The sequence below is a fragment of the Intrasporangium zincisolvens genome (genome assembly GCF_034724055.1).
Classification (GTDB): Bacteria; Actinomycetota; Actinomycetes; order Actinomycetales; family Dermatophilaceae; genus Monashia; species Monashia zincisolvens.
In genome coordinates this window covers 168,918-226,356 of the sequence record NZ_JAWIIL010000002.1, presented here as the reverse complement: position 1 = coordinate 226,356, position 57,439 = coordinate 168,918, and the positions used below count along the sequence as shown (strand labels likewise).

The following is a 57,439-nucleotide window of genomic DNA, read 5'->3' as shown; positions in this document are numbered from 1 at the left end:
AGGCCGAGGTGCCACGACGCGTACTCCTCCCAGGAGTGCCGCTCGAGATAGGCGTTCTGCGCCTCGGCGTCGGGCTGCACCTGGCCCCAGTCGCTGTCGAGCACGTACTGCCGCCGGTCGATGCGCTCGCGCACCGCCGCCACCGCCGCGTCGTTGACCGTGTACGTCGCCATGCCCCCACCCTGCCCCATCCCGGGCTGCACCGAACGAGTCGTTCGGTGCCGAGCTCCGCGCCAAGGCACGAGCACCCCGGTGCACGGACGCCTCCGGCACCGAACGAGTCGTTCGGTGCCGGAGGCGTCTGGTGCTGGTGCTGCGCTGTGCCTGTCGGTCAGCGCTGCGGGTAGTCGCGCTCGGGCGAGCCGGTGTAGATCTGGCGCGGGCGGCCGATCTTGGTCTCCGGGTCGTTCATCATCTCGCGCCACTGGGCGATCCAGCCCGGCAGGCGGCCGATGGCGAACAGGACGGTGAACATCTTCGTCGGGAAGCCCATCGCCTTGTAGATGAGGCCCGTGTAGAAGTCGACGTTCGGGTACAGCTTGCGCTCGACGAAGTAGTCGTCGGCCAGGGCGATCTCCTCGAGGCCCTTGGCGAGGTCGAGCAGCGGGTCGTCGTGGCCGAGCTTGGCCAGGATCTCGTCGGCCGACTTCTTGATGATGGCCGCGCGCGGGTCATAGTTCTTGTAGACCCGGTGGCCGAAGCCCATGAGCCGGACGCCGCCCTCCTTGTTCTTGACCTTCTCCATGAACTTCTTCGGGTCGTCGCCCGAGGCGTGGAGGTCGTCGAGCATGTCGAGCACCGCCGAGTTGGCGCCGCCGTGGAGCGGGCCGCTCAGGGCGTGGATGCCCGCGGAGACGGAGTTGAAGAGGTTGGCGTGCGCCGAGCCGACGAGGCGGACCGTCGAGGTGGAGCAGTTCTGCTCGTGGTCGGCGTGCAGGATGAAGAGCAGGTCGAGGGCCTTGGCGATCGTCGGGTCGACGTCGTAGGGCTCGACCGGGTAGCCGAAGGTCATCCGGAGGAAGTTCTCGACGAGCGAGAGCGAGTTGTCCGGGTACATGTACGGCTGGCCGACGCTCTTCTTGTGGGCCATCGCCGCGATGGTCGGCAGCTTGGCGAGCAGGCGGACCGTCGAGATCTCGACCTGCTCCTGGTCGAACGGGTCGAGGCTGTCCTGGTAGAAGGTGCCGAGCGCCGAGACGGCCGAGGAGAGCACCGGCATCGGGTGCGCGTCCCGCGGGAACCCGTTGAAGAAGGCGCGGAGGTCCTCGTGCAGCATCGTGTGCCGGCGGATGGAGTCCTCGAAGCGGGTCAGCTCCTCGGGGGTCGGCAGCTCGCCGTAGATGAGCAGGTAGGACACCTCGGTGAACGTCGAGTGCGCGGCGAGCTGCTCGATCGGGTAGCCGCGGTAGCGCAGGATGCCGGCGTCGCCGTCGATGTAGGTGATGTCGCTCTTGCACGACGCGGTGTTGACGAAGCCGACGTCGTAGGTGACCACGCCGGTCTCCTTGAGCAGCGAGCTCACGGCGAGCCCGTCATTGCCCTCGACGGCCTCGACTCCGGGGAAGGTGAGCTCCTTGTCGGCGACCTTGAGCGTCGCGTCCACTGCCTTCGTCACTTCGTTCCTCCTGGTTGCCCCGGGCACGAGGCGCTGAGTCTTCGTATTCCGCAGCGACGTTACCCCAGCGTCACCTGACGAGAGAAAACCGGTCCGGCCGAGGGCCGCGCCTCAGAGCCGCTCGCACGCGGCGGCGATGCGCTCGTCGCTCGCGGTCAGCGCGATGCGCACGTGGCGAGCACCGGCGCTGCCGTAGAAGGCCCCCGGCGCCACGAGGACGCCCCGCTCGGCGAGGTCGGCCACCGTCGACCAGCAGTCCTCGTCGCGGGTGGCCCACAGGTAGAGGCCGGCCTCGGAGTGGTCGACCCGCAGCCCGGCCCGCGTGACGGCCTCGAGCAGCAGGGCCCGACGCCGCGCGTAGACGGCCCGCTGGGCCTCGACGTGGGCGTCGTCGCGCAGGGCCGCAGCCATCGCGGCCTGGACCGGCGCGGGCATGATCATGCCGGCGTGCTTGCGGACCTCGAGGATGCGCCCGACGAGCGCCGGGTCGCCGGCGACGAGCGCCGCGCGGTACCCCGCGAGGTTGGACTGCTTGGACAGCGAGTACACCGCGAGCAGGCCCGTGTGGTCGCCGTCGCAGACGTCGGGGTGCAGGATGCTCGGCGTCGCCGTGCCGTACTGGCCCTCGCGCCAGTCGAGCTCGGCGTAGCACTCGTCGCTCGCGACGACGACGCCGTGGCGGCGCGCCCAGTCGACGACCTTGCGCAGGTGGCCGACGCCGAGGACCTGGCCGTGCGGGTTGCCGGGGCTGTTGAGCCACAGCAGCTTCGGCGTCGTGGACGGCGTCAGGGGGCCGAGCCCGGTGAGCGAGCCGACGACGCGCGGGGTGGCCCCGGCGAGGCGGGCGCCGATGTCGTAGGTCGGGTAGGCCACTTCCGGGATGCCGACGACGTCGCCGTGGCGGACCCCGAGCAGGAGGGGCAGCCAGGCGACCAGCTCTTTGCTGCCGATGGTGGGCAGCACCGCGTCGGTGCCGAGCCCGGGCACGCCGCGACGGCGCGCGAACCACTCGACGATCGCCGCCCGGAGGTCGGTGGTGCCGACGGTCAGCGGGTAGCCCGGCGCGTCGGCGGCGTCGGCCAGCGCGCGTCGGACGACGTCGGGCGTCGGGTCGACGGGCGTGCCGACCGAGAGGTCGACGAGGCCCCCCGGATGCGCGCTCGCCCGCGCCTTGTGGGGCGCGAGCGAGTCCCAGGGAAAGGCCGGCAGGTCGAGCGGCGCCGGTCCGAAGGTCTGGGTGGGGGCCACCGTGTCGTCAGCCGAGTGCGTCACTCGTCGTGCGACTGGGGCGGCAGGGCCTCGACGAGCGGGTGGTCCTTGTCGATGATGCCGAGCTTGGCGGCACCGCCCGGGCTGCCGAGGTCGTTGAAGAACTCGACGTTGGCGTTGTAGTAGTCGGCCCACTGCTCGGGGACGTCGTCCTCGTAGTAGATGGCCTCGACCGGGCACACCGGCTCGCAGGCGCCGCAGTCGACGCACTCGTCGGGGTGGATGTACAGCGAACGCTTGCCCTCGTAGATGCAGTCGACCGGACACTCCTCGATGCACGCGCGGTCCTTGAGGTCGACGCACGGCTGGGCGATGACGTAGGTCATGGGGAGGGGACCTCCTGGGAGCGTTCGGGGTGGGCTGCTGCACCGCCTAGTATGCCGGACATGACTGGCGAGCCCATGCACGACCCCGCTGCTGAGACAGGTCCCGAGGAGAGCCCCCTGGGCCACCACGAGAGCGCCTCCGCGGCAGGCTCCTCGGCCTCCACCGACACCACCGGGCACCGGGTCACGGCCGGCCTGACGGTCGGCGGCCGCGTCGTCGTGCGCTACCGCCTCCAGGAGGGCAGCGACGCCGGTGCCACCGACTTCGTCGGCGAGCTCGTGGCCCGCAACGACGACTTCCTCGTCGTCGACGCCCGGGTCGGCGGGGCCGCGCAGGGCGCGCAGGGCGGGCAGGCGACCGAGCGGGTCAAGCTGATCCGGGCCGACGTCATCGCCGCCAAGGACGTCCCGCCTCCGGCGAGCCAGCCGGGCCGGGCCCACCAGCGCGTGTCGGCCGACGAGCTCGAGAAGCTCATGGCGCGGGGCTGGCAGCCCACCGAGCGCAAGGGCCTCGGCGACTGGGTGCTCCGCTCCGCGTCGGGCTTCACCGGCCGCGCGAACTCCGTTCTCGTCGTAGGCGATCCGAGCCTCCCCATCGACAAGGCGATCGACTACGCCGAGGCCTGGTACGCCGAGCACGACGCACCGGCCCTGTTCCAGGTGCACGGTCCTAGCGGCTTCGACGTCGCCGACGAGCCCCTCGGCCAGGCGCTCCTCGAGCGCGGCTACGAGGCCGGCGCCGGCCGCCCCGACTGGTCGCGGGTCCTCGTGCTCACCGCCCTGTCCGCGCAGGTGCCGCCGCTCACCACCGAGTCGGTGCCGGTCAACGCCGACGCCGAGCTGTCGCCCGAGTGGCTCATGGCCTACGCCGAGCAGCGCCGCGTCGTACCGGGCACCACCGAGGCCGTCCTCACCGGCAGTGAGGGGCAGCTGTTCCTGTCGGTCCGCGACGAGGCGAGCACGCGCATCGTCGGCATCGCCCGGATGGCCATCCAGCCCGGCTGGGCCGGCATCTTCGGCCTCTGGGTGCACCCCGAGCACCGCCGTCGCGGCATCGCCTCGACCATCGTGTCGGCGATCGCCATGGTGGCGCGCGAGAACAACATGCCGGCGATCTACCTGCAGGTGTCCGGCGACAACGCCGACGGTGTCGCGTTCTGGAACGGGCTCGGCTTCGAGACCCACCACGAGTACACCTACCTCGCCAAGCCCGAGGCCTGACGGGGTCGGCCAGACCCCGGGGTCAGCTCGTCGCCGCGGTCAGGGCGGCGTGACGAAGGGGTTCGTGCACACGACGTGGTCCTGCGCCGCATAGCGGGTCGTGACCGGCTCGCTGCGGACGAGCTCCGGTGAGCCCGGGCGGTACCACTGCCGCGTCACCGTCACCACGAACCCCTGGACGGGCTGCTGCGGGATGCACGAGAGGTCGCCCCGGCTCACCGTCCGGGGCTCGACGACGTCCGTGCGCACACCCGGCACGGAGTGCACCTCCCACACCTTCGTGCTCCAGAGGCGGCCGTGGACGACGCCGTCGGTCACCCAGGCCTGCAGGAGCATCCCGTACGGCGAGTCGTTCTTCCACGCGGTGTCGACCGACGGCCAGTAGACGGCCGCGTCACGGCCCACGGGGTAGCGCGACTGGAAGGACGCGTGCGCCCTCGCCTCCGTGATCGGCACGCCGGCGAAGTAGGCGAGGTTGTAGACCAGCGTCGGGATCGGGGAGATGCCGCCACCGGTCCCCTGGAGGACGTGGCCGTCGACGACGACCGCGCTCTCCGGGTCCCACGTCTCACCCGATGTCATGGCCCACTCGCCGAGGGCGGAGCGGAGGCTGAAGCTGCCCCCGGGCGGGACGTACGTGCCATTGAGGCGCTGCGTGGCGGCGACCAGGCGGCGAGTGAGGGCCGCGTCGCCCTTGGGGAAGGCGGCGTCGAACCGGGACACCGCCGTCGTGACACCGGCCTCCTGGGCGTCCGCCGTCGTGAAGGCGGGCGCGGCGGCCACCGCACCGACGTCGACGACGCGGTTCGAACCGCTGATCGCCGTGGCGAAGCGCTTGGCGACGGCGTCCTCGTCGACGGCCGCACCGTCGACCGAGGGCACGAGCGTCGGTGGCGTCTCGGCGGTGCCAAGGGTCCATCGCGCGTTCGTGGCGACCTTCGTCGGCACCTTGACCCGCGAGGCGACGAGGCGGGCCAGTCCCGGCTGGTCGAAGACGAGCTCCAGCGCGCCGTTGCCGTCCGGCTTGGCCGAGACGAACGGGGCGAAGGCCGACGGGCCGACGACGGCCCGGTTCGCCCCCGCGACGAGCGTCACGGGTGCGGAGACGACGGCCGCGCCGACGGTGTCGGCGAACCGCTGGATGTCCGTGGCGGCGACGTCGGGCCGCACGACGTGGACCGCCGCGGTGGCCACGGCCGTGTCGGGGAAGGCGAGGCGCAGGGCGAGCTTGGTGGCCGGGACGTCGAGGGTGGCACCGGGCCGGGAGGGGTCGACGGACACGCGGCCCCCGCCGAACGCGACACCGCCCTGGTGCGGCTGCTGCTCCACGGTGGGCGCCAGCGTCGTGACGTAGGCCTGCAGGAGGTCATCGTCCGCGCTCGTGAGCAGGGGCCGCTGCACCGTGCCGGTGAGCCGGTCCCAGATGCGGGTGGGGTTCAGGGTGAAGCCGGTGAGGCCCTCGAGCGAGCGGTCGACGTCGACGTGCAGTCCGGCCTTCGAGGGCACGACCTGCAGCGGGTCCTCACGCCCCGGCACGCTGAGCGCGATGGGACGTGCGAGGACCTCGGCCGCCCCGCGCTGCACCCGGGCCACCGCGTGCTCCGGCGTCATGCCGCCGACCTGCATGCCGCCGACGGTGACGCTCGAGGGCAGGTGCTCGGAGGACCAGTAGCCGAGGCCGACGTAGGCGCCCCCGAGGACGACTGCGGCGACGACGAGGCGCAGGGCGGTGCCGCGGCTCTCGCGGCGGGGCTGGGGCTGCCAGGTCTCCATGGTTCTCCGTGCGCGGCGCCGCGCGGTGGCACGGCTTCGGGTGCAGTTCAGTGCGGGTCGGTGCGGGTCGGTGCGGGTCAGGTGGCAGGAACGGTAACCCGGCGGGAGGCGCGGGAGCGCGAGGTGGCGCGGCGTGCCACGGACGTGACCGACTCGTTGCCGCCCCGTGACGCGTGCGGTGTGACGGGTGGGACGAGCTGCTCACTCGATGCAGGAAGGACGCGGCCGCCTCCCATTCGGACACGGCCGCCCCCCTCACCTGTCGGGTGAGCACGCAGTCCCAGGCGTCACAGCCGTGGCCCGCGCTCAGGCGAGCAGGCCCGCCTCGCCGGCCGGCACGGCCGCGCCGACGGTCTCCCATGTCAGGGTGTCGACGCGTCGGAACCCCTCACGGACCGACGTGCGGGCCGCGATGAGGTTGGACAGTGCGTGCACGTCCTCGCTCGCGACGATGACCTGGGTCGCGTGCGCCCGCAGCGCGTCGTTCTTGACGCGTCGGGCGCCGGCGTCCTCGACGACGTGCGTGACGCGGTCGTCGGGCACGACCGACGGCGGGAAGGGGTCGGCGTCGTCGGGAAGGACGAGCGGCGGCAGGCCGGCGGGGCGGGCCAGCGTCGCCGGGTCGGCCTCGCGCAGCCAGGTGCGGTCGGCGCGGGCCCACGACTGCGGGGTCAGGATCTCGAAGGTGCGGCCCGGCAGCTCCTCGGACTCGAGGAGCTGCAGCGCGCGCCGGACGGCGTCGTGGGTGCGCACGTGGTCGGGGTGGCCGTAGCCCCCGTGCTCGTCGTAGGTGACGACGACATCTGGACGCACGGAGCGCAGCACGTCGGCCACGAGCCCGGCCACCGCGTCGAGGTCGGCGCCGGCGAACGCGCCCGGCCGCGCCGCGGCTGGCGAACCGGCCATGCCGGAGTCGCGGTAGCGCGACAGGCGCCCGGACCCCGGGTCGGCACCGAGCACGTGCATCGTGGCGCCGATGCGGCGCAGCGCCTCGGTGAGCTCGGCGTACCGGTGCGGGCCGAGGGCGTCGTCGGGGTGCCCCTCGAGGTGGGTGAGGTCGGCGGGGATGACCTCGCCCTCCTCCCCCAGCGTGCACGTCAGCACGTGCACCTCGTCGCCGCGCGCCACGTGGTGGGCCATCGCGACGCCGCACGTCAGCGTCTCGTCGTCGGGGTGGGCGTGGACGAACAGGAGCCGGGCCACGAGGCCTCCTCGCTTGCGGGAAGGGGTCGGACGCGCGTCAGCGGACGGCGACGGTGGCGAGGTCGACGATGCCGCCGACCGCGTGGTCCTCGTAGTGCACGACGCCCGCGCCGTGCAGGTAGAGCGCCTTGGTCGCCGAGAGCGCGACGTAGCCACCGGCGCCCCGCAGCGCGGAGTCGGCCTGCATCCAGACCTTCTCGCGTTGCGCCGGGTCGGCGGTGGTCTCGGCCTTGTCGATGAGCCCGTTGACGGTCTTGTCGTCGAAGTAGCCGACGTCCTGGCCCGGGCCGCTGGAGTCGATGTTGATGCGCGAGTCGAACAGGGCCGGCAGGACCCCGGACGCCGACGGCCAGTCGGGCGTCCAGACGCCGCGGAACACGTCGAAGGACGAGCCGGAGGTCTTGCGCTCGATCGTCTCGTAGTACTCCTCCGGCGGGACCCCGGTCAGCTGCACGTCGAAGCCGGCGCGCTCCCAGCCGGCGGCGAGAGCGGCGTAGGCCTTGTCGCCGAGGACCGAGCGTGCGTAGACGACGCGCACCCGCACCGGCGTCTTGACGCCGGCCTGCTGGAGCACGCGGCGGGCCTGCTCGGGGTCGCCGTCGACCTTGGCGCCGCTCGGCACCTCGACCGTGGAGGGGTCGACCGCGGGCGACAGGATCGACCACGTCGGCGTGCCGGCGCCGTCGCCACCGTTGGCGGTGACGTACGTGGCGCGGTTGGTCGCGAGCGAGAACGCCTTGCGCACAGCGGGATTCGACATCACCGTGCTGCGCATGTTGAGCGCCAGGTAGTCGACGCTGCCCGTGTACGGGAACGTGAGGCGGGCCTGGAGGTCGGTGCCGGCCTGGTTGCGCAGGGTCGGGCTCGCCTGGACCCACGACACCGCGTTCGAGTCGTCGTCGCTCTGGTTGAGCAGGCGCTGGATGACGGTGGACTCACCGAGGCCGGCGGTGACCTCGATGCGATCGGGATAGGCCTGGCGCACGGGGTCGGTGCGTGGGTCCCACTTCGTGTTGCGCACGAACGTACCGCCCTCGCCGGGCTTCCACGGCTGCTCCAGCTTGTACGGGCCGCTCGACATGACGTCGTAGGAGGTCTTGTCGTCCTTGCGGTCGCTGGAGGCCTTGCGCGGGGCGAACTCCGGCAGGGCCACGACCTGCGGGAAGTCGGGCTCGGCGTCGCGCAGGTGGAAGGTGATGGCGCGCCCGTTGCAGCCGACGGCCTGGTCGAAGTCCTTCTGGTGGCTCTTGTCGCCCGGCCCCTCGTAGACGGGCTTCTCCAGGCCCTCGAGCGTGACCTTGGTCGGTATGGCGAGCAGGAAGCTGGCGTAGTTCGTGCCGCCGACGTGCGTGCGCCGGTCGAAGGTGCGGGCGATGCCGTGCCTGACGTCCTCGCACGTGATCGGCGAGCCGTCCTGCCACGTGAGTCCCTCGCGCAGCGTGAACGTCCAGGTCTTCGCGCCGTCCTTGGGCGTGCCGGTGTCGGTGGCGAGGTCGGGCACGACGTCGCGCTGGTGCTCGCCGGTGCCGTAGGCGGTCAGGCCCCGGGCGAAGACGCGCTGGGCGAAGAACGCCTCGGGACCGACGTACATCAGCTGCGGGTCCCACGTCGCGACGTCGCCGGCGACGAGCACCTTGAGGGTGCCGCCCGGCGCCGGGGCCGCATCGCTGCTGGCGCCCGCCGAGGGCGACGAGCGGGCGACGTCGGTGGCCGAACCGGCCTCACCCGAGCCGGAGCAGCCGGCCGCCGCCGTCGACAGGACGACGGCGGCGAGGCCGGCCACCGCGGCCCGCCGGGACACGAAGGACTGCCGAAGCGCTCTCACCACGCCCGCCACGCCGGATCAACCCTCGGCGCGTGCCGCCGACCGGGCCCGGGCAGCGGTGCGCGCTCGCTCGTTCGCGTCGAGGACGACCTTGCGGATGCGCACGGCGTCGGGCGTGACCTCGACGCACTCGTCCTCGCGGCAGAACTCGAGGCTCTGCTCGAGGCTGAGCTTGCGCGGCGGCACGATCTTCTCGAAGTTGTCCGAGGACGAGGCGCGCACGTTGGTGAGCTTCTTCTCCTTGGTGATGTTGACGTCCATGTCGTCCGCGCGGGAGTTCTCGCCCACGATCATGCCCTCGTAGACCTCGGTCGTCGGGTCGGTGAAGAGGACGCCGCGCTCCTGGAGGTTGACCATCGCGTAGGAGGTGACGACGCCGGTGCGGTCGGAGACGAGCGAGCCGCTCGTGCGCGTCGTGATGGTGCCGAACCACGGCTCGTAGTCCTCGAAGACGTGGTGCGCGATGCCGGTGCCGCGCGTCTCCGTCAGGAACTCGGTGCGGAAGCCGATGAGGCCACGGCTCGGCACGAGGAACTCCATGCGGATCCAGCCGGTGCCGTGGTTGGTCATCTGCTCCATGCGGCCCTTGCGGGCGGCCATGATCTGCGTGATCGGGCCGAGGAACTCCTCGGGGGTGTCGATCGTGAGGCGCTCGACCGGCTCGTGCACCTTGCCGTCGACCTCGCGGGTGACGACCTGCGGCTTGCCGACGGTCAGCTCGTAGCCCTCGCGACGCATCTGCTCGACGAGGATGGCGAGCGCGAGCTCACCACGGCCCTGGACCTCCCACGCGTCGGGACGCTCGGTCGGGAGGATGCGCAGCGACACGTTGCCGATGAGCTCCTTGTCGAGGCGGTCCTTGACCATGCGGGCGGTCACCTTGGAGCCGCGCACCTTGCCGACCATCGGGCTGGTGTTCGTGCCGATCGTCATCGAGATGGCCGGCTCGTCGACCGTGATGAGGGGCAGCGGGATGGGGTTCTCGGGGTCGGCGAGGGTCTCGCCGATGGTGATCTCGGGGATGCCGGCGACGGCGATGATGTCGCCCGGCCCGGCCTCCTCGGCGGGCTTGCGCTCGAGGGCCTCGGTCATGAGCAGCTCGGTGATCTTGACGCGCTGCTGCGAGCCGTCGTGGCGGCACCAGGTGACCTGCTGACCCTTCTTGATCGTGCCGTTGTGCACGCGGAGCAGGGCGAGGCGGCCGAGGAAGTTGGACGCGTCGAGGTTGGTGACGTGCGCCTGCAGCGGGGCCTCGTCGTCGTAGGTCGGCGCCGGGATCGTCTCGAGGATCGTCGCGAAGAGCGACTCGAGGTCCTCGTCCTCCGGCAGGCCGCCGTCGGCGGGACGCTCGAGGGAGGCGCGGCCGGCCTTGGCCGACGCGTAGACGATCGGGAAGTCGATCTGCTCCTCGGTGGCATCGAGGTCGAGGAAGAGCTCGTAGGCCTCGTCGACGACCTCGGCGATGCGCGAGTCGGGCCGGTCGACCTTGTTGATGCAGAGGATGACCGGCATCTTCGCGGCGAGCGCCTTGCGCAGCACGAAGCGGGTCTGGGGCAGCGGGCCCTCGGACGCGTCGACGAGCAGCACGACGCCGTCGACCATCGACAGGCCGCGCTCGACCTCGCCACCGAAGTCGGCGTGGCCGGGGGTGTCGATGATGTTGATGGTGACGCCGTCGGCCAGACCCCGGTCGGTCGCCGCCTTGCCCGTGTAGTGGATCGCGGTGTTCTTCGCGAGGATCGTGATGCCCTTCTCGCGCTCGAGGTCACCGGAGTCCATCGCGCGCTCGTCGACGTGCTGGTGCTCGCCGAACGCGCCGGCCTGCCAGAGCATCTTGTCGACGAGGGTGGTCTTGCCGTGGTCGACGTGGGCGACGATGGCGACGTTACGGATGTCCGCACGGGTCTTCTGGGGCATGAGGGACAGTCTCTCAGGGTTTGGGCGGTGCTTCCGACCACCGGACGTGCCGGGGCGATGCAGGACAAAAGGGGATGGAACGGGACGGTCAGGGGGCCCGGCCCGCACGGACCATGCTCTCGATCTGCTCGACGATGGGCAGGTCGGCCGGCAGCCAGGCGACGTCACGCAGGTCGTCGACGCCGAGCCACCTCAGCTCGTCGTGGTCCTCCAGCGGCGACGGATCGCCCTCGAGCACCTCGGCCAGCCACACCAGCATCTCGTACCTGTCGCCGAGCGGCCAGGTGGCCTCGCGGAGCGGACCGGGAACCTGCTCCCCGACGCGGACCGTGACGCCGAGCTCCTCACGCACCTCGCGGTGCAGCGCGGCGAGCGGCTCCTCCCCCGCCTCGACCTTGCCGCCGGGCAGCTCCCAGCCCCCGGCGAGCGCCGAGGGCTCGGTGCGACGGGCCGCCAGCAGACGCGTCGGGCGGGCGAGGTCGTCGACGAGCGCCGCGCCGACGACGAGGCGCGCGGGGACGGGTGCAGTCGTGCTCATGGCGTCGTAGATCGTGCCACACCGATGCGGGCGCAACCGCCCGAGCGACCTTCGGGACGATCCGGCGGGCGCGCTGGTCCCGTGAATCGACCGCCAGACGCCCGTGACGACGGGCCGCCGCCGCACCTGCTCGACCGGTGGGCGATCCGCCCGGACGGACCGACCACCCCGGGCTGGATGGGACGCGTGTGGCCGGTGCTGGGCCCGGACGTCGAGCGCTGGGTGGTCAAGGTCACCGACGCGCAGCACCCGCCGACGCGCGAGGCCGACGCCGTGCTGGCGTCGTGCCTGGCCGACCTCGGCCACGTGCCCGCACCGGAGGGCCTGCCGCGCGTCGCCGACGACCTGCGCCGCCTCGCCGCGTCGATCCGCGACCACCGTGGCGACGCGCCCGACGAGGTGCCCGGCGCCGCGATCGAGCGCGCGCTCGACACCCTCGATGCCTTCGGCGTCGACGAGTCGCGGGGTCCCGACGGGTCCCTCCCCCTCGTGCACTACGACCTGCACTACGAGAACGTCCTCGCCGCCCCACCCGGCGACCCCCGCGGCTGGGTGGTCATCGACCCGCTCCCGCACGCGGGAGCCCGTGAGGTCGAGGTGGTGGCCGCGCTGCGCAACCGCTTAACCGACGCGGCGGCCACCGGTGACCCCGACGCGCACCTGCGGCGCCGGCTCGACCGCCTGGCCGAGGCCGCCGGGCTCGACCGGGATCTCGCCCGGGCGCTGACCCAGGCCGTGGCCGTTGACAACGTGCTGTGGCTCGCGCGCCGCGACCCGGACCATCTGCACCTTGCCGCCTACCGCGTCCTCATCCGCTGGTAGCCCCGCCGCTCGGACGGGCCCGGCCGCGCCGAGAGGGGTTTACTGGGGCGATGGCACGACGACTCGACGACGAGGAGATCACGCGGCAGCTCGGCGACCTGCCCGACTGGACGCGTGACGGTGACACGATCCGGGCCGGCTTCACTGCGCCCGACTTCCCGACCGGCATCCGCCTCGTCGACGAGGTCGCGGCCGACGCGGAGTCGATGGACCACCACCCCGACATCGACATCCGGTGGACGACGCTCGTCTTCGCCCTCTCGACGCACTCCGAGGGCGGCCTGACCCAGCTCGACGTCGAGCTGGCCCACCAGATCTCGCGGGCCGCCGCCCGCCTCGGGGTGGGCGCCGGGTCGCCGTCACCGTCCTGAGCCGCGCCGTAACTTAGGATCACCTCATGCGATCACACACCAGGCACGAGTCGCGCGGGTCCCGCGACGGCTCCCAGGAGGGCCATAGTCCCTCGCCGGACGCCGTCCGGCCGCCCCAGTCCCACCACCCGCTCACCGGGGTGGTGATCGCATGAGCACCCTTCTCGGCATCGCCCTCGGCATCCTGCTGATCCTCGCCCTGACCGCGGCCACCGGCTACTTCGTGGCCCAGGAGTTCGCCTACGTCGCCGTCGACCGCAACGCCCTCAGGCAGCTCGCCGACGACGGTGACGCCGCCGCCGAGCGCGCGCTGCGCGTCACCTCCCAGCTGTCGTTCACGCTGTCGGCCGCCCAGTTCGGCATCACCGTCACGGCGCTGCTCGTCGGCTACGTCTCCGAACCCCTGGTCGGAGCCGGCCTGGCCGAGCTGCTCGACCCGTCGATGTCCTACGCGGCGCGCCTGAGCCTGTCGGTCACCGCGGTGCTCGTCTTCTCGACCGTCGTGCAGATGGTCTTCGGCGAGCTCGCCCCGAAGAACCTCGCCATCGCCCGGACCGTGCCGCTGGCCCGGGCCCTGAGCCGCTCGACGCTCGTCTACCTGACGCTCGCAGGCCCGCTCGTGCGCCTCTTCGACCGCGCCTCGACGACGCTGCTGCGCAAGGTCGGCATCGAGCCCGTCGAGGAGCTCGAGCACGGCGCCACCGCCGAGGACCTCACCCGCATCATCGACGAGTCGCACGCCGGCGGGCTGCTCGACGACGACCTGTCCGAGGTGCTCGAGGGCGGGCTGCGCTTCCGCGAGCTCGACGCCGGTGACGTCATGACGCCGCGCGTGCGGGTCACGACGGTCCACGCCGTCGAGCCGGTCTCGCGCCTCGTCGAGCTGCTCGACACCGGCTGGTCCCGCTTCCCGGTCACCGGCCGCGACGGCGACGACATCGTCGGTGTCGCCGGGATCGCCGAGGTGCTCGCCGTCGAGCCGTCGCTGCGCGCCACGACAAGCATCGGGTCGGTCGTCCCCGAGCCGACGGTCGTGCCGACGAGCGCCCCGCTGCCCCGCGTCCTCGAGCAGATCCGCGCCGACCACCGGCAGCTGGCCGTCGTCGTCGACGAGCACGGCGGCTTCGCCGGCATCGTCACGTTCGAGGACATCGCCGAGGAGGTCGTCGGCGAGATCCTCGACGAGGACGACGCCGTCCCCGCCGGCGTCGCCGACACCGGTGACGACGCCTGGCTCGCGCCGGGCCACGTGCGTCTCGACGAGCTCGACACCGCCACCGGTCTGCGCCTCGAGAGCGGCGACGAGTACTCCACGCTGAGCGGGCTCGTCCTCGAGCACCTCGGCCGCACCGCGGTCGCGGGCGACGTCGTCGTCGTCGAGGCCAGGCGCGAGGTCGCCGACCGTCGCCACGACGCCGGCAGCGACGACGAGGGCGCCTCTGCTGCAGCCGATCCCGTGTCGAGCGGTGAGCGCGACGTGCGCGAGCACCGCGAGCACCGCGAGGACCACCAGGAGCACGAGCCGCGTCGCCTGCCCGTCTCGGTCCGCGTCACGGTCGAGGGGGTCGAGCGACACGTGCCCTCCTCGGTCCGGGTCGAGGTGCTCGACCTCATGTCCGACCTGCAGGAGCTGGGCGGCGACGACGCCGACCACGGCCCGGCCGTCGAGCGGACGGAGGCCGACCGGTGACCACCGCCCTGCTCGTCTCGCTGCTCCTGCTCGTCCTCAACGCCTTCTTCGTCGCCGCAGAGTTCGCGCTCGTCGCGAGCAAGCGGCACCGCCTCGAGGACCTCGCCGAGAAGGGCAGCGTCGCCGCCCGCTCGGCGGTCAAGGGCTCCCGCGAGCTCTCCCTCATGCTCGCCGGCGCCCAGCTCGGCATCACCCTGTGCACCCTCGGCCTCGGCTCGCTCGCCAAGCCGGCCGTCGCCGAGCTGCTGACCCCGGTGTTCACCTTCCTGCGCCTGCCGGAGGCGGCCGCCTACCCGATCGCCGTGGTGCTCGCCGTCGGCATCGTCGTGTTCCTGCACATGGTCGTCGGCGAGATGGCCCCGAAGTCGTGGGCCATCGCCCACCCCGAGCGCTCGGCGGTGCTCCTCGCGCTGCCGTTCCGGGGCTTCGCGTGGGTGGTCCGACCGGCGCTCAGCCTGCTCAACGCCATGGCGAACGCCTGCCTGCGGCTGGTCCGGGTCCAGCCGGTCGACGAGCTGGCCCAGGTGCACGGCCCCAAGGAGCTGCAGCTGCTCCTCGCCAGCGCCCACGAGCACGGCCAGCTGGCCGAGCCGGAGCACCGCGTCCTCGCCGGCGCCATCGCCCTCGACACGACGCCGCTGGCCGAGGCCGTCGTGCCGATCGAGCGGGTCGTCGGCGTGCCGACGACGGCCTCGTGCGCCGACGCCGAGGCGGTCTCGCGCGAGTCCGGGCGCTCACGGCTCGTCGTCACCGAGGACGGCCGTCCGGTCGGTCTCGCGCACGTGCGCGACGTCGTCAGGGCCGTGCCGGACGCGCCGGTCACGACGGTGACGGCTCCGGTCGTGCGCGTCGCGTCGGGGCTCTCGCTGCTCGACGCGCTCTCGGTGCTGCGGGGCGAACGCGCCCAGCTCGCCCTCGTCGACGGCCCGTCCGGGCCGGTCGGGATCGTCACGATGGAGGATCTCCTCGAGCGCGTCCTCGGACGCTTCGACGACGAGACCGACGCCTGAGAGCCACCTGCCAGTCCACGGGGAACCGGCTGGGGCCGGGCCCGCCCTGCGGGTGCGGACGGCTGCGGGTCGGCGCCCGGAAACGGGCGCCGACCTGCGGAATCCTTCGCCCGTGCGGGGCAGATCGCCGGAAGATCTCCGCCCTGTCACGATTCGGCCAACTCGGTTGCCGCCGGTGTTTCGTCGCTGAAAGATGTTGCCCGCGGTCACGGGGGGCCTAGTGTGGCGGTCGCTTCGCACGTCCGGAAGGCACCTCGCCCTCCGCGCAAGTCACGACCCGGAGGTACAAGCTCGTGAGCACACCCCTTGAGGTGGAACCCGGCGCAACGTCGGCGCAGCCGGAGGCGGTGGCGCAGGGCGAGCGCAAGATCGAGGGCCGCTCGCTCGGCCAGATCGCGTGGGCGCGGCTCAAGCGGGACAAGGTCGCCCTCGGCGGCGGCATCTTCGTGCTGCTCCTCATCCTCGGCGCCATCTGCGCGCCGCTGATCGTCGGCCTGCTCGGCCACCCGCCGAACGAGTTCCACCAGGAGCTCATCGACCCCAACCTGCAGATCCCGATCGCCCCGTACGGCGGCATGTCGTGGGACTTCCTCTTCGGCATCGAGCCGGTCAACGGCCGCGACATCTTCAGCCGCGTCGTCTACGGCGCGCAGATCTCGCTGCTCATCGCCTTCCTCGCGACGCTGCTGTCCGTCGTCATCGGCACCATCCTCGGCGTCGTGTCCGGCTACTTCGGTGGGGTCATCGACACCTTCATCAGCCGCACGATGGACGTCTTCCTGGCCTTCCCGCTCCTCGTCTTCGCCATCGCCCTCGCAGGCGTCGTGCCCGACCAGGCCTTCGGGCTGCAGGGCGACTCCCTGCGCATCGTCGTCATCATCTTCATCATCGGCTTCTTCAACTGGCCCTACATCGGCCGCATCGTGCGCGGGCAGGCCCTGTCGCTGCGCGAGCGGGAGTTCGTCGACGCCGCCCGCAGCCTCGGCGCCCGCACCCCGCACATCCTCGCCAAGGAGGTCCTGCCGAACCTCGTCGCGCCGATCCTCGTGTACTCGACGCTGCTCATCCCGAGCAACATCCTCTTCGAGGCGGGTCTGTCGTTCCTCGGCGTCGGCGTCCAGGCCCCCCGGGCCACGTGGGGCGGCATGCTCTCCGACGCCGCGCAGTGGTACCAGATCGACCCCTGGTTCATGCTCTGGCCCGGTCTCGCGATCTTCGTGACGGTCCTGGCCTTCAACCTCTTCGGGGACGGCCTCCGGGACGCCCTCGACCCGCGGTCGCGGTAACCACCGCACCCGCATCCCGTAACAGAAGGAGCGCATCCACTCATGAAGAACACTCGCGTGATGGTGGTCGCGACCGCGGCCGCCCTCGCCCTGGGACTGTCTGCCTGCGCCGGCAGCCAGACCCCGGGCACCTCCCCCAGCGGGGGTAGCGGTGGCGCCGGAGCGGCCCCGGCCGCCGACGCGGCCCTGAACGCGGTCGTCCGACCGACCGACAAGAAGGGTGGCACCCTCCGGTTCGGCATCTCGAGCGACTGGGACTCGGTCGACACGGGTGACACCTACTACGGCCTCTCGTGGGACTTCCTGCGCAACTACGCGCGCACCCTCGTGTCCTTCAAGGCGGCGCCGGGCGACCAGGGCAACCAGCTCGTCGGCGACCTCGCCACGGGTCTCGGCAAGCCGAGCGCCGACAACAAGACGTGGACGTACACCCTGCGCGACGGGATCAAGTTCGAGGACGGCACGCCGATCACGAGCAAGGACATCAAGTACGGCGTCGCGCGCCAGCTCGACAAGAACACCTTCCCGAACGGCCCGACGTACTTCAACGACTTCCTCGCGGACATCCCGGCGAACTACTCGGTCTACAAGGACAAGAACCTCGACGACCTCAAGTCGATCGAGACGCCGGACGACAAGACGATCGTCTTCCACCTCAACAAGCCGTTCGCCGCCTTCGACTACTTCGCCCAGCTGCCCGCCACGGCCCCCGTGCCGCAGGCCAAGGACACGGGCACGAAGTACAAGGAGCACGTCATCGCGTCCGGCCCGTACAAGTTCTCGACGTACGAGACCGGCAAGCGCATCGAGCTCGTCCGCAACGACGCGTACGACCCGAAGAGCGACCCGGACACCGGCCGCAAGGCGCTGCCGGACAAGATCACCGTGGAGATCGGCGTCAACGCCGCCGACCTCGACAACCGCCTCATGGCCGGTGACCTCGACATCGACCTCGCCGGCACGGGTGTGCAGGCGGCCGCCCAGGGCAAGATCCTGGCCGACCCGTCGCTCAAGGCCAAGACCGACAACGTCGTGAGCGCGCGCACCAGCTACACGCAGATCAACAGCGACGTCGCGCCGTTCAACAACGCCGACTGCCGCAAGGCCGTCATCTTCGCCTACGACAAGACGGGCTACCAGCGCGCGTACGGCGGCAACGTCGGCGCCGACATCGCCACCGGCCTGCTGCCCCCGGTCGTCCCGGGCTACCAGGCGATGGACATGTACAACGCGAAGTCGAAGCCGCAGGGCGACGTCGACTCCGCGAAGGCGGCCCTGGCCAAGTGCGGCCAGCCGAACGGCTTCTCGACGAACATCTCCTACCGTCCCGAGCGGCCGAAGGAGAAGGCCACGGCCGAGTCGCTCCAGCAGGCCCTCGCCAAGGTCGGCATCAAGCTGACGCTCAAGGCCTACCCGGCTGGTGACTACTTCAAGCTGTACGCCGGCAAGCCCGACTTCGCCAAGGCGAACAACCTCGGTCTCATGGTCATGAGCTGGGGTGCTGACTGGCCGGACGGCTTCGGCTTCCTCCAGCAGATCGTCGACAGCCGCGTCATCCGTCCGGCGGGCAACACCAACCTCGGCATCAAGCTGCCCGAGGTCGACAAGCTCATGGACCAGGCGCTGTCGGAGAACGACAAGACCAAGCGTGAGGCCATCTGGGGCCAGATCGACAAGGTCGTCATGGAGAACGCCCAGGTCATCCCGGGCATCTGGAACAAGGCGCTGCTGTTCCGGCCGGACACCGTGTCGAACATCTTCGTCAACAACGGCTACTCGTACTACGACTATGCCGCTGCCGGTGTCACCAACCCGTGACCCGCTGCGTCCGGCGTCGGGCCCTCGGGCCTGACGCCGGACCCGCCGGGCCGACCTCCTTCCACCGAAAGTAGGTGAAGGCGTAGGTGCGGTGGCGGACGGTCACTACCGTCCGCCACCGCACCCGGCCGCCCCACAGTGCTGACGTACCTCATCCGCCGGCTCCTCGGAGCCATCCTGCTGCTCGCCATCGTGAGCGCGGTCGTCTTCGCCATCTTCTTCCTCGTGCCCCGCATCGGCGGGGCCACTGCCGACGACCTCGCCTCGCGCTACGTCGGCAAGAGTGCCGGCCAGGCGCAGATCCACGAGACCGCGGTCCGGCTCGGCTTCACCGACCCGATCTACGTCCAGTACGGCCGCTTCGTCAAGGGCATCGTCGCCGGCGCCGACTACAACACCGGCGCGGGCACCGACCACTGCCCCGCTCCGTGCCTCGGCTACTCCTTCATCACCCAGAACCCCGTCCTGCCCGACATCCTCGACCGGTTGCCCGTCACCGCGATCCTCGCGGCCGGAGCCGCGGTCCTCTGGCTCATCGGCGGCGTCGGCACCGGCGTCATCTCCGCGCTCAAACGCGGCTCGGTGCTCGATCGCGCCTTCATGGGCATCGCCCTCGCCGGCGTCTCGCTGCCGATCTTCTTCACCGGCCTGCTGTCGCTGACGATCTTCAGCTACGGCCTCAAGTGGACCTACGCCGGCGGCGCGAGCCCCATGGACGCGACGAGTCCCCTCGACCTCGTCCACCGGATGCTCCTGCCGTGGATCACGCTGGCCTTCCTCTACGCCGCGAGCTACGCCCGACTCACCCGCGCCGGCATGCTCGAGACGATGAACGAGGACTACATCCGCACGGCGCGGGCCAAGGGCCTCAAGGAGCGCGACGTCGTCACCAAGCACGGCCTGCGTTCGGCCCTGACCCCGATCCTCACGATCTTCGGTCTCGACCTCGGCCTGCTGCTCGGCGGCGCCGTCCTCACCGAGACGACGTTCTCGCTGCAGGGCATCGGCTACTACGCCGTCCAGGCCATCACGAACAACGACCTTCCCAAGGTCCTCGGTGTGACGCTGTTCGGCGCGGTGTTCGTCATCCTCGCCAACCTCATCGTCGACCTCCTCTACGCCGCCGTCGACCCCAGGGTGCGCACCTCATGAGCCAGACCACCGACAACAGCACCGACAACAGCACCGGCCGGACGGCCGACCGGAAGACCGACGGGTCCACCGAGGCGACCAAGGGCCGCGGTCGGAAGGCCTCGGTCAATACGCTCGACGGCATCGGTGGCCTCGGCGCCCCCGCACCCGACGCGTTCCTGTCGGTCCGCGACCTGCGCGTGCACTTCCCCACCGACGACGGCATCGTCAAGTCGGTCGACGGCCTGTCCTTCGACCTCGCCCGCGGCAAGACCCTCGGCATCGTCGGCGAGTCCGGCTCGGGCAAGAGCGTCACGAGCATGTCGATCATGGGGCTGCACAAGCCCGGCACGGTCCGGATGACCGGCTCCATCCGGCTCGACGGCACCGAGCTGGTCGGCGCCAAGCCCGACACGGTCCGTTCGCTGCGCGGCAAGAAGATGGCGATGATCTTCCAGGACCCGCTGTCGGCGATGCACCCGTTCTACACGGTGGGCCACCAGATCATCGAGGCCTACAAGATCCACAACAAGGTCAGCTCGGCGGTGGCCAAGAAGCACGCCATCGACATGCTCGGCCGCGTCGGCATCCCCCAGCCGGCGAGCCGTGTCGACGACTACCCGCACCAGTTCTCGGGCGGCATGCGCCAGCGCGCCATGATCGCCATGGCACTGTCGTGCGACCCCGACCTGCTCATCGCCGACGAACCGACGACCGCCCTCGACGTCACCGTCCAGGCGCAGATCCTCGACCTCATCCGCGACCTGCAGGCCGAGTTCAACTCGGCGGTCGTCATCATCACCCACGACCTCGGCGTCGTCGCCGAGCTGTCGGACGACATCATGGTCATGTACGCCGGCCGCTCGGTCGAGTACGCCGCCGCGACCGAGGTGTTCGAGCAGCCGCAGCACCCGTACACGTGGGGCCTGCTCGGCTCGATGCCGCGACTGGACCGCGCACGCACCGACCGGCTCCGGCCGATCAAGGGCTCGCCGCCCAGCCTCATCAACGTGCCCTCGGGCTGCCCGTTCCACCCGCGCTGCGCCTACCGCGACCGCACCGAGGGCCGCAGCGAGACCGTCCGCCCGCCGTTCGAGGAGTCCCTGCCGCGCCACTGGGCCGCCTGCCACCTCTCGGTGGACCAGCGGAGGTCCATCTGGCTGGACGAGGTCAGGCCGACCCTGTGAGCATCCGACCGAGCGCACCGACGGGCGCCCGTGCCGACGCCGGCGTGACCGTCCCGACCCGCGCGTCCAGCGCGCCGACCCGAGGAGCCGCAGCGTGACCGCCTCCCCCGCCACCGCACCGACTCCCGCCGCGCAGAAGTCCGAGCCGCTGCTCAAGGTCACCGGCCTCACCAAGCACTTCCCGATCCGACGCGGCCTGCTCCAGCGGGTCGTGGGCGCCGTCCAGGCCGTCGACGGCCTGGACTTCGAGGTCGCCAAGGGCGAGACGCTCTCGCTCGTCGGGGAGTCCGGCTGCGGCAAGACGACGACCGGCCGGATGCTGACGCGTCTGCTCGAGCCCACCAAGGGCGAGATCCTCTTCGAGGGCCGCGACATCACGCACGCGTCCGTCGGCGAGATGCGTCCGCTGCGGCGCGACGTGCAGATGATCTTCCAGGACCCGTACGGCAGCCTGAACCCGAGGCACACGGTCGGCACGATCGTCGGCAAGCCGTTCCGCCTGCAGAACGTCAAGACCGAGCACGGCGTCAAGCGCGAGGTCCAGGGCCTGCTCGAGCTGGTCGGCCTGAGCCCGGAGCACTACAACCGCTACCCGCACGAGTTCTCCGGCGGCCAGCGCCAGCGCATCGGCATCGCCCGCTCGCTCGCCCTCAAGCCGAAGCTCATCGTCGCGGACGAGCCGGTGTCGGCGCTCGACGTGTCGATCCAGGCGCAGGTCATCAACCTGCTCGAGGACCTCCAGGACGAGCTCGGCCTGACCTACGTCGTCATCGCCCACGACCTCTCGGTGGTGCGGCACATGAGCGACCGCGTCGCGGTCATGTACCTCGGCAACCTCGTCGAGATCGCCGACCGCGACGAGCTCTACGCCCGTCCGATGCACCCGTACACGACGGCGCTCATGTCGGCGGTGCCCATCCCCGACCCCAGCCGCCGGGGCCGCAGCGAGCGGATCCGCCTCGAGGGCGACGTGCCCAGCCCGATCGCCCCGCCGCCGGCCTGCCGCTTCCACACCCGCTGCTGGAAGGCTCAGGAGGTCTGCAAGACCGAGACGCCGCCGCTCGTCGAGCTGCGGCCGGGCCACGCGGTCGCCTGCCACTTCCCGGAGAACATCGACCTCCCCGACCCCGCTCTGCGTCCCGGTGCGTCGACGCCGCTGCAGGCCGCGGCGGCCGAGCTGTCCCCCGATGGCGAGGTGCCACACGACGACGCGTCCCGCGCCGCTCCCCGGGTCATCTCGCGCGACACGTCCGCCGACGCGTCCGAGGAGACGTCCGCCGACGCGTCCGAGGAGACGCCCCACGACGCGTCCGAGGAGACGCCCCGCGACGGGGCGAAGCCCGACGGGGCGAAGCCCGACGGGGCGAAGCCCGACGAGGCCTGACCTCCCGGCCCGATCCGATCGACGGCGCGGCTCGTCCCCACGGTGGGACGAGCCGCGCTGTCGTTCCGGGGGCGTCGGCCGTGACGGTGTGCGACCGCACGCGGGAAGCAAACCGGGCGCGTCGTGGTTGGGCACGTCATGAAGGTCGAGATCTGGTCGGACATCGCGTGCCCGTGGTGCTACATCGGCAAGCGCCGGTTCGAGAAGGCGCTCGCGGCGTTCCCGCACCGCGACGACGTCGAGGTGACGTGGCGCAGCTACCAGCTCGACCCGTCGCTGCCGGACCACCACGACGGCACCGAGCTCGACTACCTCGTCTCGCGCAAGGGGATGTCGCGCGAGCAGGTGCGGTCCATGTTCGACCAGGTCACGCAGATCGCGGCCGAGGAGGGGCTGTCCTACGACTTCGACCGCGTCGTCGTCGCGAACAGCCTGCCCGGTCACGAGCTGCTCCACCTCGCCAGGGCCCACGGCGTCGGTGACGCCGTCAAGGAGGCGCTCCTGTCGGCGCACTTCGAGCACGGCGAGGACATCGGCGACCGCGCCGTCCTCGTGCGGGTCGGCACCGACGCGGGCCTGGCCGCCGACGACGTCGAGCGCGCCCTCGAGGCGCACACCCACCTCGACGCCGTGCGCGCCGACGTCGCCGACGCGCAGCGCCTCGGGATCCGGGGCGTGCCGTTCTTCGTCCTCGACGGGAGGTACGGCGTCTCCGGCGCCCAGCCGACCGAGCTGTTCACGCAGGCTCTCGAGCAGGTGTGGCGCGAGGCCAACCCGCTCGTCATGGTCGGCCCGACGGGCGCGACGGACCCGACCGGCAGCGTCGACGCGTCGTGCGGTCCCGACGGCTGCGCCGTCTGAGGACCGCTCAGGCCATCGCGGCGACGAAGGGCGCGACGGGCGACAGGCGCAGCACCTCGTCGAGATGGCGCGTCACGGTGGTCGGTCCCTCGACGAGCACCGACCCGGCGCGCAGCGCGACCGGCAGCGGCACGCGCCCGAGCCACACGGCGTAGAGCGAGGACACGTCCGAACTGATCGTCACGTCGACCGGGAACCCCGGGTCGCTCATGCACACGGACGGCACCCCGTGGTCGACGAGGATCCAGAACCGGCGCGCGTCGTCGGCGAAGCGCAGGTGCAGCACGTGCCGCTCCCCCGGCAACCCGGACGTGTCGACGCGGGTGTGCATCCACCACACGAGCAGCTGGGCGTCGAGCTCCTCGGGCTCTGGGTCGCCGAACTGGTAGCGGGCACCCCATTCGGCGAGGCCGAAGACGAGCGGCTCGAGGGCCCGCCCGGCGCCGGTGAGCACGTAGTGCTGGCCGTGTCGTTCGAGCACCCCGTGCTTCTCGAGGTGCCGCAGCCGCTTGGACAGCAGCGTCCGCGACAGGCCCGGCAGGCCGCGGGCGAGGTCGCTGAAGCGCGTCGCGCCGACGAGCATGTCGCGCACGATGAGCAGCGTCCACCGCTCCCCCACGACGTCGAGCGTGCGCGAGATCGGACAGTACTGCCCCGCGCCTGGATCGTGAGTCCCCATGCAACACCTCCGTGCCACCTCCGGCCGGCGCCTGGATCGTGCGGCCCGGGCCCCACCCAGTATCGGTCCCGGACGTGTACCACGTCAGTCCATCTTCTGGACTGACGCGGGTCGGGGCCGGCACCGGACAGTGGACGGCAGAGGGCCCGCACACCGTGGGCCCGGCACCGGAGGACACCAGCATGACGACCAGCACCACCACCACGATCCCGACGACACCGGACGCCGAGGACGCCGCCCTCAAGGCGCGCCACGCGACGATGTGGGGCCTCGGCGACTACGCCGCCGTCGCCCGTGACGTCATCCCGTCGCTCGGCGCCACCCTCGTCGACGCCGCCGGCGTGCACCGCGGCGACCGCGTCCTCGACGTGGCCGCCGGCACCGGCAACGCGACGGTGCCCGCCGCGCGGACCGGCGCCACCGTCGTCGCCGCCGACCTCGCACCGGCCCTCGTCGACGTCGGGCGCCGCGTCACCACCGAGGCAGCCCTCGACGTCGAGTGGCACGTCGCCGACGCCGAGGCGATGCCGTTCCCCGACGCGTCCTTCGACGTCGTGCTCTCGTGCGTCGGCGTCATGTTCGCGCCGCACCACGAGCGGTCCTCCGCGGAGCTGCTCAGGGTCACCCGCCCGCAGGGACGGATCGCCCTGCTCAGCTGGACCCCGTCGGGGTTCATCGGCCGCCTCTTCGGGGTCATGAAGCCGTTCGCGCCGCCGCCCCCGCCCGGGGCCCGGCCGGCGCCGCTCTGGGGCGACGAGTCGCACGTGCGCGCGCTGCTCGGCGACGGCGTCACCGACGTCGAGGCCACGCGCCGGCTGCTCGACGTCCGGTTCGACTCCCCCGAGGCGTTCCGCGACTTCTTCAAGACCGCCTACGGCCCGACGGTCGCCACCTACCGCTCCATCGCCGAGGACCCGGACCGGGTCGCCGCCCTCGACGCGGGGATGGCCGACCTCGCCCGCGAGGCCACCGACGCCGACGGGCTGATGCGCTGGGAGTACCTGCTCCTCACCGCGAAGCGTGCCGGTTGAGGCGACCCTCACCGGGCACCGGTCACCGCCGGGAGCCGCCTCGGGCCCTGCTCAGAGGCGGCTCTCGGTGGCGTCCGTGCCACCGAGGCGCTGGGCCAGCCACACCGGCAGGATCGACAGCACGACGAGCACGACGGCGATGACGTTGACGACCGGCGCCTGGTTGGGTCGGAAGAGGTTGTCGAAGATCCAGATCGGCAGGGTCGGGCTCTCGGGCCCGGCCGTGAAGGTCGTGACGACGATCTCGTCGAAGGAGAGCCCGAACGCCAGGAGGGCACCGGCCACGAGGCTCGAGCGCAGCAGCGGGAAGGTGACGCGTCGGAACGTCGTGAGCGGCCGGGCCCCGAGGTCGGCCGAGGCCTGCTCGAGCGAGCCACCCAGCCGCCGCAGCCGCGCCGTGACGTTGTTGAAGACGAGGACGATGCAGAACGTCGCGTGACCGACGATGATCGTGAACAGCCCGGCGCCGATGCCGAACACCGGCGTCAGGATGTTCTGGATGACCGACTGCAGGGCGATACCGGTGACGATGCCCGGCAGCGCGATCGGCAGCACGACGAGGACCGAGATGGAGTGCTTGCCGAAGAAGTCGTAGCGGGACAGCGCGAGCGCCAGCAGGGTGCCGAGGACGAGCGCGATCGCCGTCGCCCCGAGGCCCGCCTTGACCGACGTGACGAGCGCGTCGCGCGGACCCTCGGCGCGCAGCGCGGCACTCCACCACTGCGTCGTGAACCCGGGCGGGGGCCACCCGAAGGTGCGGTCGCTGTTGAAGGAGTTGATGCCGATGACGACGAGCGGCACGTAGACGAAGGCGAGCACGAGCGTCGCGAACGCGCCGAGGGCGATGCGGGTGGCGCGGGTGAGTCTCATCGCGGCTCCTCAGAGGTTCTCGAGCGCGCCGGTGCGCCGCACCGCGAGCAGGTAGACGACCATGATGAGCACCGACACCGTGCCGAGCGCCGCCGCGAACGGGAGGTCGAGGGTGATGTTCTGCAGCACCGTGGTGCCGAGCACCTGCAGCTTGCCGCCGACGATCTGCACCGCGATGTAGTCGCCGAGGCTGAGCGAGAACGTGAAGACCGAGCCCGCCGCGATCGCGGGCAGCAGCGACGGGACGACGACGCGTCGGAACGTCGCGCCGGGGCGCCCGCCGAGGTCGGCGCTGGCCTCGAGGTGGCTCTCGGGCAGCCGCTCGAAGGCGGCGTACACCGGCAGGATCATGTACGGCAGCCAGAGGTAGGTCAGCGTCAGGACGACGGCCGCGAAGCCGTAGCCCGGCGTCGCGCCGAACGCGCTGTCGACGACCCCGCCCGGCTGCAGCATCGTGCGCCACGCGTAGGCCTTGACGAGGTAGCTGGCCCAGAGCGGCACGAGGATGGCCGCGAGGAGCAGCGCCCGCAGCCGTCGCGGCGCCACCCGCGCCATGAAGAACGCGAACGGCACGGCGATGAGGACGCACAGCACGGTGACGAGCACGGCGATGAGCAGGGTGCGCCCGATGATCCCCAGGTAGGTCGGGGTGAGCAGCTCGCGGTAGTTCTCGAGCGTGAAGGTGCGCACCACGAGGTTGGTGAACGGGTCGGTCGTCCAGAACGCCGTCGCGAAGATGACGGCGAGCGCCCCGAGGTAGGCGACGACGAGCCAGAGCATGGGTGGCGTGAGCAGCGCCAGCAGCGCCCTGCGTGATCTCATCGTCGCCTCCTCGGGGGTCGGCGGTCAGTGGATGCCGGTCGGTGGTCGATCCGTGCGGGTCAGCTGTTGCGGATCTCGGTCCAGGCCTTGGACCACGTCGCGTAGTCGGTGCACTTGACGTCGGTACGCCCGTCCAGGCACGTGGCGATCGGCGTCGTCCAGTAGTGGACCTTGCTGAAGTACGCCTCGTCCTCGGCGTGGAAGGTCGCGCAGTGGTTCTTGTCGACCGTCTCAGCGCAGGCCTTGCGGTTGCCGGGGGCCTCGCCGAAGTACTCGGCGATCTGGGCGTTGACCTTCGGCGAGACGAGGTGGTCGATGAGCTTGTAGGCGCACGTCTTGTGCTGCGACTTGGCCCCGACCATCCAGGTGTCCGACCAGCCGGTCGCACCCTCCTTGGGCAGGAACGCCTCGACCGGCGCCTTCTCGTCCTTGGCCAGGTTGGCGATGACCTGCCACGTCGTGCCGACGGTCGACGTGCCGTTCTTGAAGGCCTGGACCTCCTTGAGGTAGTCGCTCCAGTACTCGCCGACGTTCGCCTTCTGCGTCTTGAGCAGGTCGACGGCCGCGGCGAGCTGGGTCTCGTCGAGGGCGTAGGGGTCCTTGATCTTGAGGTCGGGCTTGGTCGCCATGAGGTAGAGCGCGGCGTCGGCGATGTAGATCGGCGAGTCGTACGCGGTGACCTTGCCCTTCTGCGCCCCGGCCTGGTCGAACACGGCCGACCACGAGTCGGGGGCCGGCTTGACGAGGTCGGTGCGGTACATGAGCAGGTTGGCTCCGCGACCGTGCGGGATGCCGTAGGCCACCCCGTTGACCGAGTTCCACGGCTTCATCTTTAGCGCGTCGAAGATGTCCGGGTAGTTGGTGATGAGCGAGGTGTTGACCGGCTCGACGTCCCCGGCCGCGATGAGCCGCAGCGTCGCGTCGCCCGAGGCGGACACGACGTCGTACTGGCCGGTGCGCATCAGCTGCACGGCCTCGTCGGAGGTGCCGAACGTCTTGATGTTGACCTTGCAGCCGGACGACTTCTCGAAGTCGGTGACCCAGTCGACCTTGGGGTCGTTGCTGCCGTCCTCGACGTAGCCGGGCCAGGCCAGGACGTTGACCTCGCCCTCCGGCGTGCCGAGCTTGTCGAGGGCCTTGAGGGCCGGCACCTGCATGCCCCCCGGGGCGGCGCTGCTGCCGCCGCCCCCGCCGGCGGTCGAGCCGCATCCCGCGAGGGCGAGCGCGGCCACGGCCGCGACGACGCCGGTGAGCGACTTGTGTGACGTACGCACGCCGTTCTCCTTCATGAGTCGGTCCTTGTCGATCCAGGCCCCGAGGGGCCGGGCGCGGCGGCCGCGGGCACGGCAGCCGGGGTGCTGGGGACGTCGATGACGTGCGCGGGGTCCCAGTGGAGGGTGACGCGGTCCCCTCGCCGCGGCGCCGACGGGGCACGGGCCCCGCTGTTCTGCTCGAGGGCGGTGAGGCGACCCCCGGCGTCGAGGGCGACGACGTACCGGGTGACCGGCCCGCCGTACACGACCTCCTCGAGGGTGCCGGCCGCCTCGGGGCTGCCGTCGGAGCGACCCGCGCCCACCTCGGGCACGACGACGAGCTTCTCCGGGCGGATCGCGAACGAGCCCTCGCGGCGGATGACGGACCGCGCCGCCTCCCCCGTGAGCAGGTTGGAGGTGCCGACGAAGCCCGCGACGAACGCCGTGCGAGGGCTCTCGTACACCTCGTGGGCGGTGCCGACCTGCTCGATGCGGCCGGCGTTGAAGACCGCGACGCGGTCCGAGAGCGTCAGCGCCTCCTCCTGGTCGTGGGTGACGAAGAGGAAGGTGATGCCGACGTCGCGCTGGATGGCCTTGAGCTCGACCTGCATCTGCTCGCGCAGCTTGAGGTCGAGGGCCCCGAGCGGCTCGTCGAGCAGCAGCACCTTGGGCCGGTTGACGAGGGCGCGGGCCAGGGCGACGCGCTGGCGCTGCCCGCCGGAGAGCTGGGCCGGGCGCCGGGCACCGTGGTCGCCGAGGCGCACCTGCTCGAGCGCCTCGGCCACCCGCGTGCGCCGCTCGGCACGGGCGACCTTCTTGACGACGAGGCCGTACCCGACGTTCTCGGCGACGCTCATGTGCGGGAAGAGCGCGTAGTCCTGGAACACGGTGTTGACGTCGCGGTCGTAGGGCTGGCGGCGCGTCACGTCGGCCCCGGCGAGCTCGACGGTGCCGGAGGTCGGCTCCTCGAAGCCGGCGATCATGCGCAGCACCGTGGTCTTGCCCGACCCGGACGGGCCGAGCATGGAGAAGAACTCGCCCTGGGCGATCTCGAGGTCGATGTCGTCGACGGCGACGACGGGCGGGGTGCCCGTGAACTCCTTGCGCAGCCGCTCGAGGCGGATGGCGGGCGTCGAGCCGGTCGGGGCCTGCATGGCACTCCCTCGATCTAGGGTGTGTTGTCTCGGCGGAAAACATATGGCTCCATATGTTTAGCCGCAACCGGTATGACCAAACCGTTAGGAGGACGTCGCATGGCGGACCGGTCCCTGCCGCTCGGCCCCTACGCGGCGGTCTTCGCGCCGCTGCCCGCGGAGGGCCGGGCCGACGCCGTGCGACGCCGGCTCGGCGAGGCGATCGCCCTCGGGCTGCTGCCCGACGGGAGCATGCTGCCCCCGGAGAGCGACCTCGCCGAGCGCTTCGGGGTGGCCACCGTGACGGTCCGCGAGGCCCTCGGCACGCTGCGCGACGACGACCTCATCGTCACCCGGCGCGGTCGCGGTGGCGGCTCCTTCGTCAAGGCCCCCCAGGACGGCGGGCGCGCCGCGCTGCTGGCCCGCCTGTCGCACACCGGCCTCGGCGAGCTGCGCGACCTCGCCGACCACTACGGGGCGATCAGCGGCCACTGCGCGGTGCTCGCCGCCCGGCGCGCCGACCCCGACGACCTCGCCCGCCTGACGCGTCTGGCGGCACAGCGATCCGCCCCTGACGCCCCGAGTGAGGCGGCCCGCCACGAGGGCACCTTCCACCTCGAGCTCGCGGCGGCGGCCCAGTCGGCGCGCCTCACCCGGGAGGAGATGGCGCTCCAGCGCGAGATCGGGCCGGTCCTCTGGCTGGCCGACCTCGAGGCGGGCGGCGCCGGCCTGTCGGCCCAGGAGGAGCAGTCCGCGCACCGGCACGAGGCCATCGTCGCGGCGGTGGCCTCGGGCGATCCGGACGCGGCACGGCGCGAGGCGGAGGATCATGTGACGGAGCTGTTCGAGGCGGTCAAGGCCCTGCACCGCCGCATGCGCACGAGGAGGCCGCGATGAGCACGCCAGCGCCCACCCCCGCGCCCACCCCAGCGCCCACCCCAGCGCCCACCCCGGCGCCGACCCCCACGCCGACCCCCACGCCGACCCCCGTGGCGGACGCCGCGGACGTCGCCGCCTGGGTCTCCGGCTTCGGCGCCGCACTCTTCGGACGCCTCGACGACCTCGGGACCCTGGTCGCCTCCCAGCTCGACGGCGCCGCCCCGCCGAGGCGCGCCGATCTTCGCCTCGAGGCGTGGTGCCACGGGCTGCTCACCGAGCCGGGCACGCCGGTGGCCGGCGCCGGGGCGGTGTTCGCGCCGGGCGTCCTGGCCGACGCGCCGTACTGGCTCGAGTGGTGGACCGCCGAGCAGTCGTCCGGCGGCCCGGTCGTCGGCAAGCTCGCGGCCGAGACCGACCCGCGGGCCGTCGGCTTCCGCGACTACACCGAGCTGCCTTGGTACTCCAAGCCGCTGGCGACCGGCCAGCGGCACGTGACCGGGCCGTACGTCGACTACCTCTGCACCGACCAGTACACGCTGACGTTCACCCAGCCGCTGCTGCTCGGGGGCCGCTTCGCCGGCGTCGTCGGCGCCGACGTCCTGGTGGCCTGGTTCGAGGAGCAGCTGCTCGACGTCCTCGACGACGTCGAGGACACGTGCCTGCTCGTCAACGCGGCCGGACGCGTCGTCACCTCCTCGGACGCCGCGTGGGTCACCGGCGACCTCGTGCGCGACCTGCCGCTCGCGGCGTGGCTCGACCCGGCGGGCGCTGACGTCGTCGGCCCCGGCGGGTGGACGGCCCTGCGGTGCACGGGTCTGCCGTTCCTCGTCGTCAGCCCGGGCTGAGAGCCGGGCCCCGCCCGGAGACATGACGAGGCGCCACTCGCTCGGGGGGTCGAGTGGCGCCTCGTTCACCTGCACCATCGCCGGCGGGGAGCTGGCCGTTACAGGGCCGGCCGTCCTTTCTCCCGACGGGCCGGCGGCAGCGCCCCACCGGCACCGCAGGCCCCATGGACCCCACGCATCCCGCCGCCGGCCTGCCGCGTCGGGCGTCAGCGAGCGTCGGTGACCGTTCTGTGAAGCCGGCCTCAAAGCTCCCGCGTCGCGTCCGCGCTCGACCTACTCTGAGTAGGAGGGGGAGGCGGCGCAGCGAGCGCCTCCGGAGGAGATCGACGTGAGCACGTCCGAGCCGATGACGGTGACCCTGCACGGGCACGCGCTCTCCTACGTCGACGTCGGGACCGGAGAGACGATCCTGTTCGTCCACGGCCTGCTCGGCTCGCACCGCTACTGGGGCCACCTCGTCGACACCCTCGCCGACTCCTTCCGCGTCGTCGTGCCCGACCTCTTCGGCCACGGGGCGTCGGCCAAGCACATCGGCGACTACTCCGTCGCCGCCCACGCGGCCACCCTGCGCGACCTCATCGACCGGCTCGGCATCGACCGGGTGACCATCGTCGGGCACTCGCTCGGCGGCGGCATCGCCCTCGAGTTCTGCTACCTGTTCCCGGACCGCGTCGACCGGCTCGTGCTCGTCGGCAGCGGGGGCCTCGGCCGGCAGGTCAACCCCGTCCTGCGCTCGGCCACCCTGCCCGGGGCCGAGTGGGTGCTGCCAGTGATCGCCTCACCGTGGGTCCGCGGCGGCGCGGCGGCGGTCGGACGGGTGCTGTCGCTGGCCGGCTGGCGCGCGAGCCACGACGTGCGGGCCGCCTGGGAGGGCTTCACCTCCCTCGGCGACGCCGACAGCCGGCGGGCCTTCCTCGCCACGACGCGCGCCGTCATGGACCCGGGCGGCCAGCGCGTCAGCGCCACCGACTACCTGCCCGACCTCGTCGACCTGCCCGTCCTCGTGGTGTGGGGCACCCGCGACTTCATCATCCCGCCGGCGCACGCGGCCCTGGCCCGCGAGGCGATCCCGGGCTGCCGCATCGAGCTGTTCGAGGGCGCCGGGCACTTCCCGCACCTCGACGAGCCGCAGCGGTTCGCCGACGCGCTGCGCGCGTTCATGCGCGAGCCCGGGCGGAGCAGTGGCACCGCTGGCACCGTCGGCACCGACGCGTCGGGGCGCGCCGGCGGCGCCGCGGCGGGCGCGTCGGGGCCGGGCGCGCCCGGCGAGGCTCCGGGAGTCTCCGGGCTCGACGAGCAGCAGGCGGGCTGACGCGTCGGACCGTCGGGGCGTTGACGCGTCACGTGCGGAGCCCGACTGACGCCGGACGCGCGAAGAGGCGCCTCCCGCTCGGGGGTCCGGGAGGCGCCTCTTTCAGCCGTTCCATCGGCGCGACCACCGGTCGCGTTACACGTCCTGCCCGCCGATGTCGGGCCGGACCGACGGAGCGAGCACGGTCACTCGGCGAGGAAGGTCGCGACGCGCTCCTTGGGCCGGCCGATGATGGCGCGGTCACCCTTGACGATGACCGGACGCTGGAGCAGCCGCGGGTGCCGCACGAGCACCTCGACGACCTGCTCGCGGGTGGCGACGTCCGCGTCGGTGAGGCCGAGCTCGGCGAAGTGGGGGTCACGGCGCACGAGGTCGGTCGGGGCGTCCTCGAGCTTGTCGAGCAGGTCCTCGAGCGCGGCGGCGTCGAGCGGGTGGCGCAGGTAGTCGACGACCTCGGCCTGCACGTGGGCCTCGTCGAGGCGCTCCATGGCCGACCGCGAGGTCGAGCAGCGGTTGTTGTGCAGGATCGTCACGTCGTCGCTCATGCGCCGAACCCTAGCGACGGGCCAACGGCACGCGCGCGAGCGGCCGGCGGTACGCCTCATGACCCCCGACTTCGAACCGTTCGGCGGCGAGTCCACCCATCCCTCGTGACAGGCGGTGCGCCCGCTCGGGCACAGGAGCGCCCCAGGACAGGGCGATTCGCTCCGTGGGCGAGGCCCGCCGTCGCGGGTGTGACGGCGGGCCTCGTGGGGGGGTGCGACCGACCTCGGCGGCTCAGGCGGCCGGGGTGCCGGTGACGACCATCCGGCGCAGCCTCCCCTCGTTGTCGAACGAGCCGAAGCCGACGCGCCCGGAGGCGAAGGTCTTGTCGCTCGCGGTCAGCACCGGGTCCTTGCGTCCGTCGACGTAGACGGCGATCTCGCCCGTGCGCGGCAGGTGCACGACCCGCACCTTGTGCCAGTCGGCGTCGGTGATGCTCGGGTTGGCGCCGCGCGAGCGGCCGTTCCACTGGTCGTCGATCCGCTCACGGTCGGCGTCGTCCACCTTGAAGATGCCGTTGTGCGGGTAGATCGTGTTGTCGGTCGACAGGTGCGCGTAGTAGAACTTGGTGTCCGACTGCCAACCGAAGACGATGATGACGTCGCGGTTGGTCACCTCCACGGGGGTGTCGAGGCGGACGTCGGCCTGGATGTCGACCGAGGACCACGGCGCGCCCTTGCTCACGACGGCGTACTCGAACGGGCGCCGCGGGCCGGGCCGGCTCTCGCCGGCCTCGGCCAGGATCACCTCGTCCTTGGTGAACTGCCACTTCGAGGGCGTCACGGGCGCCCAGTCGGACAGCGAGGGTGCCGGCCGCAGCGTCGTGTCGCCGACGGCGCCGTCCGCGACGACCTTGCTGCCGGTGACCTTCCAGATCTTGCCGTTGGCCTTCGAGACGATGTAGAGCTCGCCGGCGGCGTCGGTGCCGAACCGCAGGTCGACGCGCTTCGGGTCACCGACGGAGCCCGGCGTGGACAGGTCGCGCATCGTCACGAGGTTGCCCGCGGTGTCGTACAGCGCCAGCTGGTGGATGGTCGCCAGGCCCTTGCCGCGCTGCATCTGCGACGTCTCCGTGTACATGACGCGGCCGTCGACGAGGTCGCCGAAGACGTACTTGCCGCGCAGCTGCGGCATGGCCGCGCCGCGGTAGACGAACCCACCGGCCACGGCGACACCGACGTCGCTCTTGCAGTCCCAACCGGCTGCCGGGTCGTGGTCGTAGGCGGCGACGGGGTAGGTGTAGCCGTTCTTGGCGTCGTCGGCCGGCAGCGGGTGCAGCTTGTCGCACGGGTTCGTCGTCGTCTTGTCGAAGACGAACGACCCCTCTCGCTCGCTCCACCCCATGTTGTCGCCGGCGCGCACCTCATAGATGGACTCGATGGCGTGCTCGCCGATGTGGCCGAGGTACATCCGGCCGGTGTTGCGATCCCAGCTGAAGCGGTGCGGGTCGCGGAAGCCCACGGCGTAGATCTCACCGAGCGCGCCGGGCCGCCCGACGAACGGGTTGTCGGCCGGGATGCCGTACTGGCCGTTGGCGGAGTTGTGGCCGTTGGGGTCGATGCGCAGCAGCTTGCCGTGGGGCATCGCCATGTTCTGCGGGTCGCCGTTGTTGAAGCCCATCCCGCCGTCGCCGACCGCGAGGTAGAGCTGCCGGTAGTCGGGGTCGCCGGGCTCGGCGGTCGGGTTGAAGTTGATCTCCTGGATGCCGTGGATCTGGCCGGCGAACCCGATGCGCAGCACCTCGCGGTGGGTGCCGGAGAAGGTGTCGGCCGACGGGTCCTTGGCGGTCCACTCCGTCACGACGCCGTGGTAGATCGTCTTGGGCTGGGCATAGTCGGGGACGGCCGTCGTCGTCGCGGCGTTCTCGGTGTGCATCGTGTAGAACGTGCCGTTGGTCCGGAACTCCGGGTCGAAGGCGACGTAGCCGAAGCCCTGCCCGAGGCCGCGCCCCGAGAAGAACTGCGGCGCAAAGGTTTTAGCGACGTCGAGGTAGACGTGCGGCTTGCCGTCGCGGACGAGGTAGAGGTTGCCGTTGAGGTCTGGGACGGCCCGGCGGCCCGAGCCGTCGGGCACCTCCATGATCGTGTTGAGCCGAGCCACCCGGACGAGGCGCTGGTCGGTCGGGGGCGGGTTCGGCGTGGACTGCGGGAACGAGGCGTACTCGCTCAGCACCAGCCCGAGCTGGGACTGCGAGGGCATGGCCTTGATCGGGTCGCTGATGACGTCCGCCGCGTGCGACGGGGCGGCGACGAGCGTGGCCGCCGTCGCGACGGCGACGAGGGACACCCCGAGGGCGCGCAGGCGACGGCGCGGTGGGTTCGTGTTGCGGTGGAGCACGGTTACCTCCTGGTCGATGCGTGGTGGGGCGGTCACTCGGTCATGAACTCGTACTGCTTCCTCACGTCACCCGCCGAGACCGGCGCGTCGAGGAACATCAGCGAGTCCATGCGGCAGTCGCACGGGTTCTGCTCCCGGGTGTTCTGCGGGAAGCTGCCGCCGATCTTGATGCCGCGCGGGTCGGTCGCGGTCGTCACGTACGGACCGGGCCCGGACAGCCGCCACGGGTCGTCCGTGCGGGTGTAGAAGCCCTCGAGCGGACGGCCGTTGCGGTAGAGCGCCATCGACCCCGTCGTGAAGTCGAACGTGGCGGTCAGGTGCACCCACTGCCCGCGCGGCAGGATGGTGCGCCAGTCCTGGCTCGCCGCGAAGGTCTGCGACAGACCGCCGTCGAGCCTGCGGCCGAGTGCCACGAGCTTCAGCTCGCCGCCGACGTCGATGAGCTCGAGCAGGGCCCGCACGTTGTGGCCCTCCGAGTCGCCGGTGAGCACGCCGGACAGGCCGATCGCGTTGTACCGGTCGGCCGGGCTCGTCGTGTTCGAGTTGAGCGCGGGTCCGTCCATGTCGACCTTGAACCAGCCCATCAGGGTGGCCCCCGACGCCCCGTTGAAGGCGCGCAGCGTGCTGACGCCGGTGTCCGACCAGGTGCCGGCCTTCCAGTCGTCGTTGCCGGCGACGGTCGGGTCCACCTGACGGGTCTGCACGGCGTTGCCGCTGCCGGGGTAGGCCCGGTCGGGGACCCGCATCGCGGCCCCGCCGTTGACGAGCCGGATGCTCGTGCCCGACGGCCCGAGGTCGGCCTCGGCGCCGGCGTCGCCGGCCGCCGGGTGGTCGAAGTCGTAGTAGGCGACGAGGTCCTTCGCGAGGGCGGGGTGCACGTCGCGAGGTCGGCCGCGGTCGGCCTGTGCCGGGTCGGTCCCGACGGTGGTGGTGAGCAGGGTCGCGGCGACGAGTGCCGCGACGGTCGAGCCCATGCGTCCTGCTGTTCTCATGACACCAACTTCCTTGTTGTGTGGCACGTGCAGCTGTGCGTGCGCATCATCGGAAAGCGCTTTCCCACCATAGGGACGAGTGCCCGAACCCGCAACAGATGGATCACAGGGTGACATCCGACGAGTCAGAGATTCGCGAAAAACCCTGCGCGAGAGCGCATTTCGACGAGATGCCTCGCATGGCACGCGAGCACCCGCAACGCCTCATGGCCGGACGACCACGTCGGGCGGAGGCCGCATCGGGTCGCGGATCGGGACCGGGAACCGGTCCCAGCCTCGCGCCAGCCGACCGGCCTACACTCCGCGCGTGGGCGCACGTCGGTCGACGCGCCACGTCGTGGCGCTGGCTCTGGCAGGACTCCTCGCGGCGGGGTGCTCGGCCCCGTCCGAGGGCGCCCCGGCCGGCCCTGAAGCCTCCGCTGCGAACAGCCCCTCCCCCTCCGGGACCACCGCGCGCACCTGGTCGATCGTGGCCCTCGGCGACTCCGTGCCGGCCGGCAGCGCCTGCGGGTGCACGCCCTACCCGCAGCTGTCGGGCGAGGACCTCGCCTCACCTCCCGACCGCACGGTCACGGTGGCCAACGACGCGGTCGGCGGCTACACCACCGACGACGTCCTGACCCAGCTGCAGAGCGATCCGGCGGTCATCGACCGGGTCCGCGCCGCGGACGTCGTCGAGGTCGAGGTCGGCGCCAACGACGTGGGCTACTCGTCCTCGTGCGGCACGTCGGTCGCGTGCTACCAGCCGACCGTCCCGGTCATCGAGAAGAACCTGGCCGCCGTCGTCGCCCGGGTGCATGCCCTGACGAGTGGCCATCCGGTGCTCGTCGTGCTCCTGGACTACTGGAGCGTCTGGCTCGGCGGCCAGTACGCCGCCGCTCAGGGCGAGGCGTACGTCGCCGCCGCGGCCGAGGTCACCGACCAGGTCAACGCCGTCATCGCGTCCACCGCGTCAGCGACGTCGTCGGCCTACGTCGACCTGCGCACCGCGTTCAAGGGTCCGGACCACGCCTACGACGAGACCCACTACCTGGCCCCGGACGGGGACCACCCGAACGCCGCCGGCCACGCTCAGATCGCCGCGGCGACGGTGGCCCAGATCGAGAGGGCGCTCCACCTGTAGGCGTCGGCCTCAGACGTTGAAGCGGAACTCCACGACGTCGCCGTCCTGCATGACGTAGTCCTTGCCCTCGATGCGGACCTTGCCGGCAGCCTTGGCGGCGTTCATCGAGCCGGCCTCGACGAGGTCGTCGAACCCGACGATCTCGGCCTTGATGAACCCGCGCTGGAAGTCGGTGTGGATGACGCCGGCGGCCATCGGAGCGGTCCAGCCCTTGCCGATGGTCCAGGCCCGCGACTCCTTGGGCCCGGCCGTCAGGTAGGTCTGCAGCCCGAGGGTGTGGAAGCCGGTGCGGGCCAGCTGGTCGAGTCCCGACTCCTCGGCGCCGAAGCTCTGGAGCATCTCGAGGGCCTCGTCGGGCTCCATCTCCATGAGGTCCATCTCGAGCTTCGCGTTGAGGAAGACGGCGTCGGCCGGTGCGGCGAGCTCGCGCAGCGACTCCTGCAGCGAGGCGTCGGCAAGCTGGTCCTCGTCGAGGTTGAAGACGTAGATGAAGGGCTTGGTCGTCAGCAGGCCGAGCTGCTTGGCCTCGGCGAGGTCGACACCGGCCGCGGGGCCCTTGGCGTAGAGGGTGTGGCCCTCCTCGAGCACCTTCTGCGCGGCCTGGGCCAGCTCGAGGGCGGCCTTCTTGTCCTTGTTGATCCGCGCCTCCTTCTCGAGGCGGGGCACGGCCTTCTCGAGGGTCTGCAGGTCGGCGAGGATCAGCTCGGTGTGGATCGTCTCGATGTCGCTGGCCGGGCTCACCTTGCCGTCGACGTGGACGACGTCGCCGTCCTCGAACGCGCGCACGACCTGGCAGATGGCGTCGGCCTCGCGGATGTTGGCGAGGAACTTGTTGCCGAGCCCCTCCCCCTCGCTCGCGCCGCGCACGATGCCGGCGATGTCGACGAAGCTCACCGTGGCCGGGAGGATCTTCTCCGAGGAGAAGATCCCCGCGAGGGCGCCGAGGCGGCTGTCGGGCAGCGGGACGACGCCGACGTTGGGCTCGATCGTCGCGAACGGGTAGTTCGCGGCGAGCACGTTGTTCTTGGTCAGCGCGTTGAAGAGCGTCGACTTGCCGACGTTGGGGAGACCGACGATTCCGATGGTGAGTGCCACGAGGACAGGAGTCTAGTGCGGGCACGCACCAGCGCCGACCACGCGCCGACCACGCGGCGACCGCTTGGCGACAGCCCGCCGGCCCACGCAGGGTGCCGACGCGTCAGGCGTGGGGCGCGGCGGGCACCGTGTAGTCCCACCCCGGACGCCAGTCGAACGGCGCGTCGACGAGGTCCTCGAGCGGCGTGCCGTCGAGCAGGTGCTGCAGGGCCCAGCGGTTGGCCGAGTGCGACACGACGACGATCGACTGCCCGTCGTGGTCGCGCACGAGGTCGGCCAGGAACGAGCGCGTCAGGGTGACGACGTCGCGGTAGCTCTGGCCCCCGGGGAAGGGCTCGTCGATGCAGCGACGCCGCAACACGGCCACGTCGGTGACCGGCGCCCCGTTGAGCCGGCCGTAGTCGCACTCGCGCAGACGCGCGTCGACGTGCACCGGGATGTCGCTGTCGCCGAACGCGATCCGCGCCGTCTCGACGGCCCGCGCGAGGTCGGAGGCGTACACCGCGGCGACGCCGGTGCCGCCCCGCCGGCGTCCGAGGTCCTCCGCCTGGTGCCGACCGGCGGCCGACAGGCGTCCCGGGAGCCAGCCCGTGGCGACCCCGTGCTCGTTGTCCTCCGTGGTCGCGTGGGTCTCGTAGACGAGGTGGACGCCCATGGCGTGGGCCTGCCCGCCGTCAGGCGCCGGCCGGCGCGGACCGGACGCCGCAGAGCTGGCGCGACTGGGCGACGAGGGCACCGGTGGAGTCCCAGATCCGGGCGTCCTCCTCCATCATCCCGCCGCCGAGGTTCTCGCTCGACAGCGCGACGCGCAGCCAGCCCGGAGCCGGGCGGCGCCGGACGTGGCCGGTGAACTCCAGCGTCGGCGTCCAGCCGAAGAGGCCGAGGTCGAAGGCGACCGGCGGCAGCGCGTCGAGGGCGAGGAGCAGCAGCGTCGTGTCGGGCTCGCGGCCGTCGCGCAGCCGAAGCCACCCCCGCATGTGGCCCCGCATCGACGGGCGGCCCATCGCCCAGCCGGCCGTGGCGGGGTCGAGGCGCAGGTCGAGGCGCTCGAGGAAGCGGGCGTGGGCCAGGAAGTCGGGCGGCGCCTGGTCGGCGCCGACGCACTGCTCGGGTGGCGGCATGTCGGGCGGGTCGGACTGGCGCTGCACGTCGACGTCGTCGAGGTTGCCGAACGAGGCGATGGCGCGCATCCGCTCCACGGGACCATCCGCGCCGGCCGCCTGGGCGATGCTGACCTGGCCCGTCGACAGGGCTCGCCCGCAGCGCATCACCTCGGTGGTGGCCGTGAACGGCCCCGGCTGCGAGGCGGTCATGAAGTACGCCGAGAGCACGACGGGGTCGACGTGCCGGGTGGCCTCGGCGGGGTCGGCGTCCAGGTGCTGGCCGAGCGCCGTCAGGGCTGCGGCCATGACGAGCCCGCCGTTGACGGCGTTGCCGATCATCCAGTCCTCGTGGAAGGTGCCGGTCCGCTGGTCGGCGGTGGGGCCGGGCGCCAGTCGGATCGCGTCGTCGTACTCGCTCACGCCGCCTGTCTAGCAGACCCCCCGGACGCCGCCCCGCCGGACGGTGCGTGCCGTGGACCACACGGGGACAAAGGGTATGAAGCGGACATCCGCACGGTCTCCGCCCCTCTCCGCACGGACGCAGGTCACCCACCCGACCGACCCGAAGGACGACTCATGGCTGGATCCCTCCTGCGCGGCGGCGGCCTCGCCGCCGCGGCCCTCACGACGCTGGCACTGACGACGACCGCGCCCGCGGCGTCCGGCGCGACCCCCGAGCACCCCGCGACGCCGGCCTCGATCCCGGCCTCGACCCCGGCGTCGGTGCCTACCACGTCCCTCGGCGCCCTGCCCCTGGGCGCCGTGCCCGCCCTCGGCGCCTTCGCCGTCGCCGCCACCAGCGACCCGATCCGGGCCACCGCCCGCCCCGTGACGGCGGCCGACGTCCGCTACACGTGGCGCTCGGGCTGCCCGGTCGGGCCGAGCAGGCTGCGCGTCGTCGAGATGAACTTCCGCGGCTACGACGGCGTGGTCCGTCGCGGCATGCTCATCGTGCGGTGGGACAAGGTCGGCCAGACGGCGGCCATCTTCCGGGCGGCCTACCTCGCCGGCTTCAAGATCCGCCGGATGGACAACCCGAACAAGTGGTACGGAAGCGACACGGAGATGATGAAGGCCGACAACACGTCGGCGTTCAACTGTCGGCGCGTCACCGGCAACAGCTCGCGGATGTCGCCACACTCCTACGGCACGGCCATCGACGTCAACACGATGCACAACCCGTACAAGGCGGCCAACGGCGTCTGGTACCCGCCGAACGGCACCCGCTGGATCAACCGGAAGCTGCACGACCCCGGCATGATCTGGGCCTCCTCGACGATCACCAGGCAGGTGGTCTCCCGGGGTGGCGTGTGGGGCGGCTCGTGGTCGTACAAGGACTACCAGCACTTCGACCTCGGCTGAGCGCGTGGGCTCCACGGCCCTGTCGGACCTCTCTGGGACGGTGGGGCCATGGAGACCTCGTCGCTGCTCACCGGCCTCGTGATCGGCCTCGTCGCCGGTGCGCTCGTCGCCTGGCTCGCCGTCCGCTCCGCGCTCGTGTCGCGCACCGCGGCCGCCGAGGCGGCCCGCGACGTCCTGCGTGAGCGCGTCGACGACCTCGAGGCCTCGCGCGCCGAGGACGACGCCACGGCGGCCGTCCTCGCGCCGTTGCGCGAGACCATCGGACGCGTCGAGCGGCACGTCGGCGTCCTCGAGCGCGACCGCGCCCAGCAGTTCGGCCAGCTCGGCGAGCGCCTCACCGAGGTGAGCCGGTCCACCGAGTCGCTGCGCTCGGAGACCGCGACGCTCGCCACCGCCCTCAACGCGTCCACCGTCCGCGGCGCCTGGGGCGAGGTGCAGCTGAGGCGCGTCCTCGAGGTGTCGGGGCTGCTCGCCCGGTGCGACTTCGACGAGCAGGTCACGCGGGTCAGCCGGCACGGCGCCACGGTGCGCCCCGACGCCGTCGTCAACCTCCCCGGCGGCCGGCACGTCGTCGTCGACAGCAAGGCGCCGATGGCGCACTTCCTCCAGGCGCACGGCGACACCGTCTCCGACCTCGAGCGCGGCGAGCTGCTCGCCGCGCACGCCACGGCGCTGCGCCGGCACGTCGAGGGCCTCGCCGCCAAGGCCTACTGGACCGCCTTCACCCGCTCCCCCGAGGTCGTCATCTGCTTCGTGCCCGGCGAGGCCATCCTCGCCACCGCCCTCGCCGACGACCCCGGCCTCTACGAGCACGCCCTGACCCGCAAGGTCGTGCTCGCCTCGCCCGGCACCCTCTATGCGGTGCTGCGCACCGTCGGCGCGATCTGGCAGCAGGACGCCCTCGAGCAGAACGCCCGCGAGCTGCTCGCCCTGGGCCAGGACCTCTACGCCCGGCTCGCCACCCTCGGCGGTCACGTCAGCGGCATGGGCCAGTCGCTGGCGCGGTCGGTGGAGCAGTACAACAAGTTCGTCGGCACCCTCGAGTCGCGGGTGCTCGTCACCGCCCGACGCATGCACGAGCTGCACCTGGCCACCGAACAGCCGACCGAGCTCACGCCGCTCGAGGCCGCACCGCGCTCCCTCAGCGCCGCCGAGCTCACCGAGCTCACCGAGGGCCCCGATCTCGACGATGCGCTCGGCGAGCACTCCCGCGCCGAGCGCGACGAGGCGTTCCTGCGCCACGAGGGCGACACCTCGGCCCGGCGCACGGCCGACACCGCCTGAGGCGTCACCACCGCCGCACGCGCACCCCCACGACACCCTGACGCGCGCCTCCACTGGGCCTCCGGGATGCGACTGGGCGAAATGTCCGGTATAGCGCGATAGTGGACACCCGCGCGGGCAGCCACGGACAATACGGCGCGTGGGAGTGGGCGCACAGTGACCGACAGCGGGGGGCCGGCACCCGAGGATCGACCAGCAGGCACGGGCCGTCGCATCGGCCCCTACGAGCAGAGCCTCATCGACGGCCGCGAGCGGGCCGAGGCCGCCGAACGCGACCGGCTGCGCCGCCGACGCCGCCACCAGGTGTTCGGCTCGCTGCTCGCCGTCGTTCTCGTCGCAGGGGTCGCCGTCGGCGCGTGGGCGTTCCTGACCCGCCGCGACGTGCCGACGGCCGTGCCGGGCGTGGCCGCCCGCCCGACCTCGTGCGCGGACCCGGCGAAGGTGCGCGTCGCCGTCGCACCGGCCGTCGCACCGGCCGTGGCCGCGGCCGCCCAGGCCCTGAGCAAGCACTCCGACAGCCCCTGCGCCGCCTACACCTTCGAGCCGGCCGAGCCCTTCGCCGTGGCGGGATCGCTCATCGGCGCCGGACGCCCCGACGCGTGGATCACCGACTCGGACGCGTGGTTCGGGCGGGCCGCCTCCATCTCGGGCGTCAAGGCCACCGCCGGACAGCCGTTCGCGACCAGCGCCGTCGTCGTCGCGATGCCCGACGGGGCGGCCCAGGCACTCGGCGACGACCTGACCTGGGGCGCGGTGCTCGGCGGAACGACACCGGTCCGCGTCCCCGACCCGAACCGCTCGACCGTCGGGCGCCTCGCGCTCGGCGCGGTCGCCGCATCGACGTCGGACAGCACGCTGGGCGCCGTCGTCTCGCGCGCCGCCAAGGGCGGCACGGGCACGGTGTCGCTCGACGGCCTGGACGGCAAGACCCCGTCCGGCGCCGTGACCACCGAGGCACAGCTGACGACCTGGAACGCGGCGCACGCCGACGCCCCGCTCACGGCCGTCGCCCCGACGGAGGGCACCGGCCCGGCCCAGTACTCCCTCGCCTCGTTGTCCGACGACGCCGCCACCACCCGCCTCGTCAGCGCCCTGGGTAGCTACCTCCACACCGAGGAGGCGCGGAAGATCCTGCGCGACAGCGGTTTGCGCACGCCGGGTGGGGACGACCCCAAGGAGCCCTCTGCCCTGCGCGGGACGATCACGGTCGGCTCCGCCCCGGCCGATGCGTCGGTGGCCAAGGCGGCGACGCTCTGGAACACCTCGGCACCGAAGACCCAGGCGCTGCTCGCCGTGGACGTCTCGGGCTCGATGCTCGACCGCACCGAGAGCGGCGCGACCCGCCTCGGCACGGTGCAGCGCGCCACCGTTCGGGCCACCGCCGCGGTGTCGCCGACGACCTTCGCCTCGCTGTGGGTGTACTCGCTGCACGTCGGCGACAAGGCCGACGACTACAAGCCGCTCGTCGGCTACGGCAGCCTCGGCCAGGGCCAGCGCCTCGCGGCCTTCGACAAGTCGGTTGCAGGCCTCGGCTCGGCCGTCGGTGGTGGCCGCGGTCTCTACGACTCGATCGCCGCGACGTACGCGCAGGCCAAGGGCTACTGGCGTCCGGGCTACACCAACTCCGTCGTGATCGTCACCGGCGGCCCGAACGAGGACGACTTCGGCCTGAACCTCGACCTGCTCAAGCAGCAGCTGTCGTCAGCCAAGGACCCGGCCCGGCCGGTCCGGCTCGTCGTCGTCGACATCGGCGGCAAGGCCGACGCCGGGGCGCTCAAGCAGGTCATCGCCATCACCGGCGGGCAGTACGTCGCGACGAACAGCCTCGATGACCTGCAGCCGGCCCTGACGTCCGCGCTCGGCGGCTGACCCGCCGGGCGCCGACCCGCGGCCGACGCCATCGGGCCGACTGGTGGGTGCGCGTCAGTGAAGCGAGCCGGCGTCCTCGAACGCGGCGTCGTGGCGCACCGTGCCGGCGTCCTCACCCTTGCGGGCCTTGAGGTCGCGACGCAGCTCGTTCGGCAGCGAGAAGAGCAGCGACTCCTCCGCGGCGATGACGGCCTCGACCTCGCCGTACCCGCGCTCGGCGAGCCACGACAGCACGTCGCGCACGAGCACCTCGGGCACACTGGCGCCCGACGTGACACCGACGGTCGTGACGCCCTCGAGCCACTCCTCCTGGATCTCGTCGGCGTAGTCGACGAGGTGCCCGGCGCGGGCGCCGTGCTCGAGGGCCACCTCGACGAGGCGGACCGAGTTCGAGGAGTTGCGCGAGCCGACGACGATCATCAGGTCGGTGTCCTTGGCCATCTGCTTGACGGCCAGCTGGCGGTTCTGGGTGGCGTAGCAGATGTCGTCCGAGGGCGGGCTCTGCAACGCGGGGAACTTCTCCTTGAGGCGCTTGACCGTCTCCATCGTCTCGTCGACCGACAGCGTGGTCTGCGAGAGCCAGACGACCTTCTCGGGGTCGCGGACCGTGACGTTGTCGACGTCGTCGGGGCCGTCGACGAGCGTGATGTGCTCGGGCGCCTCGCCGCTCGTGCCGACGACCTCCTCATGGCCCTCGTGGCCGATGAGCAGGATGTCGAACTCGTCGTTCGCGAACCGGACGGCCTCGCGGTGCACCTTCGTCACGAGCGGGCAGGTGGCGTCGATCGTCTTGAGGCTGCGGGCGCGGGCCTCCTCGTGGACGACGGGGGCCACGCCGTGGGCCGAGAAGATGACGGTGGCGCCCTCGGGCACCTCGTCGGTCTCGTCGACGAAGATCGCGCCGCGCTTCTCGAGGGTCGTGACGACGTGCTTGTTGTGCACGATCTGCTTGCGCACGTAGACGGGCGGGCCGTACAGCTCGAGGGCCTTCTCGACCGTGACGACGGCCCGGTCGACGCCCGCGCAGTAGCCGCGGGGCGCGGCGAGCAGGACCTTCTTGCTCGACGCGGCAGCGGCGTCGGGCACGTCGGTGCCGGTGGTCGGGGCGGGCGTCTCGGGGGTGGCGCTCATGGGCCCATCGTACGGGCCCCGTCGCGGGCGGCCCGAGCCACGAGGCGCCCGCAGCGCTCCAGCGTGGACGCGTCGGGGACGTCGTCGAGCAGGCCGCGCACCTTGGGCGTCGCGAAGGCGTGGTGCTCCGCCCCTGCGTCGGGGTCGAGGAGCACGCCGACCTGCCCGCCGAGGAAGTTGAGCCACACGGCGATCCCGCTCGCGAAGACCTCGGCGCCCTCGGGCAGCGCCACCCCGCCCGCCGCCCCGTAGGCGGCGGCGAGGCGCCCGAGCACCCCTTCGTCGGGGACGTGGTGGAGCAGGACCGTGCCCACCTCACGCGCAGGGTCGTGCGGCCCGGCGTCCTCCCAGTCGAGCAGCCACCGCCGCCCGTCGGGCTCGAGCAGCGTGTTGTTCGCCTTGAGGTCACGGTGGCAGCGCCGGGTCGGGCCGAGGGGCGTCGCCGAGGCCCAGGCCGCGAGGTCGGCGAGCTCGGCGGAGCGGCCGGCCAGCCGCGGCGCCCAGTCGGCGCCGGCATCCACGGCGCGGTCGGCGAGGGCCGCCCAGCCGACGTCGACCGTCGTGTAGAAGGGATGCACCTCCTCGCCCGCCCCGGGGGCGAGGTCGAGGGCGTGGACGCGCGCGCCGCAGCCGAGGACCCACTGCTGCGCGTCCTCGTCGGAGCCGGTCCGGCACGGCCCCCGGCGCGAACTCGTGGACGCGCCACGCGACGCCGTCCGGATCGTGGGCGACGACCTCGCCCGCCCGCGACCGCACCGGACGCGGGGCGGGCACGCCGACGCCGCAGGCCCGCTCGACGAGGTCGACCTCGCGCTCGGCGAGCGCTTGGGCCGCGTCGGGCGGGTTCTCCTGCCAGAAGGCCCGTTTCACCGCGAACGAACCGGACGTCGTGTCGAGCCGGTGCACGACGCCCATGGCCCCGCGCGCGACCCACCGGGACCCGGTCGGTGAGCCGACGTCGAAGGTGTCGGCGAGCCAGGTCGTCGCGTCCGTCCCGAGCGGTGTCGTCACCGGCTCGACGGTATGGAGGCGGTCATGTCGCCGCAACGCCTTATCGTTGCCCGCGTGAGCCTGCCGAACCCGCTGCCGGACAAGGCGGCCGACACCACCGCCGAGCAGCCCTGGCCGGTGCGCGTGCTCAGCCTCAAGATCAGCGACTACGTCAACCGGATGAGCCAGCTGTGGGTCGAGGGGCAGGTCGTGCAGTTCAACCCGCGCGGCGGCACCGCCTACCTGACCCTCCGCGACCCCGACGTCGACATGTCGCTGTCGGTGTCGGTGCCGATGAACGCCGTCAACGCCATGGCCGTACCGCTGGCGCAGGGCGCGCGCGTCGTGCTCCAGGCAAAGCCGACGTTCTGGACCAAGCGCGGCACCCTCCAGCTCGAGGCCCGGCAGATCCGCCCGGTCGGCATCGGCGACCTCCTCGCCCGCGTCGAGATCCTCAAGCGCACGCTCGCCGCCGAGGGCCTCTTCGACGCCGACCGCAAGCGTCCGATCCCGTTCCTGCCGCAGCGCGTCGGCCTCATCACCGGACGAGGCTCGGCCGCTGAGCGCGACGTGGTCGAGAACGCCCGGCGCCGTTGGCCCGCAGTGCGTTTCGAGCTGCGCGAGGTGGCGGTGCAGGGCGCCAGCGCCGTCACCGAGGTCGTCGCCGCGCTGCGCGAGCTCGACGCGCACCCCCACGTCGACGTCATCGTCGTGGCCCGTGGTGGCGGCGCCCTCGAGGAGCTGCTCCCCTTCTCCAACGAGGCGATGGTCCGCGCGGTCGCCGAGGCCCGCACCCCCGTCATCAGCGCCATCGGCCACGAGGTCGACCAGCCGCTGCTCGACCTCGTCGCCGACTGGCGCGCCTCCACCCCCACCGACGCCGGCAAGCGGGTCGTGCCGGACGCCGCCCACGAGCGCGGCACCGTCGACACCGGCCGCGAGCGCCTGCGCCGGGCCCTGTCCAGACGCCTGGAGCACGAGCGCTCGGGGCTGCGGGCGCTCGTCTCGCGCCCCGTCATGGCCGACCCGGTCGCTCTCGTGCGCCAGCGCCGCGTGGAGCTGACGTCCCTGCGGGAGCGGGCGGCGACGCGTCTCGAGGCGCGCCTGCACCGGGCGGCCGACGAGGCCGAGCACCTGCGTCGGCAGGTCGTCGCGCTCTCGCCGCAGTCGACGCTCGAGCGCGGCTACGCCGTCGTGCAGCACCGCGACGGCCGGGTCGTCATGGACCGCGACGACGTCGGCGTCGGCGAGCTGCTGCGCGTCCGCGTCGCCCGCGGCGACTTCGGCGTCCGGCCGGTCAGCACGGGCACCGAGGACGCCGCCACGACGCCGAAGAAGACGACGGCGCGCACGGTCGCCGGCAAGGCCCCTGCGACCAAGGCCACCGCAACCAGGGCCACCGCCGCGAAGACCGCTGCAGCAAAGACCGCGGAGACGAGGAAGCCGGCGGCGAAGACCACCGCACGCAGCGCCCCGGCCCGAAAGGCCGCGTCCACGAAGGCCGCGAAGGCCGCGACGAAGGCCACCCCCGAGGCGGATTCGGGACAGGCCCGGGCGACCCCGCACGTCGACGGCGACGTCGGCCCGACACCGTAGGGTGGCGCGCATGTCCGACGCATCCCCCACCGCCAGCACCGCCGACTTCCCCGACATCGCGGGGATGCGGTACGAGGACGCCCGCGAGGAGCTCGTCGGGATCGTCGCGCGGCTCGAGGCCGGTCAGGCCCCGCTCGAGGACTCGATGCACCTGTGGCGCCGGGGCGAGGCCCTGGCCGCGCACTGCGCGACGTGGCTCGACGGCGCCCAGGCCGAGATCGAGCAGGCCACCCGTGGCGGCGACGCCCCGGCTCCCGCACCGGGCAGCCCGCTGCACGCCGACGACGCCGTCTTCGACGACGAGTCCTGAGCGGCGGCCGCCCTACGCGTCAGGGCCCCGGCGTCAGGGTGCCGCTGCCGGCTGCACCGGGCGCATCGCCGCGACGAACGCCTTGAGCTCGTCCTCGGACGCGTTGCCCGAGGCGACGACGGTCGGCTGCGTCGCGCCGGTGCCGCGCACGACGTAGGCCACCTGGCCGGCGTCCGAGGCGGTGAACCGCTCGAAGCTGCGGCCCGACACCTGCACCGTGCCCGCGGCGTCGCCGTCGTTGACCGACCGGCGCAGCCAGCCGTCGGTCGGGTTGACGGCCTGCTTGAGGCTGATGTCCGCCCCATCCGGCGTCGTCCACACCGTCGTGAAGGTGCGGACCTTCTCGGTGCCGGGCGCGTACGACGCGACGGTCGGCACCCAGCCGGAGCCGAGGCCCTGCGGCAGCTCGACGGTCATCGCGGCCTGGGCCGCGACCTGACGGGCCTTGTCGAGCGCGTCGACAGCGGGCCGGTCGACGTGGTCGGTGCGCGGCACGATGGCCACGAGCGCGAGGACGAACAGGCCGATGACGAGCATCGAGCGCAGCATGTTGGGCAGCGTGCCCATCGAGTACCGGCTGCGCGGCGCGGCAGGCTCCTCCACCGGCTGCTGACCCGGCAGGTCGGTCGGCGAGGGGGTGGAGGTCGTGCTCATGCCCCCATCGTCCCCGACGCGCGGACGCCGTCCAAACGCGGGTCCGGCCACCGCTAGGCTGGCGCGGACTCGTTCTGCGCCGACGGAGGACCCGATGAAGCACAGCCAGCCCGATCGCAACCTCGCCCTCGAGCTGGTGAGGGTCACCGAGGCCGCCGCCATGGCCGGTGGCCGGTGGGTCGGCCGCGGTGAGAAGAACAAAGCCGACGGCGCCGCCGTCGAGGCGATGCGCGCCATGATCTCCACCGTCAGCATGCGCGGCGTCGTCGTCATCGGCGAGGGCGAGAAGGACAACGCCCCCATGCTCTTCAACGGCGAGCAGGTCGGCGACGGCACGGGTCCCGAGGTCGACGTCGCGGTCGACCCCATCGACGGCACGACGCTCACGGCCAAGGGCATGAACAACGCGGTCGCGGTCATGGCCGTCGCCAACCGGGGCGCCATGTACGACCCGTCGGCGGTGTTCTACATGGACAAGCTCGCGACGGGGCCCGAGGCGGCCGAGGTCGTCGACATCCGGCTGCCCGTCGCCGAGAACATCCGCCGGATCGCCAAGGCCAAGAAGGAGACCCCGGCCGACGTCACCGTCGTCATGCTCGACCGGCCACGCCACGAGGGCCTCGCCCAGCAGATCCGCGACACCGGCGCCCGCATCCGCTACATCGTCGACGGCGACGTCGCGGGCGCCGTCATGGCGGCCCGCCCCGGCACCGGTGTCGACCTGCTCCTCGGCATCGGTGGCACGCCGGAGGGGATCATCGCCGCCTGTGCCATCAAGTGCACCGGCGGTGTCATCCAGGGCAAGCTGTGGCCCAAGGACGACGACGAGCGCCAGAGGGCCCTCGACGCCGGCCACGACCTCGACCGGGTGCTGTCGACCGACGACCTCGTCGTCGGCGAGTGCTTCTTCGTGGCCACCGGCATCACCGACGGCGAGCTGCTGCGCGGAGTCCGCTACGGCGCCAAGTCGGCTCGGACCAACTCCCTCGTCATGCGCTCGCGCAGCGGCACGATCCGCACCATCGACAGCGAGCACCGTTTCGACCGTCCGGGCTGGTTCGGCAGCGCCGACATGGTCGACGCCTGAGGTGGCGCACGTGTCCGACGCCCGCACGCTCGTCGTCGGTGAGGCGCTCGTCGACGCCGTCACGACCCCCGACGGCACCACGGCCGAGCACGTCGGCGGCAGCCCCGCGAACGTCGCCTTCGGCCTGGCTGCCCTCGAGCACCCGGTCGACCTGGCCACGTGGATCGGTCACGACGCCCGTGGCGAGCGGATCGCCGCACACTGCGCCGAGCGCGGCGTCACCCTGACCGAGGGGTCCCGCGACGCCGCCACCACCTCGCTCGCGCACGCGACGCTCGACGCGTCGGGCGCGGCAACCTACGTCTTCGACCTCGAGTGGCACGTCGCGCCGGTGCCGAACCTGCAGGCCTACGGTCACGTGCACACCGGCAGCATCGCCGCCGTCATCGAGCCCGGCGGTCACGAGGTGCGCGCCGTGCTCGAGGCGGCCCGGGCCGCCGGTGCCACCGTCTCCTACGACCCCAACGCCCGCCCGACGCTGATGGGCGCCCCGGCCGACGCGCGGCGGGTCATCGAGGCCGCCGTCGCCCTGGCCGACGTCGTCAAGCTGTCCGACGAGGACGTCGAGTGGCTCTGCCCCGGCGAGTCCCTCGACGACGTCGTGCGCGGCTGGGGCGGGCTCGGCCCGGCCGTGGTCGTCGTGACGCGCGGCGGCCAGGGCGCCCTCGTGCGGGTCACGGCCACCGGCGAGCAGGTGTCGCTGCCCGCGCCGAGCGTCGACGTCGTCGACACCGTCGGCGCCGGGGACTCCTTCATGGCCGGGCTCGTCTCAGGCCTGCTCGACGCCGGCCTGCTCGGCGGAGCGGCGGCCCGCGAGCGGCTGCACGCCGCGACGTTGTCCGACGTGAGGCCGTCGGTCGAGCGCGCGCTGCTGACCGGGGCCCTGACGGTGCAGCGCGCGGGGGCGTTCGCGCCGACGAGATCCACGCTGCGATAGGACATTTCGGGCATTCGACAAACGCGCGGCAGTTCAGGCACCATTCTGCGCGAGCCGCCCGGTACCGTTGCTCGGTGGTTCACCCCGACGCCCCGGCACCGGGGCGTCCTCATGTGAGGAAACCCCGTGTCCAACCCGCCCCCTCCACGTCGCCCCCTCGGCCCGTACGAGCAGAGCCTTCTCGAGGGCCGAGCCGCCCGTAAGGCGCTCGAGGCCAAGCTGGCCCGCAGCCGTCGCATCCGGCGGATCGCCGTCGTGCTCGCCCTGGCGCTCGTGGTCGCCGGCGGCGGAGCCGGCGGGTTCATGTGGTGGCAGGGTCGCGACCAGGCGCCGGTCGCCGCGCTGACCGGCACCCCGGGCAAGTCCTGCCCCGAGCGCACGCCGGTCTCGCTGTGGGTGTCCGAGGCGGCGCAGCCCGCCGTCCTCGCGCTCGCCAAGGAGTACCAGGCCGACCCCGACTCGCCGTGCGTCGACTTCGTCGTGCGCAGCAAGACCCCGATCGAGGCGATGATCGGCCTCGGCCAGGGCCAGCCGAACCGCCCCGACGGGTGGATCCCCGACTCCGAGCGCTGGGTAGAGCGCGTCAACGAGTCCGCCAAGATCAACGCCAAGGTCGCCCGGCCCTTCGCCAAGAGCCCTCTCGTTATCGCCATGGACCCCGAGCGGGCCAAGGCACTCGACGGGCAGCCCTCGTGGCTCGAGCTCGTCGGCTCCGACTCCCCCATCCGGATGAGCGACCCGCGCTCGACGACCGCCGGCATGCTGACCCTGGCCTCGGCGCTGCCCCAGCTGAGCGCCGAGCAGGGCCGGGTCGTCATCCCCAAGCTCGCCAAGGGCGCGGCCGCCTCGATCGACGAGCTCTTCTCGACGTACAACGCCAAGCCCGAGGACGCGGGCTCGTTCCCCGTCGCCGAGGCCGACCTCATCGACCACAACCGGCTCTACCCCGACCACCGCATGGTGTCGGTGACCCCGAGCGAGGGGACGCCCGCGTTCGAGTTCTCCCTCATCAACGTCGCCACCGACCCCGTCAAGGCCCAGGCCGTGGAGATGCTCCGCACCTACCTCATGACGCCGGAGGCCGCCAAGATCCTCGCGCAGTACGGCATCCGCTCCAGCTCGGTGCCGGTGTCGATGCCGACGCCCACCGGCAGCATCGGCGACGTCAAGATCGGCCCGACCCCGGACGCCGCCACCGTGTCGGCCGCGACCGACACGTGGCAGTCGGCCACGACCGACTTCTCGCTCCTGTCGGTGTTCGACGTGTCGGGGTCGATGAACGACAAGGTGGGCGACAGCACGCGCGTCGCCATCACCCAGGAGGCCGCCGGCATCGCCCTGTCGGCCCTGCCGAAGACGACGAAGCTCGGCCTCTGGGTCTTCTCCATCGACAAGGGCGGCAAGGGCCAGGACTGGCGCGAGCTGGCCCCGATCGGCCCCCTCGACGACGACAACCACCGGGCGCAGGTCGCCACCGCGGCCGCCACCCTGTCGAAGAACGTCGGCGGTGGCACGGGCCTCTACGACACGATCTGGGCCGCCTACCAGAAGGCCAAGGCGCAGTACGACCCCGAGCGCGTCAACGCCGTCGTCATCCTCACCGACGGCCGCAACGACGACCCCAACGGCATCTCCCTCGAACAGCTCAAGGCCAACCTGCGCGCCGCGAGCGACCCGAACAAACCGATCGCCATCACGACGATCGGCATCGGGCCCGACGTCGACGCCACGGCGCTGACGGCGATCTCGAAGATGACCTACTCCGACTTCTACTCGGCGCCCACCCCAGCCGACATGACGACCGTGCTCGCGCGGGCGCTGTTCGACCACGACTGCAAGAACGGACGCTGCGTCTGAGTCCGCCCGACACACCGAAGGGGCCCCCACCGCGACTGCGGTGGGGGCCCCTTCGCATTCCACCGGCGCCTCGGTCCCGCACCGCGGCGCGGGACGGGGGTGTGGGTATGAGCGCGGTGCCCCATACGTCCCACCGAGCGCTCCGGCACCACCGACCGCAAGATCACGGTGCGATAGCAACGCTGGACCGCCTCCCTCCGTCACGGTAGGAATGGACTACGAAAACGTGACTCTGCTCACGTTGCTCGGTGGGGATCGACGGCACGACTCAACGACGAGGAGCGAGCATGACCGGTTTTCCGAGACGGGCCCTCACGACGGCGGGTGCGGTCGCGGCCGCGATGGCGCTGTTGTCCGGGTGCTTGCAGAACCCCAACGCCAGCGGTGGCGGCGGTGCCGGTGGCACGGGTAACGCGGTGGCGCAGGGAGGCAGCGCGCCCAACGACAAGGTCGTCACCATCCTCGGCGCCTTCGGCGGCGACGAGGAGAAGAACTTCAACGCCTCGCTCGCCAAGTTCGAGCAGGCGTCCGGCATCAAGGTGAACTACACGTCCGACCAGGACTTCACCACGACGATCAAGCAGAAGGTCCAGTCCGGCGACTCCCCCGACATCGGCCTGTTCCCGCAGCCCGGTGGCCTGCTCGAGTTCGCCGCCCAGGGCAAGATCCAGCCGATCGACACCTTCCTCGACTACGACCAGCTCAACCGCACCCTCATCAGTGGGTTCCTCGACGCCGGCCGCTACAAGGGACGCGTCTACGGCGCCCCGATGCGCATGGCCTTCAAGAGCATCCTCTGGTACCCGAAGGACGCCTGGACCAAGGCCGGTTACCCGACGCGGTTCAAGACCTTCCAGGACCTCCAGTCCCAGGTCGTCGACAAGGTGAAGGCGGGCGGCGTCTCACCGTGGTGCGAGGCGTGGGGCTCGGACCAGGCCACCGGCTGGGTCGGCACCGACTGGGTCGAGCAGCTGATGCTCTCGATGTACGGGCCGGACGTCTACGACGACTGGGTGGCCCACCGCATCCCGTTCAACGACCCCCGGGTCGTCAAGGCGTTCGACGAGGTCGGCAAGATCATCAAGGACGGCAACAACTCCTTCGGTGGCCCCAAGGGCATCCTCAACACCGCGTTCGGTGACGCCATGAACCCGGCGTTCCAGACCCCGCCCAAGTGCATGCTCCTGCGCCAGGGCAACTTCATCACGACCTTCCTGCCCAAGCCGGTCCAGGCCGACCTCGACAACAAGGTCGGCATCATGGTCTTCCCGCAGTGGCAGGGCGGCTACGACAGCCCCGTCGTCCTCGGTGGTGGCGACATCGCCGGGCTCTTCAACGGCGGCGACCCCGACGCCCAGAAGGTCATGCAGTTCCTGACCTCCGACAAGTTCGGTGCCGAGTGGGCCAAGGCCGGCGGGTGGCTCTCGCCGCACAAGACCTTCGACGCGAGCAACTACCCGGACAAGACCACCAAGGAGATCGCTGCCCTGGCCGGCGCCGCGAGCGCCCTGCGCTACGACGGCTCCGACAGCATGCCCAAGGCCGTCGGATCGGGCACGTTCTGGACCGAGATGGTCAAGTGGATGAACGGCCAGCCGACCCAGCAGACGGTCGACAACATCGAGAACTCCTGGCCGAAGTCATGACCGCCGACACCGCTTCCATCACGCAAGGAAGTCGGTCGCGACCGAGCGACCCTGAGGCCTCATTGCGGGCCAAGCCACTCAAGATCGCCCTCGGCCTGATCGGCATGGTCGTCGTGGTCTGGTTCCTCGGCAACCTGTTCCTCGCGTTCGGCTTCTACCCGCAGTGGTTCGGCAACAAGGTCATCATCGGCCTGCTGGCCATCATCGCCGGAGTCGGCGGCGCCGGGGCGATCTTCTTCTTCCTCAACATGTTCGTCGAGGGCCTGCCCTCGCGGCTGTCCGAGGGAGTGATCCCGTACGCCTTCCTGCTGCCGGCTCTGTTCTTCGTCGCACTCATGCTCATCTACCCGACGTTCCAGACCATCAACTACTCGTTCGCCAACGCCGACAGCACCGCCTATGTCGGCCTGCAGAACTACAAGACGATCTTCGGCGACAGCGAGTTCTGGAACTCGATCCTCAACAACATCCTGTGGCTCATCATCGTGCCGGCGGTCGTCGTCGGCTTCGGTGTCGGGGTCGCCGTCCTGTCCGACAAGCTGTCGGCGCTCGGGGAGAAGGTCGCCAAGAGCCTCGTGTTCATGCCGATGGCGATCTCCTTCGTCGGCGCCTCGGCCATCTGGGGCCTCGTCTACGCCTACAACAACCCGGGCGAGCCCCAGACCGGCCTGCTCAACGCGATCTGGACCGGCCTCGGCGGCGACCCGCAGACCTGGCTGCAGATCTCGACGGCCAAGCTCAACTCGCTCCTGCTCATGGTCATCCTCATCTGGCTGCAGGTCGGGTTTGCCATGGTCCTGCTGTCCTCGGCGATCAAGGGCGTGCCCGACGACACCATCGAGGCGGCGCGCATCGACGGCGCCACGGAGTTCCAGATCTTCTGGCGCGTCGTCGTCCCGCAGATCAAGGGCACGATCATCACGGTCTTCGTGACGGTGTTCATCCTCGTGCTCAAGGTCTTCGACATCGTCTACGTCACGACGAACGGCAACTACAACACCAACGTCATCGCGAACCTCTTCTTCAACAAGCTGTTCGCCGCGAGCGAGGCTGGTCAGGCCACGGCCATCGTCGTCGTCCTGCTCGTCGCGGTCATCCCGTTGATCTGGTACCAGATCAAGCACTTCAAGGACGAGGAGGCGAACCGATGAGCAGGCGACTCATGAAGGACGGGCGGCCGCTCAGCCCGTTCTCGATCGTCACGATGACGATCTTCGCGCTCCTCTGGACGATCCCGACCATCGGTCTGCTCGTCACCTCCTTCCGCACCCGCGACGACGCTGCGTCGTCGGGGTGGTGGACGGCCCTGTTCAACCCCGGTAGCGCCAACTGGACGACGAGCAACTACCAAGGCGTCTGGAGCGGGCAGGACTTCGCAACCGGCTTCATCAACAGCATCGTCGTGGCCATCCCCGCGACGGTCATCCCCATCATGTTCGCGGCGTTCGCGGCCTACGCCTTCACGTTCATGAACTTCCCGTTCAAGGAGTTCATCTTCCTGCTCATCATCGGCGTCATGGTCGTGCCCATCCAGGTGGCGTTCCAGCCGATGCTCAACATCCTGGGCCCGCGCGGCCTCGGCATCTCGGGCCAGTACATCGCCGTGTGGCTGTTGCACACCGGCTTCGGCATGCCGTTGTGCATCTACACGCTGCGCAACTACATGAGCACCCTGCCCAAGAGCGTCATCGAGTCGGCCAAGATCGACGGCTGCTCGCACTACCAGACGTTCTGGCGCCTCGTGTTCCCGATGTCGATCCCGGCCGTCGCGGCGTTCGCCACCCTGCAGTTCCTCTGGGTGTGGAACGACCTGCTCATCGCCAAGCTGTTCCTCAACAGCGGCAACACGACGGTCATCGTCAAGCTCCAGCAGCTGCTCGGCACACAGGGCCAGGGCGCGGAGCTGCTCACTGCCGGCGCGTTCATCACGATGATCGTCCCGCTCATCGTGTTCTTCGCCCTGCAGCGGTTCATGGTCCGCGGCATGACCTCCGGCGCCGTCAAGGGCTGAGGGCCCGCCCGGCACCACCTGCGCGACAGTCCCCTCCCGGCCATCACTAGGCTGGGAGGGGACTTTCGCGTCTGCGGCCGCCTCGCCGGCCCGTGCCGCAGGGTCCGGGCGCCACCCGCGGGGCGGCGCCGCAGCTGCAACCGACGCACCAAGGAGCTGTCGTGGCCGAGTTCGCCTACGAGGACCTGCTGCCCATCGGCGCCGACGAGACGCCGTACCGCCTCCTCACCACCGAGGGGGTGCGCACCGTCGAGGGGCCGGGAGGCCGCACCTTCCTCGAGGTCGACCCCGAGGCGCTGCGCCTGCTCACCGAGACCGCGATGCACGACATCGCGCACTACCTGCGACCCGGCCACCTGCAGCAGCTGCGCAACATCCTCGAGGACCCCGAGGCGAGCAACAACGACAAGTTCGTCGCCCTTGACCTGCTCAAGAACGCCAACATCGCCGCCGGCGGCGTGCTGCCGATGTGCCAGGACACCGGCACCGCCATCGTCATGGGCAAGCGGGGTCAGCACGTGCTCACCGGGGGCACCGACGAGCGGGCCGTCGCCGAGGGCGTGTACGACGCGTACACGCGGCTCAACCTGCGCTACTCGCAGATGGCACCGCTGACGACGTGGGAGGAGAAGAACACCGGCTCGAACCTCCCCGCGCAGATCGAGCTCTACGCCGACACGCTGCCGGGGCACGAGACGTCGTACAAGTTCCTCTTCATGGCCAAGGGCGGCGGGTCGGCGAACAAGAGCTTCCTCTACCAGGAGACGAAGGCCATCCTCAACGAGGAGGCCATGATGCGCTTCCTCGACGAGAAGCTCCGCTCCCTCGGCACCGCGGCGTGCCCGCCCTACCACCTGGCGATCGTCATCGGCGGTACGAGCGCCGAGTTCGCCCTGAAGACAGCCAAGTACGCGTCCGCCAAGTACCTCGACACCCTGCCCAAGACCGGCTCGATGACGGCGCACGCGTTCCGCGACACCGAGCTCGAGGAGAAGGTGCTCGAGCTGACCCGCGAGTTCGGCATCGGCGCACAGTTCGGCGGCAAGTACTTCTGCCACGACGTCCGCGTCGTGCGCCTGCCCCGCCACGGAGCGTCGCTGCCCGTGGCCATCGCCGTGTCATGCTCGGCCGACCGCCAGGCGCTCGGCAAGATCACGCCAGAGGGTGTCTTCATCGAGCAGCTCGAGACCGACCCGGCCCGCTTCCTCCCCGACGCCGGCTCGGTCGACCTCGGCGAGCACGAGGACGACGCCGTCGGCGTCAGCTCGACGAGCCGCAACGTCGTCGTCAAGGTCGACCTCAACCAGCCGATGGACGACATCCTCGCCGAGCTGAGCCGGCACCCGGTCAAGACGCGCCTGTCGCTCAGCGGCCCACTCGTCGTGGCCCGCGACATCGCGCACGCCAAGATCAAGGAACGCCTCGACGCCGGCGAGGGCAT

At 71.8% G+C, this 57,439-nt stretch carries 51 protein-coding genes (2 of these 51 only partly in view); 28 read left to right on the top strand and 23 right to left on the bottom strand.

The features are described from left to right. The 4 genes from RY076_RS05450 to fdxA form a co-directional block, all read right to left on the bottom strand. On the bottom strand, nucleotides 1–173 hold the beginning of the coding sequence (locus RY076_RS05450) for a hypothetical protein (RefSeq protein ID WP_323096582.1). Its footprint begins 184 nt before the window's first position; only the first 173 of its 357 coding nucleotides appear in the window; it begins with the start codon at nucleotides 171–173; the stop codon falls past the left edge of the window. 158 nt (nucleotides 174–331) lie between these two features. Continuing rightward, nucleotides 332–1,615 (bottom strand): citrate synthase, encoded by a 1,284-nt coding sequence (locus RY076_RS05445; RefSeq protein WP_323096581.1) that lies wholly within the window; start codon nucleotides 1,613–1,615, stop codon nucleotides 332–334. A gap of 111 nt (nucleotides 1,616–1,726) precedes the next feature. Next, complete coding sequence (gene dapC / locus RY076_RS05440) at nucleotides 1,727–2,863, bottom strand: succinyldiaminopimelate transaminase (RefSeq protein ID WP_323096580.1); 1,137 nt, start codon at nucleotides 2,861–2,863, stop codon at nucleotides 1,727–1,729. Nucleotides 2,864–2,883: 20 nt separating this feature from the next. Next, nucleotides 2,884–3,210 (bottom strand): ferredoxin, encoded by a 327-nt coding sequence (fdxA, locus tag RY076_RS05435; RefSeq protein WP_323096579.1) that lies wholly within the window; start codon nucleotides 3,208–3,210, stop codon nucleotides 2,884–2,886. A 60-nt stretch (nucleotides 3,211–3,270) separates the two neighbouring features. On the opposite strand from fdxA, the gene RY076_RS05430 reads away from it, so the two are divergent. Continuing rightward, the gene (locus tag RY076_RS05430; RefSeq protein WP_323096578.1) at nucleotides 3,271–4,431 is read left to right on the top strand and encodes a GNAT family N-acetyltransferase; all 1,161 of its coding nucleotides are present in this window, start codon (nucleotides 3,271–3,273) and stop codon (nucleotides 4,429–4,431) included. Between the two features lie 39 nt (nucleotides 4,432–4,470). On the opposite strand, the gene RY076_RS05425 is transcribed toward RY076_RS05430, so the two are convergent. The 5 genes from RY076_RS05425 to RY076_RS05405 form a co-directional block, all read right to left on the bottom strand. Continuing rightward, the gene (locus tag RY076_RS05425) at nucleotides 4,471–6,204 is read right to left on the bottom strand and encodes a VanW family protein (protein ID WP_323096577.1); all 1,734 of its coding nucleotides are present in this window, start codon (nucleotides 6,202–6,204) and stop codon (nucleotides 4,471–4,473) included. A 306-nt stretch (nucleotides 6,205–6,510) separates the two neighbouring features. Beyond that, entirely contained in the window at nucleotides 6,511–7,407 is an 897-nt protein-coding gene (gene mshB, locus RY076_RS05420; protein WP_323096576.1) for an N-acetyl-1-D-myo-inositol-2-amino-2-deoxy-alpha-D-glucopyranoside deacetylase, read from the bottom strand. A 37-nt stretch (nucleotides 7,408–7,444) separates the two neighbouring features. Further along, complete coding sequence (locus RY076_RS05415; RefSeq protein ID WP_323096575.1) at nucleotides 7,445–9,232, bottom strand: ABC transporter substrate-binding protein; 1,788 nt, start codon at nucleotides 9,230–9,232, stop codon at nucleotides 7,445–7,447. Nucleotides 9,233–9,250: 18 nt separating this feature from the next. Further along, the gene (gene typA, locus RY076_RS05410; RefSeq protein ID WP_323096574.1) at nucleotides 9,251–11,149 is read right to left on the bottom strand and encodes a translational GTPase TypA; all 1,899 of its coding nucleotides are present in this window, start codon (nucleotides 11,147–11,149) and stop codon (nucleotides 9,251–9,253) included. 88 nt (nucleotides 11,150–11,237) lie between these two features. Continuing rightward, nucleotides 11,238–11,687, bottom strand: coding sequence for a (deoxy)nucleoside triphosphate pyrophosphohydrolase (locus RY076_RS05405; RefSeq protein WP_323096573.1), 450 nt, complete (start codon nucleotides 11,685–11,687; stop codon nucleotides 11,238–11,240). 81 nt (nucleotides 11,688–11,768) lie between these two features. Here RY076_RS05405 and RY076_RS05400 point away from each other — a divergent pair, with 81 nt between their 5' ends. The 10 genes from RY076_RS05400 to RY076_RS05355 all read left to right on the top strand — a co-directional run bounded on the left by RY076_RS05400 (nucleotide 11,769) and on the right by RY076_RS05355 (nucleotide 23,247). Next, nucleotides 11,769–12,509, top strand: a complete 741-nt coding sequence (locus tag RY076_RS05400; RefSeq protein ID WP_323096572.1) for an aminoglycoside phosphotransferase family protein — start codon at nucleotides 11,769–11,771, stop codon at nucleotides 12,507–12,509. 50 nt (nucleotides 12,510–12,559) lie between these two features. After that, on the top strand, nucleotides 12,560–12,880 hold the full coding sequence (locus tag RY076_RS05395) for a 4a-hydroxytetrahydrobiopterin dehydratase (protein ID WP_323096571.1): 321 nt from the start codon (nucleotides 12,560–12,562) through the stop codon (nucleotides 12,878–12,880). A gap of 151 nt (nucleotides 12,881–13,031) precedes the next feature. Beyond that, nucleotides 13,032–14,570: a hemolysin family protein gene (locus RY076_RS05390; RefSeq protein WP_323096570.1), complete on the top strand. Its 1,539-nt coding sequence runs from the start codon at nucleotides 13,032–13,034 to the stop codon at nucleotides 14,568–14,570. After that, nucleotides 14,567–15,580: a hemolysin family protein gene (locus RY076_RS05385; protein ID WP_323096569.1), complete on the top strand. Its 1,014-nt coding sequence runs from the start codon at nucleotides 14,567–14,569 to the stop codon at nucleotides 15,578–15,580. Before RY076_RS05390 ends, RY076_RS05385 begins: the two co-directional genes overlap by 4 nt. 293 nt (nucleotides 15,581–15,873) lie before the next feature. Then, entirely contained in the window at nucleotides 15,874–16,866 is a 993-nt protein-coding gene (locus RY076_RS05380; protein ID WP_323096568.1) for an ABC transporter permease, read from the top strand. 42 nt (nucleotides 16,867–16,908) lie between these two features. After that, nucleotides 16,909–18,684 (top strand): ABC transporter substrate-binding protein, encoded by a 1,776-nt coding sequence (locus RY076_RS05375; protein WP_323096567.1) that lies wholly within the window; start codon nucleotides 16,909–16,911, stop codon nucleotides 18,682–18,684. 138 nt (nucleotides 18,685–18,822) lie between these two features. Next, nucleotides 18,823–19,836, top strand: coding sequence for an ABC transporter permease (locus RY076_RS05370; RefSeq protein ID WP_323096566.1), 1,014 nt, complete (start codon nucleotides 18,823–18,825; stop codon nucleotides 19,834–19,836). After that, nucleotides 19,833–21,002 (top strand): ABC transporter ATP-binding protein, encoded by a 1,170-nt coding sequence (locus RY076_RS05365; RefSeq protein ID WP_323096565.1) that lies wholly within the window; start codon nucleotides 19,833–19,835, stop codon nucleotides 21,000–21,002. Before RY076_RS05370 ends, RY076_RS05365 begins: the two co-directional genes overlap by 4 nt. Before the next feature lie 94 nt (nucleotides 21,003–21,096). Continuing rightward, complete coding sequence (locus RY076_RS05360; protein ID WP_323096564.1) at nucleotides 21,097–22,386, top strand: ABC transporter ATP-binding protein; 1,290 nt, start codon at nucleotides 21,097–21,099, stop codon at nucleotides 22,384–22,386. Between the two features lie 138 nt (nucleotides 22,387–22,524). Then, complete coding sequence (locus RY076_RS05355) at nucleotides 22,525–23,247, top strand: DsbA family oxidoreductase (RefSeq protein ID WP_323096563.1); 723 nt, start codon at nucleotides 22,525–22,527, stop codon at nucleotides 23,245–23,247. A 7-nt stretch (nucleotides 23,248–23,254) separates the two neighbouring features. Here RY076_RS05355 and RY076_RS05350 read toward each other — a convergent pair whose 3' ends face one another. Continuing rightward, nucleotides 23,255–23,926, bottom strand: a complete 672-nt coding sequence (locus RY076_RS05350; RefSeq protein ID WP_323096562.1) for a winged helix-turn-helix transcriptional regulator — start codon at nucleotides 23,924–23,926, stop codon at nucleotides 23,255–23,257. 182 nt (nucleotides 23,927–24,108) lie between these two features. Between RY076_RS05350 and RY076_RS05345 the strand changes: the two genes are divergently transcribed. Beyond that, nucleotides 24,109–24,957 carry a class I SAM-dependent methyltransferase gene (locus RY076_RS05345; RefSeq protein WP_323096561.1) on the top strand — a complete coding sequence of 283 codons (849 nt, stop codon included), beginning with the start codon at nucleotides 24,109–24,111 and terminating at the stop codon, nucleotides 24,955–24,957. A gap of 51 nt (nucleotides 24,958–25,008) precedes the next feature. Here RY076_RS05345 and RY076_RS05340 read toward each other — a convergent pair whose 3' ends face one another. The 4 genes from RY076_RS05340 to RY076_RS05325 are packed head-to-tail and all read right to left on the bottom strand — an operon-like array spanning nucleotide 25,009 to nucleotide 29,056. Then, nucleotides 25,009–25,827, bottom strand: a complete 819-nt coding sequence (locus tag RY076_RS05340; RefSeq protein WP_323096560.1) for an ABC transporter permease — start codon at nucleotides 25,825–25,827, stop codon at nucleotides 25,009–25,011. Nucleotides 25,828–25,836: 9 nt separating this feature from the next. Next, entirely contained in the window at nucleotides 25,837–26,649 is an 813-nt protein-coding gene (locus tag RY076_RS05335) for an ABC transporter permease (protein WP_323096559.1), read from the bottom strand. Between the two features lie 59 nt (nucleotides 26,650–26,708). Further along, a complete protein-coding gene (locus RY076_RS05330; RefSeq protein ID WP_323096558.1) occupies nucleotides 26,709–27,923 on the bottom strand; it encodes an ABC transporter substrate-binding protein in 1,215 nt (404 codons plus the stop codon). An 11-nt stretch (nucleotides 27,924–27,934) separates the two neighbouring features. Further along, nucleotides 27,935–29,056: an ABC transporter ATP-binding protein gene (locus RY076_RS05325; RefSeq protein WP_323096557.1), complete on the bottom strand. Its 1,122-nt coding sequence runs from the start codon at nucleotides 29,054–29,056 to the stop codon at nucleotides 27,935–27,937. A gap of 99 nt (nucleotides 29,057–29,155) precedes the next feature. Here RY076_RS05325 and RY076_RS05320 point away from each other — a divergent pair, with 99 nt between their 5' ends. The 3 genes from RY076_RS05320 (at nucleotide 29,156) to RY076_RS05310 (ending at nucleotide 32,071) form a co-directional block, all read left to right on the top strand. Continuing rightward, complete coding sequence (locus RY076_RS05320) at nucleotides 29,156–29,932, top strand: FadR/GntR family transcriptional regulator (protein ID WP_323096556.1); 777 nt, start codon at nucleotides 29,156–29,158, stop codon at nucleotides 29,930–29,932. Next, nucleotides 29,929–30,759, top strand: a complete 831-nt coding sequence (locus tag RY076_RS05315) for a cache domain-containing protein (protein ID WP_323096555.1) — start codon at nucleotides 29,929–29,931, stop codon at nucleotides 30,757–30,759. Before RY076_RS05320 ends, RY076_RS05315 begins: the two co-directional genes overlap by 4 nt. A 328-nt stretch (nucleotides 30,760–31,087) precedes the next feature. Beyond that, a complete protein-coding gene (locus tag RY076_RS05310) occupies nucleotides 31,088–32,071 on the top strand; it encodes an alpha/beta fold hydrolase (RefSeq protein ID WP_323096554.1) in 984 nt (327 codons plus the stop codon). A 185-nt stretch (nucleotides 32,072–32,256) separates the two neighbouring features. Here RY076_RS05310 and arsC read toward each other — a convergent pair whose 3' ends face one another. The 3 genes from arsC to RY076_RS05295 all read right to left on the bottom strand — a co-directional run bounded on the left by arsC (nucleotide 32,257) and on the right by RY076_RS05295 (nucleotide 35,943). Further along, the gene (gene arsC, locus RY076_RS05305; protein WP_323096553.1) at nucleotides 32,257–32,616 is read right to left on the bottom strand and encodes an arsenate reductase (glutaredoxin); all 360 of its coding nucleotides are present in this window, start codon (nucleotides 32,614–32,616) and stop codon (nucleotides 32,257–32,259) included. A 232-nt stretch (nucleotides 32,617–32,848) separates the two neighbouring features. After that, nucleotides 32,849–34,951, bottom strand: coding sequence for a PQQ-dependent sugar dehydrogenase (locus tag RY076_RS05300; RefSeq protein ID WP_323096552.1), 2,103 nt, complete (start codon nucleotides 34,949–34,951; stop codon nucleotides 32,849–32,851). Between the two features lie 32 nt (nucleotides 34,952–34,983). Continuing rightward, entirely contained in the window at nucleotides 34,984–35,943 is a 960-nt protein-coding gene (locus RY076_RS05295) for a LamG domain-containing protein (protein WP_323096551.1), read from the bottom strand. Nucleotides 35,944–36,250: 307 nt separating this feature from the next. Here RY076_RS05295 and RY076_RS05290 point away from each other — a divergent pair, with 307 nt between their 5' ends. Then, nucleotides 36,251–37,066: an SGNH/GDSL hydrolase family protein gene (locus RY076_RS05290; RefSeq protein WP_323096550.1), complete on the top strand. Its 816-nt coding sequence runs from the start codon at nucleotides 36,251–36,253 to the stop codon at nucleotides 37,064–37,066. A gap of 9 nt (nucleotides 37,067–37,075) precedes the next feature. On the opposite strand, the gene ychF is transcribed toward RY076_RS05290, so the two are convergent. From ychF to RY076_RS05275, 3 genes are all read right to left on the bottom strand, one after another. Then, nucleotides 37,076–38,161 (bottom strand): redox-regulated ATPase YchF, encoded by a 1,086-nt coding sequence (gene ychF / locus RY076_RS05285; protein ID WP_323096549.1) that lies wholly within the window; start codon nucleotides 38,159–38,161, stop codon nucleotides 37,076–37,078. A gap of 103 nt (nucleotides 38,162–38,264) precedes the next feature. Then, nucleotides 38,265–38,816, bottom strand: a complete 552-nt coding sequence (locus RY076_RS05280) for a histidine phosphatase family protein (protein WP_323096548.1) — start codon at nucleotides 38,814–38,816, stop codon at nucleotides 38,265–38,267. 19 nt (nucleotides 38,817–38,835) lie between these two features. Beyond that, on the bottom strand, nucleotides 38,836–39,684 hold the full coding sequence (locus RY076_RS05275; RefSeq protein ID WP_323096547.1) for a thioesterase family protein: 849 nt from the start codon (nucleotides 39,682–39,684) through the stop codon (nucleotides 38,836–38,838). Nucleotides 39,685–39,840: 156 nt separating this feature from the next. Between RY076_RS05275 and RY076_RS05270 the strand changes: the two genes are divergently transcribed. The 3 genes from RY076_RS05270 (at nucleotide 39,841) to RY076_RS05260 (ending at nucleotide 43,779) form a co-directional block, all read left to right on the top strand. Further along, nucleotides 39,841–40,626, top strand: coding sequence for a M15 family metallopeptidase (locus tag RY076_RS05270; RefSeq protein ID WP_323096546.1), 786 nt, complete (start codon nucleotides 39,841–39,843; stop codon nucleotides 40,624–40,626). Between the two features lie 48 nt (nucleotides 40,627–40,674). Continuing rightward, nucleotides 40,675–41,910 (top strand): DNA recombination protein RmuC, encoded by a 1,236-nt coding sequence (locus tag RY076_RS05265; RefSeq protein ID WP_323096545.1) that lies wholly within the window; start codon nucleotides 40,675–40,677, stop codon nucleotides 41,908–41,910. A 156-nt stretch (nucleotides 41,911–42,066) separates the two neighbouring features. Then, nucleotides 42,067–43,779, top strand: a complete 1,713-nt coding sequence (locus tag RY076_RS05260; RefSeq protein ID WP_323096544.1) for a substrate-binding domain-containing protein — start codon at nucleotides 42,067–42,069, stop codon at nucleotides 43,777–43,779. A gap of 54 nt (nucleotides 43,780–43,833) precedes the next feature. On the opposite strand, the gene RY076_RS05255 is transcribed toward RY076_RS05260, so the two are convergent. Next, entirely contained in the window at nucleotides 43,834–44,910 is a 1,077-nt protein-coding gene (locus RY076_RS05255; RefSeq protein ID WP_323096543.1) for a 4-hydroxy-3-methylbut-2-enyl diphosphate reductase, read from the bottom strand. After that, on the bottom strand, nucleotides 44,907–45,632 hold the full coding sequence (locus tag RY076_RS05250; protein ID WP_323097182.1) for a phosphotransferase family protein: 726 nt from the start codon (nucleotides 45,630–45,632) through the stop codon (nucleotides 44,907–44,909). Before RY076_RS05250 ends, RY076_RS05255 begins: the two co-directional genes overlap by 4 nt. 343 nt (nucleotides 45,633–45,975) lie before the next feature. Here RY076_RS05250 and xseA point away from each other — a divergent pair, with 343 nt between their 5' ends. Further along, nucleotides 45,976–47,496 carry an exodeoxyribonuclease VII large subunit gene (gene xseA, locus RY076_RS05245; RefSeq protein ID WP_323096542.1) on the top strand — a complete coding sequence of 507 codons (1,521 nt, stop codon included), beginning with the start codon at nucleotides 45,976–45,978 and terminating at the stop codon, nucleotides 47,494–47,496. Nucleotides 47,497–47,506: 10 nt separating this feature from the next. Beyond that, a complete protein-coding gene (locus RY076_RS05240; RefSeq protein ID WP_323096541.1) occupies nucleotides 47,507–47,806 on the top strand; it encodes an exodeoxyribonuclease VII small subunit in 300 nt (99 codons plus the stop codon). A 33-nt stretch (nucleotides 47,807–47,839) separates the two neighbouring features. Here RY076_RS05240 and RY076_RS05235 read toward each other — a convergent pair whose 3' ends face one another. Next, nucleotides 47,840–48,460: a DUF4245 domain-containing protein gene (locus RY076_RS05235; protein WP_323096540.1), complete on the bottom strand. Its 621-nt coding sequence runs from the start codon at nucleotides 48,458–48,460 to the stop codon at nucleotides 47,840–47,842. Nucleotides 48,461–48,554: 94 nt separating this feature from the next. Between RY076_RS05235 and glpX the strand changes: the two genes are divergently transcribed. The 7 genes from glpX to RY076_RS05200 all read left to right on the top strand — a co-directional run. Further along, the gene (gene glpX, locus RY076_RS05230; protein WP_323096539.1) at nucleotides 48,555–49,547 is read left to right on the top strand and encodes a class II fructose-bisphosphatase; all 993 of its coding nucleotides are present in this window, start codon (nucleotides 48,555–48,557) and stop codon (nucleotides 49,545–49,547) included. A gap of 10 nt (nucleotides 49,548–49,557) precedes the next feature. Continuing rightward, complete coding sequence (locus RY076_RS05225; protein ID WP_323096538.1) at nucleotides 49,558–50,484, top strand: carbohydrate kinase family protein; 927 nt, start codon at nucleotides 49,558–49,560, stop codon at nucleotides 50,482–50,484. A gap of 126 nt (nucleotides 50,485–50,610) precedes the next feature. Then, a complete protein-coding gene (locus RY076_RS05220) occupies nucleotides 50,611–52,341 on the top strand; it encodes a substrate-binding and VWA domain-containing protein (RefSeq protein WP_323096537.1) in 1,731 nt (576 codons plus the stop codon). Nucleotides 52,342–52,628: 287 nt separating this feature from the next. Next, complete coding sequence (locus RY076_RS05215; RefSeq protein ID WP_323096536.1) at nucleotides 52,629–53,987, top strand: ABC transporter substrate-binding protein; 1,359 nt, start codon at nucleotides 52,629–52,631, stop codon at nucleotides 53,985–53,987. Between the two features lie 62 nt (nucleotides 53,988–54,049). Then, complete coding sequence (locus RY076_RS05210; RefSeq protein ID WP_323096535.1) at nucleotides 54,050–55,138, top strand: carbohydrate ABC transporter permease; 1,089 nt, start codon at nucleotides 54,050–54,052, stop codon at nucleotides 55,136–55,138. Continuing rightward, the gene (locus RY076_RS05205; protein WP_323096534.1) at nucleotides 55,135–55,998 is read left to right on the top strand and encodes a carbohydrate ABC transporter permease; all 864 of its coding nucleotides are present in this window, start codon (nucleotides 55,135–55,137) and stop codon (nucleotides 55,996–55,998) included. The genes RY076_RS05210 and RY076_RS05205 overlap by 4 nt, the downstream gene beginning before the upstream one ends. Before the next feature lie 161 nt (nucleotides 55,999–56,159). Further along, on the top strand, nucleotides 56,160–57,439 hold the 5' portion of the coding sequence (locus RY076_RS05200; RefSeq protein ID WP_323096533.1) for a fumarate hydratase. 433 nt of this gene lie beyond the right edge of the window; the window shows 1,280 of its 1,713 coding nt (coding positions 1–1,280); it begins with the start codon at nucleotides 56,160–56,162; its stop codon lies beyond the right edge, outside the window.

Bases quoted from the DNA above. Each gene is read 5' to 3' on its own strand.
- fdxA (WP_323096579.1), bottom strand. From the start codon at position 3,210: ATGACCTACGTCATCGCCCAGCCGTGCGTCGACCTCAAGGACCGCGCG.
- RY076_RS05430 (WP_323096578.1), top strand. From the start codon at position 3,271: ATGACTGGCGAGCCCATGCACGACCCCGCTGCTGAGACAGGTCCCGAG.
- RY076_RS05425 (WP_323096577.1), bottom strand. From the start codon at position 6,204: ATGGAGACCTGGCAGCCCCAGCCCCGCCGCGAGAGCCGCGGCACCGCC.
- typA (WP_323096574.1), bottom strand. From the start codon at position 11,149: ATGCCCCAGAAGACCCGTGCGGACATCCGTAACGTCGCCATCGTCGCC.
- RY076_RS05405 (WP_323096573.1), bottom strand. From the start codon at position 11,687: ATGAGCACGACTGCACCCGTCCCCGCGCGCCTCGTCGTCGGCGCGGCG.
- RY076_RS05395 (WP_323096571.1), top strand. From the start codon at position 12,560: ATGGCACGACGACTCGACGACGAGGAGATCACGCGGCAGCTCGGCGAC.
- RY076_RS05390 (WP_323096570.1), top strand. From the start codon at position 13,032: ATGAGCACCCTTCTCGGCATCGCCCTCGGCATCCTGCTGATCCTCGCC.
- RY076_RS05375 (WP_323096567.1), top strand. From the start codon at position 16,909: ATGAAGAACACTCGCGTGATGGTGGTCGCGACCGCGGCCGCCCTCGCC.
- RY076_RS05365 (WP_323096565.1), top strand. From the start codon at position 19,833: ATGAGCCAGACCACCGACAACAGCACCGACAACAGCACCGGCCGGACG.
- RY076_RS05355 (WP_323096563.1), top strand. From the start codon at position 22,525: ATGAAGGTCGAGATCTGGTCGGACATCGCGTGCCCGTGGTGCTACATC.
- RY076_RS05350 (WP_323096562.1), bottom strand. From the start codon at position 23,926: ATGGGGACTCACGATCCAGGCGCGGGGCAGTACTGTCCGATCTCGCGC.
- RY076_RS05345 (WP_323096561.1), top strand. From the start codon at position 24,109: ATGACGACCAGCACCACCACCACGATCCCGACGACACCGGACGCCGAG.
- RY076_RS05340 (WP_323096560.1), bottom strand. From the start codon at position 25,827: ATGAGACTCACCCGCGCCACCCGCATCGCCCTCGGCGCGTTCGCGACG.
- RY076_RS05335 (WP_323096559.1), bottom strand. From the start codon at position 26,649: ATGAGATCACGCAGGGCGCTGCTGGCGCTGCTCACGCCACCCATGCTC.
- RY076_RS05325 (WP_323096557.1), bottom strand. From the start codon at position 29,056: ATGCAGGCCCCGACCGGCTCGACGCCCGCCATCCGCCTCGAGCGGCTG.
- RY076_RS05320 (WP_323096556.1), top strand. From the start codon at position 29,156: ATGGCGGACCGGTCCCTGCCGCTCGGCCCCTACGCGGCGGTCTTCGCG.
- RY076_RS05315 (WP_323096555.1), top strand. From the start codon at position 29,929: ATGAGCACGCCAGCGCCCACCCCCGCGCCCACCCCAGCGCCCACCCCA.
- arsC (WP_323096553.1), bottom strand. From the start codon at position 32,616: ATGAGCGACGACGTGACGATCCTGCACAACAACCGCTGCTCGACCTCG.
- RY076_RS05295 (WP_323096551.1), bottom strand. From the start codon at position 35,943: ATGAGAACAGCAGGACGCATGGGCTCGACCGTCGCGGCACTCGTCGCC.
- RY076_RS05280 (WP_323096548.1), bottom strand. From the start codon at position 38,816: ATGGGCGTCCACCTCGTCTACGAGACCCACGCGACCACGGAGGACAAC.
- RY076_RS05270 (WP_323096546.1), top strand. From the start codon at position 39,841: ATGGCTGGATCCCTCCTGCGCGGCGGCGGCCTCGCCGCCGCGGCCCTC.
- RY076_RS05265 (WP_323096545.1), top strand. From the start codon at position 40,675: ATGGAGACCTCGTCGCTGCTCACCGGCCTCGTGATCGGCCTCGTCGCC.
- RY076_RS05255 (WP_323096543.1), bottom strand. From the start codon at position 44,910: ATGAGCGCCACCCCCGAGACGCCCGCCCCGACCACCGGCACCGACGTG.
- RY076_RS05240 (WP_323096541.1), top strand. From the start codon at position 47,507: ATGTCCGACGCATCCCCCACCGCCAGCACCGCCGACTTCCCCGACATC.
- RY076_RS05235 (WP_323096540.1), bottom strand. From the start codon at position 48,460: ATGAGCACGACCTCCACCCCCTCGCCGACCGACCTGCCGGGTCAGCAG.
- glpX (WP_323096539.1), top strand. From the start codon at position 48,555: ATGAAGCACAGCCAGCCCGATCGCAACCTCGCCCTCGAGCTGGTGAGG.
- RY076_RS05215 (WP_323096536.1), top strand. From the start codon at position 52,629: ATGACCGGTTTTCCGAGACGGGCCCTCACGACGGCGGGTGCGGTCGCG.
- RY076_RS05205 (WP_323096534.1), top strand. From the start codon at position 55,135: ATGAGCAGGCGACTCATGAAGGACGGGCGGCCGCTCAGCCCGTTCTCG.